Below are 56,331 nucleotides of genomic sequence, written 5' to 3'. Positions count from 1 at the left end.
GGCTGAAACTGCACACCAGCCCCGCGATCACCAGATACGGGCGGGCCACGGAACTCACGCGGCGGGCACCTGCTCGTCTGCTGGCTCCGCTACTGCCCGCACTCGACAGCAGAATCACCGGGAGCACCGGCAGGATGCACGGCGAGATGCCGGTGATCAGCCCGCCGAGAAACCCGATCAGGGCGATGGTCTGCACGCGCTACTTCCAAGGACGCGAAGGGCGCCGGACGGTGAGCATGGTTCCACCTTTACCCGTTTGCGCCGCCGGCGAGAGTGACGCCGCACAAATCACGCAACGTGCGTTATACAAATCACACAACGTGCGTTACGCTCGGCCGGTGGCGCAACTAACATTCCAGCGCGCCCGCACCGAGGAAAAGAAGCGCCAACGTGCGGAGGCCCTCGTGGAAGCCGCACGCTCGCTGGCGATGGAGACGGGCGTCGCGTCGGTCACCCTGACCGCGGTCGCCAGCCGCGCCGGGATTCACTATTCGGCGGTGCGCCGCTACTTCAGCTCGCACAAGGAAGTTCTGCTGCACCTGTCCGCCGAGGGCTGGGTGCGATGGTCGAATACCGTGTCGGACAAGCTGGCTCGGCCCGGCGCCTCCTCGCCGTCGCACATCGCCGGGACGCTGGCCGAGGCCCTGGCCGACGATCCGCTGTTCTGCGACCTGCTGGCCAACCTGCACCTGCACCTGGAACACGAGGTGGACGCGGAGCGGGTCATCGAGGTCAAGCGCATCAGCACCGCCGCCACGCGCTCGCTCGCCGATTCCATCGAGAGGGCGCTGCCCGAACTCGGGCGGTCGGGGTCGCTCGACATCCTGCTGGCCGCGTACTCGCTGGCGGCCACCCTGTGGCAGGTGGCGAACCCACCGGCCGATCTCACCGACGTCTACGCCGAGGAGCCGGAAGTGGCTCCGCCGGAGTGGAATCTGGACTTTGCGACCGCGCTGACGCGCCTGCTGACCGCCACGTGCATCGGGCTCATCGCGGAAGCCTCATGAACTCAGGAAGGGGGCCGGTAGCGCTGTGGCTTGGCGAACTGCAACCGGTGAACACGGGAAGGACTTGGAGCGCCCAGTGACGACGACTGAGTCAAGGACGGAGCCGCTCCAGCAGCAGGGCTCCGCCGGCGGGGAGGGCAAAGAGGTCGCTCCGCAGCGCGGCAGGAAACAGGGGCTCTTGGCGCGTTTCTGGCTGGTCCTCACGATCGCGGCTGTCGTCGCGCTGTCGGGATTCGTCGTATACCGATTGCACGGCATCTTCGGCGTTCACCGCGGTTCGTTCGGTGGTGGCACCTCGGGCGAGGTCCTCGACGAGTTCAACGCCAAGACGATCACGCTGCAGGTCTGGGGCCCACCGGGCAGCACGGCAACCATCAACTACCTCGACGAAAACTCCCATCCGCAGCAGGCCCTCAACGTGCCCTTGCCGTGGAGCAAAGTATTGAGTTCAACGAAACCCGGCATCCCGGCAAACCTGGTGGCGCAAGGAGACGGCAGTTGGATCGCCTGCCAGTTCGTGGTGAACAAGCACGACGGGAGCGGTGACGTCATCAAGACTCCGAACCGCTCAGATCCCAACCAAACCGTGAACGCCTTCGTCTATTGCCTGGACAAGTCCGCATGAGCGAGCCGGGCGAGGTTCCGCCGCGCGTCGATCAGCCGCTGATCCCGCCGTTCCTGCCGCGAATGATCCATCGGCTGGCCCTGCCGATCGTCCTGGTGTGGTTGGGCATCGTGTTCGTCACCAACACCGTGGCCCCGCAGCTGGAGGTGGTCGCCAAAACCCACTCGGTGTCGATGAGTCCGACTGACGCGGCATCCTTTCAGTCGATGATGCGCGTGGGATCGACGTTCAAAGAGTTCAACTCCGACAACTCCGCCATGATCTTGCTGGAGGGCGACAAGCCACTCGGGGCCGACGCGCACCGCTACTACGACGAGATCGTCAGGCGCATCGAGCAGGACAAGAAACACGTTCAGCACGTCCAGGATTTCTGGAGTGATCCGCTGACGGCGGCGGGTTCCCAGAGCCACGATCAAAAGGCCGCGTACGTCCAGGTTTACCTCGCCGGCAACATGGGCGGCGGGCTGGCGAACGAGTCCGCCGCGGCCCTCCGCAAGATCGTGGACTCGGTGCCCGCGCCGCCGGGAATCAAGGCATATGTCACCGGCGCGGGTCCGCTGTTCGCCGATCAGTCCCACGCGGGTGAGAAGGGCGTCGCGAAGGTCACGCTCGTCACCTTCCTGGTGATCATCCTGATGCTGCTGTTCGTGTACCGGTCGGTGAGCACCGTGCTGATCATGCTGGCCATGGTGTTCATCGAGCTGGCAGCGGCCCGCGGTGTCGTCGCGACGCTCGGTAACTACGGCGTCATGGGGCTGTCGACGTTCGCCAACAACATGCTGGTGCTGATGGCGATCGCCGCCGGGACGGATTACGCGATCTTCGTGGTCGGCCGCTATCACGAGGCCCGCGGTCTGGGCGAGACCCGCGAACAAGCGTTCTACACCATGTTCCACAGCACCGCGCATGTCGTGCTGGGATCGGGGCTGACCATCGCCGGCGCGATGTACTGCCTGAGCTTCACCCGGCTGCCGTACTTCCAGTCGCTGGGGGTGCCGTGCGCGGTCGGCATGCTGGTCGCGGTGCTCGCGGCGTTGACGCTGGCTCCGGCGATACTGACGGTGGCGTCGTTCTTCAAGCTCATGGACCCGAAGCGCAGCCTGCAGACCCGGGGCTGGCGTCGGATGGGCACCGCGGTCGTCCGCTGGCCCGCACCGGTACTCGCGGTGACCATCGCGGTCGCGTTGGTGGGTCTGCTCGCCCTGCCCGGTTACAAGACGGACTACGACAACCGCCACTTTTTGCCGGCGGACACCCCGGCCAATGTCGGTTATGCCGCCGCGGACCGGCACTTCGACCAGGCTCGGCTCAATCCGGAGCTGTTGATGATCGAGACCGATCACGACCTGCGTAACCCGGCCGACTTCATCGTCCTGGACAAGGTCGCCAAGGCGGTCTTCCACATCCCCGGTATCGGCAGGGTGCAGACCATCACCCGGCCGTTGGGCACGCCGCTCGACCACAGCACCCTCGGTTTCCAGATGGGCGCGCAGGCCGCGGGGCGGATCCAGACCCAGCACTACCAAGAGGAGCAGGCGAACAATCTGCTCAAGCAGGCGGACGAGCTGCACAAGACGATGGCGACGCTGCATGAGCAGATGCAGGTGACCCAGGATCTCAGCAACACGACACACGAGACCACCAAGCTCACCAAAGAAACCGTGGAGATCACCGAGAGGTTGCGCGACGACATCGCCAACTTCGACGACTTCCTCCGGCCGATCCGCAGCTACTTCTACTGGGAGAAGCACTGTTACGACATCCCGGCGTGCTGGGCACTCCGGTCGGTTTTCAACGCGCTCGACGGCATCGACCAGGTGGCCCAGAACATCGTGAACCTGAGCGCGAACCTCGACAAGCTGGACAAGATTCAGCCCAAGCTGGTGGCGCTGATACCGCCGCAGATCGAGAGCCAGCAGCGCAACCTCGACACCATCATGTCGAACTATGCGATCACCCAGGGTCTAAACGAACAGGCGAAAGCGCAGTCCGACAACGCCACCGCGCAGGGCGACGCCTTCGACAAAGCGAAGAACGACGACACGTTCTACCTTCCGCCGGAGGCGTTCAAGAGCCCGGATTTCGCGCGGGGTCTCAAACAGTTCATCTCGCCGAACGGGCACGCCGTCCGGCTGATCATCTCCCATGAAGGCGACCCGGCGACTCCGGAAGGCATCAACCACATCGAGCCGATCAAGCAGGCCGTGCACGAGGCGATCAAGGGCACGCCCTGGGAGGGCGCCAAGGTTTACCTCGGCGGCACCGCCGCGACGTACAAGGACATGCACGACGGCTCCGACATCGACCTGCTGATCGCCGGAATCGCCGCGGCCACTTTGATTTTCGTCATCATGCTGGTGATCACCCGAAGCGTCGTGGCGGCCGTCGTGATCGTCGGGACGGTGTTGCTGTCGCTGGGCGCCTCATTCGGACTCTCCGTGCTCTTATGGCAGTACATCCTGGGTATGAAATTGCACTGGATGGTGCTGGCGATGGCGGTCATCCTGCTGCTGGCGGTCGGCTCGGACTACAACCTGCTGCTGATATCGCGGTTCAAAGAGGAAATCCACGCCGGGCTCAAAACCGGGACGATCCGCGCGATGGCCGGTTCGGGCTCGGTGGTGACCTCCGCCGGCCTGGTGTTCGCCGCCACCATGGCCACGTTCATGTTCAGCCCGCTGCTGGTGATGGCCCAGGTGGGTACGACGATCGCGCTGGGTCTCCTGTTCGACACCTTGATCGTGCGGTCGTTCATGACACCGTCGCTGGCCACCCTGCTCGGGCGTTGGTTCTGGTGGCCGCAGCACGTGCGGCCACGGCCGGCCAGCACCATGCTGCGCCCGTACGGGCCGCGTCGTGCCGTGCGCGAGCTGATCCTCAACGACGTCGAGGAGCACCCGGCGGGCGGACTGGTACAGCCGCGCTGACGGGGCCGCCGGTTCACATTTCGCGAAAATGTAACTGCCGACGCCTTCCTCGTGGGAAACGCGTCGGCAGTTGCAGTCTCGCGGGCCGTCAGGCGGCCATGTGGATTACGACCAGTTCCACACCGACATGTCGCCGGGCGGGTATGTGTTGCAGATGTCGGTGGCCTTGGCGACCACGCCCTTGTTGTTCCAGAAGATCTTCATGTGGTTGGGCCAGGCCAGCCACAGCGGATCGGACTGTGGCGCATAGAAGTTCTCGGAGTAGTTCCGGCGGTCCGCCGGTGACAACGCGTAGAACCAGTGGGCCTTGTCGATGGCGGCCTGGTTCACGTTGGGGTGGTTGTTGAAGTCGATCATGTAGCGCTGGTAGTACACCGGGCTGGTGTCCCGGGTTGCCGCCAGGATCTGCTCGGCGTCGCACGTGGTGTTGATCATTCGGCGGGGGATCGGGAAATCCTCCGTGGAGTCGGCTACCGCGGTCGACGGGAAGATCGCAGCGGTAACACCCAGAGCAAGGAACGCGGCGCCTGCACGCAGGCCAGTACTCAGCCGAGACATAGCCGTTACGGTAGCACTTTTTGGCCCGACGCGGATATTTCCCAGCTCACTGCCAGCGGATCCCTAGCCTGGCTCAGTATCAGTCCCGATCAGGGACGATGACGTGCGAGGGGTCTGGCCGCAGCTCCGGCGGGGCCTGGCTGTAGTCCCCGAACGGGCCGTCGCGGCGCGCGACGGCGGCCCGCACGCCCTCAGTCTCGGCGGCCTTGATGAAGCCCAGGGCCTCGGGCGTATTGCGCATCAGGCCGTCGAGGATGCCGCCGAGCGTCTGGGTAGAGGCCAGGCCCATGTTCTCGTAGGCCTGGTTGACGATCAGCTTCTGCGCCTGCAGCTGCGACAAGGGGATCTGCGCCAGCTCGGCGGCGATCTCGGCCACCCGCGCTTCGAGGCGCTCGAAGGGCACCGCCTCGTTGATCAACTCGATCTCGGCGGCCTGCACGCCGGTCAGGGGCCGGCCGGTCAGCGAGTGCCACTTCACCTTGGCCAGGCTCAGCCGGTAGAGCCACATCCCGGTCAGGTACGCGCCCCACATCCTGCTGTAGGGGGTGCCGATCACGGCGTCCTCGCTGGCGATGACGAGATCGGCGCACAGCGCGTAGTCGCTGGCCCCGCCCACGCACCAGCCGTGCACCTGGGCGATCACCGGTTTGGACGCCCGCCAGATGGCCATGAACTTTTGCGTCGGTCCGGTCTCGCGGGAGCTGACCATCGCGAAGTCCTTGCCGGGGTCCCATTTCCCGTCGCTCATCATGGACTCGCCCCAGTGCTGGAATCCGCCGCCGAAGTCGTAGCCGCCGGAAAACGCCCGGCCCGCCCCGCGCAGCACGATGACCTTGACGGACGGGTCCCGCTCGGCCAGGCCGACGGCGGCCTCGATCTCGTCGGGCATGGGCGGCACGATCGTGTTCAGCTGCTCGGGCCGGTTCAGCGTGATGGTGGCGACCGGGCCGTCCGCCTTGTACAGGACTGTCTCGAAGTCGGGCATCGCTAGCCCTCCTCGGTGGGCGGGTCGGCCTCGCGGTTTTCCGGCGAGGAGGCGTAGATCCGCCCGCCGATCTTCAGGTACGGGGTGGTGAGGTAGGCCGAGAACGCGACGATGGCCGAGAAGATCGCCGCCACGACGACGCCGTTGGGCCACAGCTGACCGGTCCCGATCGCGAAGCAGACGATGCCGATGATCGCGGTCGCCCAGTAAAACCTCCGGCCGGCGCGGCGATGCTTTACGAAGCGGTACCGCGCCTGCGCCGCCGAGGCCAGGATGAAGATCAGTCCCGTCGCCAGCAGGGTGAGTTCGATGCGTTGGATCGCTGACACGTCGACGATCCTATGGCCGCGCGAGCATTTGCCACAGGAACGAGTAGGTCAGCGCCGACTTGAACGCGACCTGCTCGTTGTCGGCGGCGCCGGCGTGGCCGCCCTCGATGTTCTCGTAGTAGAACACCGGCTGGCCCGCCGCCTCGAGCGCCGCCGTCATCTTGCGGGCGTGGCCCGGGTGCACCCGGTCATCGCGGGTCGACGTGGTGATCAGCACCGGCGGGTACCGGCGCGTCGCCGAAATGTTTTGGTACGGCGAGTATTCGGCGATGAACTCCCAGTCGTCGGGATTGTCCGGGTCCCCGTATTCGGCCACCCACGAGGCGCCGGCGAGCAACAGGTGATAGCGCTTCATGTCCAGCAGCGGCACGCTGCACACCAGCGCGCCGAATTTCTCCGGGTACCGGGTCAGCATGATGCCCATCAGCAGGCCGCCGTTGCTGCCGCCCTGCGCCCCGAGCTGCTCGACCGTGGTGATGCCGCGGTCCACCAAATCGGTTGCCACGGCGGCGAAGTCCTCGGCAACCTTGTGCCGCCCCTCGCGTATCGCCTGGGTGTGCCAGCCGGGACCGTATTCGCCGCCGCCGCGGATGTTGGCCAGCACGTACGTGCCGCCGCGGGCCAGCCACAGCCTGCCGAGCACGCCGCTGTAACCGGGAGTGTTCGACGATTCGAATCCGCCGTAGCCGTAGAGCAGGGTGGGCGCCGGCGCATCGGACGCCGGGCCGCCGGGCCGCACCACGAAGTAGGGGATCGGCGTGCCGTCCTGCGACTTCACGAAATGCTGTGCCACGGAGATGTTTTCGGCGTCGAAGAACGCCGGGGCGGACTTGAGCGGCTCGAGGACCCCGTCGTCGGTGCCCCGCATCAGCCGGGACGGAGAGTCGAATCCGCTGGAATCCAGGAAGAACTCGTCGCCGGTGTCGTCGGCGGAGACGACGACGGTGTTGGTGGCGGCGGGAATCCCGGCCACCGGTTCGCGGCGCCAGCCCCCCCGTGACGATCGCAAGCGCGGCGGAGCCGGGCGCAGCGGGTCGTCACGCGATGGCGGCGTGGCGATCTCGACGCGGCTGGCTACGTCGAGGAGCGAGACGATCAACAGCCGGTCGCGGGTCCACGCGTAGTGGTTGAGCGCGGTGTGCTCGTCGGGTTCGAAGACGACTTGCAATTGCGCTGTGCCGGCGAGGAATTCCTCGTAGTCGGCGGCCAGCAGCGATCCGGCGCGATAGGTCGTGTCGCCGAAGAACCAGTCACTGCGCAACTCGACCAGCAGCCATTCGCGGTGCAGGCTGACGCTGGCGTCGGTGGGGGTGTCGATGCGGATGAGTTCCGGGCCGCGCAGCTCGTAGAGCTCTTCGTTCCAGAAGTCCAGGGCCCGGCCGATCAGGGTGCGTTCGAAACCGGGAATCCGGCTGGCGCTGGCCGCCACGTTCACGTCGGAACGGGCGCCCTCGAAGACGGTTTCGGCCTCGGCCAGGGGCGTGCCTCGGCGCCACCGCTTGACCACCCGCGGATAGCCGGACTCGGTGAGGCTGTCTGCGCCGAAGTCGGTGCCGACCAGGACGGTGTCGGGATCCTCCCAGCTGACCTGCGACTTGGCTTCCGGCAGGTCGAAGCCGTCTTTCACGAATTCCCTTGTCAGCATATCGAATTCGCGCACGATGGAGGCGTCCGAACCGCCGCGGGAGAGGCTGATCAGCGCCCGGGTGTACTCGGGGTAGATGACGGCGGCGCCGGCCCACACCCATTTCTCGCCGTCGGCCCGGCCCAGTTCGTCGACGTCGATCAGCACGTCCCACTCGGGGGCGTCGGTGCGGTAACTGTCCAGCGTGGTGCGCCGCCACAGCCCGCGGGGGTTGGCGGCGTCGCGCCAGAAGTTGTAGAGGTACTCGCCGCGGCGCACCACGTAGGGGATGCGGGCGTCGGTGTCGAGCACCTCGAGCGCCTCGGTGCGCATCCGCTCGAAATCGGTGTCGCGGAAGCGCGCGAGCGTCGGCTCGTTGCGCGCGCACACCCAATCCAGCGCGTCGTCACCGGTGACGTCCTCGAGCCAGAGGTAGGGGTCTTGGCCGTCTTGCGGGTCGGTGCGCGCTTGCGGCGTGATGGAAGCCATGGAAGCCATTGTGGCCGCGGCGGTACTGTGAGGTGTATTACACAGCCGAATGAGGAGTGAGAGCAGATGACTGTTTTCGCACGTCCAGGTTCTGCCGGGGCGTTGATGTCGTATGAGTCTCGCTACGAGAACTTCATCGGGGGGCAGTGGGTTCCGCCGGCGCGGGGGCGCTACTTCGAGAACCCGACACCGGTCACCGGCCAGACGTTCTGCGAGGTCGCCCGCTCGGATGAGGCCGACGTCGACAAGGCGCTCGACGCCGCCCACGCGGCCGCGCCGGCGTGGGGCAAGACGGCGCCGGCCGAGCGGGCCGCGATCCTGAACAAGATCGCCGACCGCATCGACGAACACACCGCCGCGCTGGCGATGGCCGAGGTCTGGGACAACGGCAAGCCGATCCGCGAGGCGCTGGCCGCCGACATTCCCTTGGCGGCCGACCACTTCCGGTATTTCGCCGCGGCGCTGCGCGCGCAGGAGGGCTCGCTGAGCCAGATCGACGACGACACCGTCGCCTACCACTTCCACGAGCCGCTCGGCGTGGTCGGGCAGATCATCCCGTGGAACTTCCCCATCCTGATGGGTGCCTGGAAACTGGCGCCCGCGCTGGCGGCGGGCAACGCGGTGGTGCTCAAACCCGCTGAGCAGACACCGGTTTCGGTGCTCTACCTGATGTCGCTGATCGGCGACCTGCTGCCGCCCGGGGTGATCAACGTCGTCAGCGGGTTCGGCGCCGAGGCCGGCAAGCCGCTGGCGTCGAGCAACCGGATCGCCAAGATCGCGTTCACCGGCGAGACCACCACCGGGCGACTGATCATGCAGTACGCGTCGCAGAACCTGATCCCGGTCACCCTGGAACTCGGGGGCAAGAGCCCCAACATCTTCTTCGCCGACGTGATGGTCAAGGCCGACGACTATCAGGACAAGGCGCTGGAGGGCTTCACGATGTTCGCCCTCAACCAGGGCGAGGTGTGCACCTGCCCGTCGCGCAGCCTGGTCCAGGCCGACATCTACGACGAATTCCTGGAGCTGGCCGCGATCCGCACCAAGGCGGTCCGGCAGGGCGACCCGCTGGACTCCGAGACCATGCTGGGATCGCAGGCGTCCAACGACCAGCTCGAAAAGGTGTTGTCCTACATCGAAATCGGCAAGGACGAGGGCGCCAAGGTGATCACCGGCGGCGAGCGCGCCGAGCTCGGCGGTGACCTGTCCGGCGGCTTCTACATGCAACCCACGATCCTGGGCGGCGATAACACGATGCGGGTCTTCCAGGAGGAGATCTTCGGGCCGGTGGTGGCGGTGACGTCGTTCTCCGATTACGACGACGCCATCTCGATCGCCAACGGCACCCTCTACGGCCTGGGCGCGGGGGTGTGGAGCCGCGACGGCAACACCGCCTACCGGGCCGGCCGCGACATCCAGGCCGGCCGGGTGTGGGTGAACTGCTACCACGTCTATCCCGCCCACGCGGCGTTCGGCGGCTACAAGCAGTCCGGCATCGGCCGGGAGAACCACAAGATGATGCTCGACCACTACCAGCAGACCAAGAACATGCTGGTGTCCTACTCCGAAAAGGCGCAAGGGTTCTTCTGACGCGCCGGCGACGATGCAGAGCGAAGCGATGAGGAGGAGCGGCGCCAAGGGTCTCGCGCCCGCCGGAGTGGCCATCACCGCCCCGGCCGCCGAGGTGCTCACGCGGCTGCAGGCGGCGCACGGGCCGGTGATGTTCCACCAGTCCGGCGGCTGCTGCGACGGGTCGTCGCCGATGTGTTATCCGCTCGGCGACTTCCTCGTCGGCGATCGCGACGTCCTGCTGGGCGTGCTCGACGTCGGGTCCGACGGGGTGCCGGTGTGGATTTCGGGCCCGCAATACGCCGCCCACTATCGCGACAAGCACACCCAGTTGGTGATCGACGTGGTGCCCGGTCGCGGTGGCGGGTTCAGTCTCGAGGCGCCCGACGGCGTCCGGTTCCTTTCCCGCGGTCGCGTTTTCACCGCAGCAGAACAGGCGTCCTTGGCCGGCGCGCCGGTCATCACGGGCGCGGGTTACGAGCGTGGTGAACGCCCCGCGACACGGGGTCCGGTGGTGGCCGACGCGGGCGCGCAGACATGCCCTGCGCCTCGGTAACCGCAGTACAGTCGAGAAAGTGATTCCCCTGCCCCGTCCCTGGTTACTGGCCGGCGCCATGCTGATCGGAAGCGCGGTCGGGGCACTGGCGTGCGTGGCGTACACCGTGGTAGTCCACGCCAGCGTCCGCCCGGACATCGCGATCGCGTCGGTGGTCGGCGTCCCCGGCGTCGTCGGGCTGACGATGATCCTGTTTTCCGGGCGCCGCTGGGTCACCGCACTGGGGGCGTTCATCCTGGCGGTGGCGCCGGGCTGGTTCGGTGTGCTCGTCGCGTTGCGGGTGACCGCCGGTGCCTGACGACAAGGACCCGGCGAGCCCCGGGACCGAGGCCTTCGTGCCGGACTTCTCCGACGATGACGACGAGGCCGAGGACACCGGCACGCAATCGTGGGTCCCCGACTTCGATTCCGACTCCGGCGAGGAGACCGAGGAGGCCGAGGACACCGGCGGGCGGCCCGCCGGAACCGAACCCGAGTCGGAGGAGCCCGAACCCGAGGTTCCCGCCGGGCCCGTCGGCCCGGTGCAGTCGGTGACCGTCCCGGGACGCTACCTCTACGTCAAGTGGTGGAAGTTGGCCCTGCTTCTCCTCGGTGTCTGGGCCCCCGCGGCCGTGGTCGGGCTGGGTCTGTTCTCGTGGTGGTACAACTCGGTCGACAAGACCCCGGCGCTGTTCGCGGTGCTGGTCTACGTGTCGCTGTGCGTGGTCGGCGCCGTGATGCTCGCGATGGTGCACGGTAGGCCACTGGTTTCGGCGCTGTCGGTGGCGGTGCTGTCCGGGCCGTTCGCCGCCGTGGCCGGCGCGGCGCCGTTGCACGGCTATTACTACTGCGAGCGAGTGGGCCACTGTCTCGTCGGCGTCATTCCCTATTGAGGCCTCGCCCGGGCGGCCACCAGGGGCCCTGGCCCACTAGGGTGGGCTCGTGACTTCTCACTATGACGTCGTCGTCCTCGGGGCCGGTCCAGGCGGATATGTCGCGGCCATTCGCGCCGCACAACTGGGGCTTTCCACCGCGGTTGTCGAGCCGAAGTACTGGGGTGGGGTCTGCCTCAACGTCGGCTGCATTCCGTCCAAGGCGCTGCTGCGCAATGCCGAGCTGGCGCACATCTTCACCAAAGAGGCCAAGACCTTTGGCATCAGCGGCGAGGCGACCTTCGACTACGGGGTCGCCTTCGACCGCAGCCGCAAAGTGGCCGAGGGCCGCGTCGCCGGCGTGCACTTCCTGATGAAAAAGAACAAGATCACCGAGATTCACGGCTACGGCCGGTTCACCGACGCCAACACCATGTCGGTCGAGCTCAACGACGGCGGCACCGAGACCGTCACGTTCGACAACGCCATCATCGCGACCGGCAGCAGCACCCGGCTGGTTCCGGGCACCTCGCTGTCGGCCAACGTGGTCACCTACGAAGAGCAGATCCTGTCCCGCGAGCTGCCGGAGTCGATTGTCATCGCCGGCGCCGGCGCCATCGGCATGGAGTTCGGCTACGTGCTGCGCAACTACGGCGTCGAGGTGACCATCGTGGAGTTCCTGCCGCGCGCGCTGCCCAACGAGGACGCCGAGGTGTCCAAGGAAATCGAGAAGCAGTTCAAGAAGCTGGGCGTCAAGATCCTCACCGGAACCAAGGTCGAGTCGATCTCCGACAACGGTGCCGAGGTGACGGTGGTCGTCAGCAAGGACGGCAACACCCAAGAGCTCAAGGCCGCAAAGGTGTTGCAGGCCATCGGGTTTGCGCCCAACGTCGAGGGCTTCGGCCTGGAGGCGGCCGGGGTCGCGCTGACCGACCGCAAGGCCATCGGCATCACCGACTACATGCGCACCAACATCGAGCACATCTACGCCATCGGCGACGTCACCGGCAAGCTGCAGCTGGCCCACGTGGCCGAGGCCCAGGGCGTGGTGGCGGCCGAAACCATCGCCGGCGCAGAGACTTTGGCGCTCGGCGACTACCGGATGATGCCGCGCGCGACGTTCTGCCAGCCCAACGTCGCCAGCTTCGGCCTCACCGAGGAGCAGGCCCGCGACGAAGGCTACGACGTGGTGGTGGCGAAGTTCCCGTTCACCGCGAACGCCAAGGCCCACGGTGTGGGCGACCCCAGCGGGTTCGTCAAGCTGATCGCCGACTCCAAATACGGTGAGCTGCTGGGCGGACACCTGGTGGGCCACGACGTCTCCGAGCTGCTGCCGGAGCTGACGCTGGCGCAGAAGTGGGATCTGACCGCCACCGAGCTGGCCCGCAACGTGCACACCCACCCGACCATGTCCGAGGCGCTGCAGGAATGCTTCCACGGCCTGACCGGACACATGATCAATTTCTGAGTCGCGCATGATTCGCACCGTCACGCCTCAGACGATCGCGGGCGCCCTCGGTGGCCTGGCGACCGGTTATGTCGTGTGGTTGCTGGGCATTTCGACCGGGGACAACGCGACGGCGGGCCAGTGGGGCCCGCTGGTGCTGCTCGCATCGGTGGTGCTGGGAATCGGCGCCGGCATCTGGGGCGTCTGGCAGCGCCGGCGCGGGAGGCGGGCCCGGGCCGCGTTCGCCTTCGCGCTGCCGGTGCTTCCCGTGGTCCTGACGCTGGCTATCCTCGCCGACGTCTACCTATAGCTCGCGCGGATTGTCCAACGGAATCTCGAGCGTGGCCATTGTCGCGGCGAGCCCGTCGTATTGGCTTGCCAGCAAGCAGAATTCGATGAGCTGCCGCCGATCCAGGTGGGTCGCCAGCTGGCGCCAGGTGGCGTCGGTGACGGCCCGGTCCTTGACGAACTCGTCCGTCGCCGCCAGCAGCGCCTGCTGACGCACGGTCAGGCGCCCCTCGACCGGGTCCAGCCGCTCGGGCCACGCGAAGATCGCGGCCTGCACGTCCGCGTCCAGCCCGGCCGCCCGCGCCATCCGGCGATGGTGCTGCAGTTCGTATTCGCACCCCCGCAGGTGCCCGACCCGCAGGATCACCAACTCGGTGTCGACGGTCGGGAGCTTGCCGCGCAGCAGCCGGCCCCCGTAGGCCAGCCACGTCCAGAACAGCAACTGGCGCTGGCCCAGGGTGGTGAACAGGTGCATCTCCGGGGCGCGCACGGTGCGCGCGCCCAGCTTCGCGATCACCCAGTTGATCGGTCCCAGTTGGCGGAATCGTCCCGGCGGGATGCGGCCCTCGGCGGGTGGGTGGCTCACGGTTGCGTCACCAGGTAAGGGGACACGGTGCTGCGATGCTCGTCGAGGTCGAGCGCGCGTCCGAGCGCCGGGAAGGCGCGCTGCGGGCAGTTGTCGCGTTCGCAGACCCGGCAGCCCGCGCCGATCGGTGTGGAGATTTCCCCCGACAAGTCGAGTCCTTCCGAGTAGACGAGCCGGTGCGCGTGGCGAAGCTCGCAGCCCAAGCCGATCGCGAAGGTCTTACCGGGCTGACCATACCGGGCCGCGCGGCGTTCCACGGTGCGGGCCACCCACATATAGTTGCGGCCGTCGGGCATCTGGGCGATCTGGACCAGGATCTTGCCCGGGTTGGCGAACGTCTCGTAGACGTTCCACAGCGGGCAGGTGCCGCCGCTGGAGGAGAAGTGAAAACCGGTGGCGGACTGGCGTTTTGACATGTTTCCGGCGCGGTCGACCCGGACGAACGAGAACGGCACCCCGCGCATTGACGGGCGCTGCATCGTCGAGAGCCGGTGCGCGATGGTCTCGTAGCTGATCGAGTAGAACGAGGACAACCGCTCGACGTCATAGCGGAAATTCTCTGCGACGTCGTGGAATTGGCGGTAGGGGAGCACGGCGGCCGCGGCGAAGTAGTTGGCCAGACCGAGCCGGGCCAGCGTGTGCGACTCGTCGCTGGTGAACTTGCCCTGCGCGACCAGGTCATCGATCAGATCACCGAACTCGAGATAGGCCAGTTCGGCGGCCATCTTGAACACCTGCTGCCCCAGCGAGAGGTGGTTGCTGATTTCCAGGGTCTTGGTGGCGGGGTCGTAGCGGTGCAGCACGGTGTCGCCGAGATCGATGCGCCGGTTGATGTGCACCCCGTGTACCTCGGTGAGCCGGCGGGTCAACTCCCGGGCCAGATCGCCGTGGTGCAACCGCATTTTGATGGTGAGGTCCTCGGCGGCGGTGTCCAGCTCGTGCAGGTAGTTCTGCCGTTGGTAGAAGTAGTCGCGCACTTCCTCGTGCGGCATGGTGATCGACCCGCTGCCGCTGCCGTCGGAGTACCGCTCCTCGGTGGCGGCCGCCAGCTGCGCCGTGGTGATCCGGTAGCGGCGGTGCAGGTTGACCACCGCCCGCGCCAACCCGGGATGAGCGCTGACCATCTCGGCGACCTCGGTCGGGTCGACGTCGATGTCCAGGTCCCGGTCCATGGTGACCTCGCGCAGCTCGGCGACCAGCCGGGTGTCGTCCTGCGACGAGAAGAACGTGGCGTCCACCCCGAACACCTCGCTGATGCGCAGCAGCACGGCCACCGTCAGCGGGCGAACGTCATGCTCGATCTGATTGAGGTAGCTGGGGGAAATCTCCAGCATCTGAGCCAGCGCGGCCTGGGAAAACCCGCGCTCGTTGCGCAGCTGGCGGACCCGCGAGCCGACGAACGTCTTGGACACTTCACCGAGGTTACCGGGCCTTGTGAAGACATGGTTCGCAGAGTTGGCAGCCGGCCTGGCGCGTCGCGATTGGTGTTCGCCGCGCCTCGTTGGCATTATTCGACCGGGACCCTGGGCCTTAACCTGGGGTAACCCCGAGGAATAAACGGGGAACAGCGGGGAGTGTGGCCGTGAGCCTGGATAAACAACTGATGCCGGTGCCCGACGGTCACCCTGACGTTTTCGACCGCCAGTGGCCGTTGCGGGTCGGCGATATCGACCGCACGGGCCGGTTGCGGCTGGACGCCGCGTGCCGCCACATCCAGGACATCGGCCAGGACCAGCTGCGCGAGATGGGTTTCGAGGAGACCCATCCGCTGTGGATCGTCCGGCGCACCATGATCGACCTGATCCGGCCGGTCGAGTTCAGCGACATGCTGCGGATGCGCAGGTGGTGCTCGGGCACCTCCAATCGGTGGTGCGAGATGCGGGTCCGCATCGACGGCAAGCGCAGCGGCGGGCTCATCGAGTCCGAGGCCTTCTGGATCAACATCAACCGGGAAACCCAGATGCCCTCGCGCATCGCCGACGACTTCCTGGCGGGCCTGCACAAGACGACGTCGGTGGATCGGTTGCGGTGGAGGTCCTATCTGAAGCCGGGCGGCCGGGACGACGCGACCGAGATCCACGAGTTTCCCGTCCGCGTCACCGACATCGACTTGTTCGACCACATGAACAACTCGGTGTACTGGAGCGTCGTCGAGGACTACCTGGCCTCGCACACCGAGCTGATGCGGGCGCCGTTGCGCATCACAATCGAGCACGAGGCGCCGGTGGCGCTCGGCGACAAGCTGGAGATCATTTCGCACGTTCACCCCGCCGGATCCACCGAGCAATTCGGTCCCGGCCTGGCCGATCGCGCTGTTACAACGCTCACATACGCCGTCGGCGACGAGACGAAAGCCGTCGCCGCGATCTTTGCTCGCTAACGGGACAAGCGTCCCGGTTAAATTGCGCGGTGACCTGCGGCTTTGGGGTTACTGACGGGTAGCTTCTGAAACGGTTAAGTTAGTTAGCAACTTAGCAAGCTTCGCAAATTCACGCGTTCCCGTTACTGAAATTGGCAACTTAAACGGGTGGACCGCCCCCCTTGAGCTGTGCCATCTTCGAGTTAGCACACCAGTGAAGTTGAGCCACTAGCTACCGCCGGTGAGGCGTTCAGCAACTCAGTAGTGAAGATCGTGAAGGAGCATGCCCAATGTCTGTCGTTGGCACCCCCAAGAGCGCCGAACAGATCCAGAAGGACTGGGACACCAACCCGCGGTGGAAGGATGTCACCCGCACCTACAGCGCCAAGGACGTCGTCGCCCTGCAGGGCACCGTCGTCGAGGAGGCCACCCTGGCCCGCCGCGGCGCCGAGGTGCTGTGGGAGCAGCTCCACGATCTCGAATACATCAACGCCCTCGGCGCGCTGACCGGCAACATGGCCGTCCAGCAGGTGCGTGCCGGCCTCAAGGCCATCTACCTGTCCGGTTGGCAGGTCGCCGGTGACGCGAACCTGTCCGGGCACACCTACCCCGACCAGAGCCTCTACCCGGCCAACTCGGTGCCGCAGGTGGTCCGCCGGATCAACAACGCGCTGCTGCGCGCCGACGAGATCGCCAAGGTCGAGGGCGACACCTCGGTGAAGAACTGGCTGGCGCCCATCGTCGCCGACGGTGAGGCCGGTTTCGGTGGCGCGCTCAACGTCTACGAGCTGCAGAAGGCCATGATCGCGGCCGGTGTCGCGGGCTCGCACTGGGAGGACCAGCTGGCTTCGGAGAAGAAGTGTGGTCACCTGGGCGGCAAGGTGCTGATCCCGACCCAGCAGCACATCCGCACCCTGACCTCGGCCCGACTGGCCGCCGACGTGTGCGACGTTCCGACCGTCGTCATCGCCCGGACCGACGCCGAGGCGGCCACGCTGATCACCTCCGACGTCGACGAGCGCGACCAGCCGTTCATCACCGGTGAGCGCACCAAGGAGGGCTTCTACCGGGTCCGCAACGGCCTGGAGCCCTGCATCGCGCGGGCCAAGGCGTATGCGCCGTACTCCGACCTGATCTGGATGGAGACCGGTACTCCGGATCTCGAGCTGGCCGCCAAGTTCGCCGAGGGCGTCAAGTCCGAGTTCCCCGACCAGATGCTGGCCTACAACTGCTCGCCGTCGTTCAACTGGAAGAAGCACCTTGACGACTCCACCATCGCGAAGTTCCAAAAGGAGCTCGGCGCAATGGGATTCAAGTTCCAGTTCATCACGCTGGCCGGCTTCCACGCCCTGAACTACTCGATGTTCGATCTGGCCTACGGCTACGCCCGCAACCAGATGAGCGCCTACGTCGAGCTGCAGGAGCGCGAGTTCGCCGCCGAGGAGCGTGGCTACACCGCGACCAAGCACCAGCGCGAGGTGGGTGCCGGTTACTTCGACCGCATCGCCACCACGGTCGACCCGACCTCGTCGACCACCGCGCTGACCGGCTCCACCGAAGAGGGCCAGTTTCACTGAGGACGAGCGGCGCATGCCGCGAGGACGAAGTGAAACCGACGGCTCGAGTCACTGAGGACGAGCGGCGCATGCCGCGAGGACGAAGTGAAACCGACGGCTCGAGTCACTGAGGACGAGCGGCCGCAAGCGCGCCGAGCGTGCACCTGTGGCGAGAATTCGGCCGAATTTTCGCGCTGAGTACACGCTCGTCGCAGCGAGAATGAGATGAAGTAGCGTAGGCCCCGCCCAGCCAATCCTGGGCGGGGCCTATTGCGGTGCAATGCGATACGTTCACCGCAGAGAACCGGAGAGAATTCAGTGAGTGACGCAGCGATTCAGCGAGTAGGGGTAGTCGGGGCCGGCCAGATGGGGTCCGGCATCGCCGAGGTCTCGGTCCGCGCCGACGTCGACGTGACGGTGTTCGAGACCACCGAGGCCCTCATCACGGCGGGACGCAACCGCATCGTCAAGTCGCTCGAGCGCGGCGTCAGCGCCGGCAAGGTCACCGAGCGCGAACGCGACCGCGCGCTGAGCAAGCTCACCTTCACCACAGACCTGAAGGACCTCGCCGACCGTCAACTGGTCATCGAAGCGATCATCGAAGACGACGCCGTCAAGGCGCAGGTGTTCGCCGAACTCGACCGGGTGATCACCGATCCCGACGCGGTGCTGGCATCCAACACCTCGAGTATCCCGATCATGAAGATCGCCGCGGCCACCAAGAACCCGCAACGCGTGCTGGGTCTGCACTTCTTCAACCCGGTCCCGGTGCTGCCGCTGGTCGAGCTGGTCAGCACGCTGGTCACCGACGAAGCCGCCGCCGCCCGCACCGAGGAATTCGCGAGCGCGGTCCTGGGCAAGCAGGTGGTGCGCTGCTCGGATCGGTCGGGATTCGTGGTGAACGCCTTGCTGGTGCCGTACCTGCTATCGGCGATCCGTATGGTGGAGGCTGGCTTCGCCACCGTCGAAGACGTGGACAAAGCCGTGGTGGCCGGACTGTCACACCCGATGGGCCCGTTGCGCCTGTCCGACCTGGTCGGCCTGGACACCTTGAAACTGATCGCCGACAAGATGTTCGAGGAGTTCAAGGAGCCGCACTATGGGCCGCCGCCGCTGTTGCTGCGGATGGTGGAGGCCGGCCGGCTGGGCAAGAAAACGGGTCAGGGCTTTTACCGGTACTGACCGATCCGATGGCATACCGCGAGGTGGCTGACACTGCCTGCTGCTAACCGTCGGCTAATATGCTCGCGTTGAATAGGACGAAAGGTATGTACCGAGGATGACGAGGCTCGAGCCGTATTACGAGGAGTCGCAGTCAATCTACGACGTCTCGGACGAATTTTTCGCATTGTTTCTCGACCCCACCATGGGCTACACGTGCGCCTACTTCGAGCGCGACGACATGACCCTCGAAGAGGCCCAGATTGCAAAATTCGACTTGGCGCTGGGAAAGCTGAACCTCGAGCCCGGGATGACGCTGCTGGACATCGGCTGCGGTTGGGGCGGCGCGCTCAAACGGGCCGTCGAGAAATACGACGTCAACGTCATCGGAATCACGCTGAGCCGCAACCAATTCGAGTACAGCAAAAAATTGCTGTCCGGATTGCCGACGGACCGCAACATCGAGGTGCGCCTGCAGGGCTGGGAAGAGTTCGAGGACAAGGTCGACCGGATCGTGACGATCGGCGCCTTCGAAGCGTTCAAAATGGAACGCTATCCCGCATTTTTCGACATCGCCTACGACGTCCTTCCCGACGACGGCCGGATGCTTTTGCACACGATTCTGATGTATCAGTGGCAGCAATATCCCGAGCTCGGCGTCACGTTGACGATGAGTGATATTCGATTCGCGCGATTCATCGGCCAGGAGATCTTCCCCGGCGGGCAGCTGCCGGCGCAGGAAGACATTTTCAAGTTCGGCGAGGCGGCGGGCTTTTCGGTCGAGCGGGTGCAGTTGCTGCAGCAGCATTACGCGCGGACCCTCAACATCTGGGCGGCCAATCTGGAAGCCAACAAGGACAAGGCGATCGCCATCCAGTCCCAAGAGGTCTACGACAAATACATGCACTATCTGACCGGGTGCGAGAATTTCTTCCGCAAAGGCATCAGCAACGTGGGGCAATTCACGTTGGTCAAATAGGACAGTCGAGTCAGCCCCGAACGGCGATCCGTTCGGGGCTGATTGTTTCCGTCGATCGGGTTACTTCTCCATCGTGAACTGATTGACGTCGGTGTACCCGTCGCGGAACAGCTCGGCGCAGCCGGTCAGGTACTTCATATACCGGTCGTAAACCTCTTGGGACTGGATGGCGAGCGCCTGCTCCCGATTCGCCTCGAGCGCCGCGGCCCACAGGTCCAGCGTCCTCGCGTAGTGCAGCCGCAGCGACTGGACGCGGGTGAGCTCGAAGCCCACGGTGACCCCGTACTCGCCGACGGTCTGCGGCGTCGGGAGCCAGCCCCCCGGGAAAATCTCGGCCAGGATGAATTTCGAGAACTCGACGATCTCGCGGGTCAGGTTCAGACCCTTCGCCCGCGCATCCTTGAAGGACGGCCGAACGATGGTGTGCAGCAACATGATTCCGCCGGGCGGCAGCGCGTTGTAGGCCATCTTGAAGAAGCGCCCGTAGCGCTGGCGGCCGAAGTGCTCGAACGCGCCGATCGAGACGATGCGGTCCACCGGCTCGTGGAACTTCTCCCAGCCCTCCAGCAGCACCCGACGGGTGCGGGTGGTGTCCATCTGGTCGAAGGACTTCTGCACGTGCTCGGCCTGGTTCTCCGACAGCGTCAGGCCCACGACGTTGACGTCGTAGCGCTCGATGGCCCGCCGCATGGTGGCACCCCAGCCACAACCGATGTCCAGCAGCGTCATCCCGGGCTCGAGCTTCAGCTTGCCCAGCGCCAGATCGATCTTGGCGAGCTGCGCCTCTTCCAGGGTCATGTCGTCGCGTTCGAAGTAGGCGCAGCTGTAGGTCTGGGTGGGGTCCAGGAACAGGCGGAAGAAATCGTCAGACAAGTCATAATGGGCTTGCACGTTTCCGAAATGCGGCGTGAGCTGCACAGACATGTCGTCATGGGCCTTTCTTGTTGCGGGGGGCAGGGCCGAACGGCCGAACAGATACCCCGCTTCGTCCCCCGACGCTCTCCTGCATGCTAGCGCCTGAATCTGATGAAGTCGTAGACCCCGGGGCGCGTGCCAGCCTCACATAAGCGGGCGCGATTCCGAAAACCGCCGGCGGCGCCGCCAGGCCTTAAAGGCCTGGGAGCCCGAGCCCGTCGTCGGGGTCCCGGGGCGGGACGATGGGCGACGGGTGCGGCTCTTCGCGGAACTTTTCCAGCGATCCGCCGACCTCGACGATCCCTTTCAGCGCATTCCAGCTCAGCATCGTCAGGTAGTCGATCAGCTCGTCGCGACTCATCCGCGGATAGGACATCCAGGAGTGGGTGGCCAGCTGCACGCCGCCGACGATCAGGAAGGCCCAGGGCTCCGCGCCGCCGGTGTCCATGCCCGCCTGCTGCATGCGACGGCGCATCAACACCGCGAGCATGCGGGCGATGATCCGCTCGGAGTCGGCGATGACCTTGCTCTTGCTGGCGGAACTGTTGGCCATCACGAAGCGGTACGGCTCCGGTTCGTTCGCGACGGTTTCGACGTACACCCGGATGACCTCGCGGGTCAGGTCGAAGCCGTCCAGGTTGGACGTCAGCGCCGCAGCCATATTGGGAATCAGGGTCGTCTGGGTGAACCGCATCATCACCGCGGTGGTGAGGTCGTTCTTGTCGACGAAGTAGCGGTAGAGCACCGTCTTGGAGACGCCGATCTCTGCCGCGATCTCATCCATGCTCAGCGTTCCGCCCAGCCGGCGGATCGCGTCGATCGTGCCGTCAACGAGTTCGTTACGACGCTCCACCTTGTGCTGATGCCAGCGCCGCTTGCGCCCATCCATTTTGGCGTGCGCAACCGTGATTTGCTCTGTCACTATCGCCGATTTCCCATTCCCTAGACGCCCTTGATACTACGGCGTGGGCGGGCGGGTTTGTGGTCCTGGCCGGGCGTGAAGTGGCCTTGAAGTCGTGGCTGCGACCAGTGTCGTCACACCAATCGCCGGGAACATAGATGATGAAGTGGTGGCACATAGAGCCTCGGTGCGAGGCGACGCGTCCGGCCCGCCGACGGCGAGGCCCCCTTCGGCGACGCCGTTGACGGCCGGGGGCCGGGGTCGCACCTCTTTTGCCGAATCCTTCGCGGGCGCCGATCGAGAGGCCGACGCGCAGCGACGGGTGGCGCTGCGCCGGATGAAGATGGTGGCGCTGAGCTTCCTCATCGGTGCCACCGGCGTGTTCCTCGCCTGCCGGTGGGCCCAGGCGCACGCCGGCGTGGGTGTCTGGGTCGGTTACGTCGGTGCCGCCGCGGAGGCCGGGATGGTGGGCGCGCTGGCGGACTGGTTCGCCGTGACCGCGCTCTTCAGGCACCCGCTGGGCATACCCATCCCGCACACCGCGATCATCAAACGCAAGAAAGACCAGCTGGGCGAGGGTCTGGGCGCGTTCGTGCGGGAGAACTTCCTGTCGGCCGAGGTCGTGGAAACCAAGCTGCGCGACGCCGAGGTGTCCGGGCGGCTCGGGAAATGGCTGTCGGAAGCCGCGCATGCCGAGCGGGTGGCGAGCGAGACGGCCACGGTGCTGCGCGTGCTGGTCGAGCTGCTGCGCGACGAAGACGTCCAGCAGGTGATCGACCGGATGATCGTGCGCCGCATCGCCGAACCCCAATGGGGCCCGCCCGTCGGCCGGGTGCTGGCGACCCTGCTGGCCGAGAACCGGCAGGAGGCGCTGATCCAGTTGCTGGCCGACCGGGCCTTTCAGTGGTCGCTGAACGCGGGCGAGGTCATCCAGCGGGTGGTCGAGCGTGACTCGCCGACCTGGTCGCCGCGCTTCGTCGACCACCTCGTGGGCGATCGCATCCACCGCGAGCTGATGGACTTCACCGACAAGGTGCGCCGCAACCCCGAGCACGAACTGCGCCGGTCGGCGACCCGTTTCCTGTTCGAATTCGCCGACGACCTGCAGCACGACCCGGACACCATCGCGCGTGCCGACGCCATCAAGGAGCAGCTCATGGCGCGCGACGAGATCGCCAACGCCGCCGCGACCGCGTGGACGACGCTGAAACGACTGGTGCTCGAGGGTGTGGACGACCCGTCCAGCACGCTGCGCACGCGGATCGCCGACACGGTCGTCCGCATCGGGGAGTCGCTGCGCGACGACGTCGACCTGCGCGACAAGGTCGACAACTGGCTCGTTCGGGCGGCCCAGCACCTGGTCTCGCAATATGGGGTGGAGATCACAGCGATCATCACCGACACCATCGAGCGCTGGGACGCCGAGGAGGCCAGCCGGCGCATCGAACTGCACGTGGGCCGTGACCTGCAATTCATCCGGATCAACGGAACGGTGGTCGGCTCGCTGGCGGGTCTGGTCATCTACGCCGTCGCGCAGCTGCTTTTCTAGCAGTGCTAACAAGTGCTTGCAATAGCAAGCACTTGTTGTACCCTGGTGGCGTCAAGATCGACCGCCCGACCAGGAGCACGCCATGTCACCCGAGGAGAAGCTCTCCGCCAAGGTGTCCAACGCTGCCTCCGACATGGCCTCTGACATCGGCAGCTTCATCCGCAGCCAGCGTGAACTCGCGCAGGTTTCGGTGCGCCAGCTCGCCGAGAAGTCCGGGGTCAGCAATCCATATTTGAGCCAGGTGGAGCGTGGATTGCGTAAACCCTCCGCCGACGTCCTGAACCAGATCGCGAAGGCCCTACGGGTTTCTGCCGAGGTTCTCTATGTGCGCGCCGGGATCCTCGAACCCACCGACAAGAGTCAGGTGCGGGACGCGATCGTCACCGACACTGCGATCACCGAGCGCCAAAAGCAGATCCTGCTCGACATCTACGCATCGTTCACCCAGCAAAACGAATCCACCGATGAGGAGTGTCCGACCGAACCCGACACCGAGTGAACAGGCGCTTCGGGTTGGTGATGTATAGACGACCGGCCGCCGGGGTTACCCCACACGGAGGGATCTACCGATTCCAGCTCAGCGCTGGACGACTACCCCGGGTTCTGGCGGCCCCAGTTGCGAAGGAGACGTTTGCACCTAGCTTTCCGACCAGACACCTGACAACAAAACGCCAAAGCCAACCACTCCATGAAAGGAAAAACCATGGCGGAAAACACCAACATCGAAGACTTGCGGGCCCCTTTGCTCGCCGCCCTGGGCGCGGCCGACCTGGCCCTGGCCACGGTTAACGACCTGATCGCCAGCCTGCGGGAGCGCGCCGAAGAGACCCGCGTCGAGACCCGCACCCGGGTCGAAGAGCGTCGCGCTCGCCTGACCAAGCTTCAGGAGGACCTGCCCGAGCAGTTCACCGAGCTGCGCGACAAATTCACCACCGAAGAGCTGCGCAAAGCCGCCGAGGGCTACCTCGAGGCGGCGACCAGCCGGTACAACGAACTCGTCGAGCGCGGCGAGGCGGCCCTGCAGCGGCTGCGCAGCCAGACGGCGTTCGAGGACGCCTCGGCGCGTGCCGAGGGCTACGTCGACCAGGCCGTCGAGCTGACCCAGGAGGCGCTGGGCACCGTCGCGTCGCAGACCCGCGCCGTCGGCGAGCGCGCCGCCAAGCTGGTCGGCATCGAGCTGCCCGGCAAGGCCGAAGCGACCGCCAAGAAGGCCCAGAAGGCCGTCGGCAAGGCGCCCGCGAAGAAGGCCCCCGCCAAGAAGGCTCCGGCCAAGAAGGCCCCCGCCAAGAAGGCGGCGGCCAAGAAGGTCACCCAGAAGTAGTACGACACTCGCACGACGTTCGGCTCCGAGTCGCCTCCGGGTGACTCGGAGTCGACGTTTTCGACGGTGCCCGCCTACGCTTGAAGGCGTGAACCACCTCGTGGGTACCGTCATGCTGGTTTTGCAGATCGCCGTCTTGGTCACGGCGATCTACGCGTTCGTGCATGCCGCGCTGCAGCGACCCGACGCCTATACCGCCGCCGACAAGCTGACCAAGCCCGTGTGGTTGCTGATCCTCGCCGGCGCCGTCGCCCTGACATCGATCCTGGGCTTCGTCTTCGGCGTGCTCGGCATGGCGATCGCGGCCTGCGCGGCCGGTGTCTACCTGGTCGACGTGCGGCCCAAACTCCTGGAAATACAGGGCAAGTCGCGCTAGCGCGATGAGGGTGCTGCTGACGGCGGCGACCGCCGCGCTCGTCGCCGTGTGCTGCCCGACACCGCACGCGATCGCCGCGCCCGATCCCGACCCCGGCACCGGGGGGCCGAACCCGCCCGCGCTGTCGCCGCCCTTTGTCGAGCGCACCGAGTGGGCGCAGTGGCAGGGCCGCAGCAGCCTGCGGGTCTTCCCGTCGGCGGCCGGCCGGGCCGCCTCCCGCACCCCCGCGTCCCCGGCGTGGGCCGACGAGGCCTGGGCCGAGGTGCTCGCCCTGGCGCCCGGTGCCGACACTCCCGGGATGCAGGCCCAGTTCCTGTGCCACTGGCAGTTCGCCGAACTGGCTCGGCCCGGCAAGACCAGCTGGAACCTGGAGCCGTGGCGCCCGGTCGTCGACGACGCGGAAATGGTTGCCTCCGACTGCAATCCGGGCGGTCGGGAAGAATCGTTCGGATGATCAGCCACCCCACCCGGGCACAGTTGGCGGCCTACGTCGACCACACCCTGCTCAAACCCGAAGCCACCGCCGCCGACGTGACCGCCCTGGTCGCCGAGGCGGCCGAACTGGGCGTGTACGCGGTCTGCGTCTCGCCGCCCATGGTTCCCGTCGCGGTGCACGCCGTCCCCGGCGTGCGGGTGGCCAGCGTGGCGGGATTTCCGTCGGGCAAGCATGTTTCGGCGGTCAAGGCCCACGAGGCCGCCCTGGCCGTGGCGTCCGGCGCCTGCGAAGTCGACCTGGTCATCGACGTCGGCGCGGCGCTGGCGGGCGACGTCGACGCGGTGCGCTCCGACATCGCGGCCGTGCGGAACGCCGTCGGCGGCGCCGTGCTCAAGGTGATCGTGGAATCGTCAGCGTTGCTGGCGATGGCCGACGAGCGCACGCTGACGCAGGTGTGCCGCGCCGCCGAAGACGCCGGCGCCGACTTCGTCAAGACCTCGACCGGGTTTCACCCGACCGGGGGCGCCTCTGTGCGGGCGGTCGCCCTGATGGCCGACACGGTCGGTGGCCGGCTGGGCGTGAAGGCCAGCGGCGGCATCCGCACCGCCGCGGACGCGCTCGCGATGCTGGATGCCGGCGCGACCCGGCTGGGCCTCTCGGGCACCCGGACAGTGCTCGACGGGCTCGGCCGAAGGGACTGAACCGTCAGAGGTTGGCGAAGCAGGGATCGTTGTTGTTGCCGGTGGGGATGCTGGCGTTCCGCGTCGAGAAGTGGCTGGTCACACCCTTGTCGGTGACCTGCACGCTGTCGGCGCGGATGCCCAGCGGGTAGTTCTTGGTCAGGTTCGAGGTGAAGTCGTCGAGCGTCGACTGCACGGATTCCTTGGGCATCGTGAAGCCGAGCGCGTTGAAACTGACGATCTGCAGCTTCAGCCCGGTGCCCTCCACCACCGGCTTGGCGGTGATGTTGTCCAACATGCCCTTCAGCTCGATGGTGCCGTCGGCGGGACGGGTGGTCACGGTGTTGGTGACGAACGGGCCCAGCACCGGGATCGCGCTCTGCACCGACTCCTTGATGCCGTCACTGGTCCAGCTGATGGTGGCGTCCAGTGAGCCGATGGTGCCCTTCGAGTTGGCCGTGTCCTTGAGCCGCACGTCGTTGATGTTGATCGAGAGCTTCATCCCCTTGGCGTCGCGGATGTTGTTGCCGGCGGTCTGCACAGAGATGTTGGTGTAGTGCTTGGTCGCCTGCTGCCACAGCATCAGCGGCGTCACCCCGAAGGACGCGGTCGCCTGGTCCTTGACCTCGCAAGCCACCGCTTGGGCGACCTTGGTGTCCGCGACGTGGCGCACGTACAGCTCGGCCCCGATGAGCCCGGCGATGATCAGCGCGAACACGATGATGAAGATCAGCAGCACGGAGACAGGGTCACGGCCGAAGCGGCGCTTCTTCTTCTCCGGGGTGGCGTCATCGCCGGGCTGAGTGGCCAGCCGCTCCGTCGGTCCGGTGGGCGGCGTGGGCGGCGGCGGGTAGCCGCGTTGCTGCATGTTCGGCTGGGGCGTCCCGAATCGCTCGGTCTGACCCGGCGGGGGAGCCTGAGTGGGCGGCGGTGGTGGCGGTGGCGGCCGCATCTGACCTGGGCCGCCGGTGCTGATCCGCTCGGTCGGCCGTTCCGTGGGGGGCTGGCCGAACGGTCCCTGGTTGGAGGGACGGGCCCACTTCGACGGGTCCGGGTTCGGGGGTCCTTGTGGGTTCGTCACCGTACTGATTCTGCCCTATCAATCTGAGCAAAGGCCGAGCGGTTGCTGAGGACCGCGACGGCTTTGCGCGCCTCGGCGACCCTGTCGACGTCGACGTCGGCCACCACGAGCTGCGGGTCCGCGCCGGCCGACGCGATGACCTCGCCCAGCGGCGAAACGACCAGGCTGCCGCCGACCCCGGTCGGTGCGCCCGATCCGGATTCCGCCTGCGCGGCACCGGGGTCCGCCTGACCGGCGGCGGCGACGTAGCTCATCGAGTCGAGCGCGCGGGCGCGGGCCAGCAGCGTCCACTGGTCGAGTTTGCCCGGGCCCGCGCCCCAGGACGCGCAGACGGCGATCACCTGGGCGCCGCGGCGGGCCAACTCGGTGTAGAGCTCCGGGAAACGGATGTCGTAGCAAACGGTCAACCCGACCCCGACGCCGTCGACCGTGATCACCACCGGCTCGTGTCCCGGCGCGACCGTCCGCGATTCGGTGAAGCCGAACGCGTCGTAGAGGTGGATCTTGTCGTAGTGGGCGCCCGGCAGGCCGGGGGCCGCCGCGAGCAGCGTGTTTTTCACCCGCCCGTCGCCGGCCGGGGTGAACATGCCGGCGACGACGGTGATCTGAGATTCGTCCGCGATGCGCCGCACACCGTCGGCCCAGGGGCCGTCGACAGGCTCGGCGACCGGGCCCAGCGGGACGCCGAACCGGCACATGGTGGCCTCCGGGAACACCACCAGCTTCGCGCCCGCGTCGGCGGCCCGAAGGCTGTATTCGCGCACCAGCTGCAGGTTTGCTGCGGGGTCGGTGCCGCTGAGGATCTGCGCCAGGGCGATTCTCATGAGGGCCAGCTTAAAGCGTGACGACCCCGGGGGCTCAGGCCGTTTTGGCGATCCACTCCGTGGTGAAGCGCTGTTCGGCGGCGATCAGTTCGGCCAGGCGGGCGCCGATGATGTTCTCCAACTTGCCGCCGATGATCGGGACACGCACCTGCACGGTGGCCCGAAACGTCAGCCGGGTGCCGCCGGTCCTTCCGATCGGCTCCAGGACGGCGGTGCCCTCCAGATTCACCGGCGCACCCACGATCGAGCCCACGACCGACCCCGCCGCGGCGCCGTCGGTCACCGGCCCCCACGTCTCCTCGCGCCGGATGCGCAGGTCGCCGCTGTGCAACTGCGTGACCATCCCCGGCAGCTTGTCGCTGCGGATCACCTGCAGCGTGACGACCTCGACGGTGTCGTCGTCACCGGACTCCCCGCCGACCCGCATCGACTCCAGCGTGGCGACATCGACCCCGGATTCGGCCAGCCTGGCCCGCCAGTAGTTCGCATCGGTGAAGGCCCGGTGCACCTCGTCAACGCTGCCGTCGTAGTCGGCCGACAAGTCGAATGAACGCGGCATAGCAGGTCAGGCTACCGTTACGGGCCATGAAATCCAGCGGTGCCGGTTCGGTGTTCGCCGGCGCGTCGGTGGCCGAATCGGTGCCGCTGGCGCCGCTGACGACCCTGCGGGTCGGACCGGTCGCGCGGCGCCTCGTCACGTGCACGAACAGCGACCAGGTCGTCGCCGCGCTGGGGCACCTGGACGCCGAGACGCGCGCCGGACGAGGCGGCCCGGTGCTGGTGTTCGCCGGCGGCTCCAACCTGGTGATCTCCGACACGTGCGCGGACCTGCCCGCCGTGCGGCTGGCCAACGACGGCATCACCGTCGACGGCAACCTGGTCCGCGCCCAGGCGGGCGCGGTGTGGGACGACGTCGTGGTCACCGCCATCGAGCACGGCCTCGGCGGGCTGGAATGCCTGTCCGGCATCCCGGGCTCGGCCGGGGCCACCCCGGTGCAGAACGTCGGGGCCTACGGTGCGGAAGTGTCCGACACCATCACGCGGGTCCGGGTGCTCGATCGTGGCAGCGGCGAGGTGCGCTGGGTGCCGGGCGGCGAGCTGGGCTTCGGCTACCGCACCAGCGTGTTCAAACGCGGGGGTGCCAGCGGGTTCGAAATCCCTTCTGTCGTACTGGAAGTGGAGTTCGCGCTGGACGCGTCGGGGCGCAGCGCGCCGCTGCGCTACGGGGAGCTGGCGGCCGCGCTGAACGCGGGCAGCGGCGAGCGTGCCGACCCGCGGGCGGTGCGCGAGGCGGTGCTGGCCCTGCGGGCGCGCAAGGGCATGGTGCTCGATGCGGCCGATCACGACACCTGGAGCGTGGGTTCGTTCTTCACCAATCCGGTCGTCGCCCCCGACGTCTACGAGCGGCTGGCCGCCACCGTCGACGGGCCCGTCCCGAACTACCCGGCTCCCGGCGGCGTCAAGCTGGCCGCCGGCTGGCTGGTCGAGCGCGCCGGCTTCGCCAAGGGCTATCCGGAGCCGGGCCCGGGCGGCCGCGAAGCGCCCTGCCGGCTGTCCACCAAGCACGCGTTGGCGCTGACCAACCGGGGCGGCGCCAGCGCCGACGACGTGATCGCGCTGGCCCGCGTCATCCGCGACGGCGTTCGCGCTGTGTTTGGTGTCACACTGATCCCGGAGCCCGTCCTGCTGGGGTGCAGGCTGTAGCCGTAAAATTTTGCCGACGCGTGCCGGACCCCGATTTGTCGCGGGCGGGTTGGCGGATTTCCCCGGTATCTTTGATTTTCGTGACCCCGTCCCGTGCCCCGCGGCCGTTCAACCGGCGCGTGGCTTTGGCGACCCTCGGGCTCGGCGTGCTCGCCCCCAATGCGCTGGCCGCATGCAGTGGCACGACCGCGAAGCGAGCCGAGAAGAAAGAGCAGCCTTCGCTGCAGCTGAAGTACCAGCCCGCAGACGCCACCCAGAACGTGGTGCCGATCGCCCCGGTCAGCGTCCAGGTGAGCGACGGGTGGTTCCAGCACGTCACGCTGTCGAATTCGTCGGGCAAGGCCGTCGCCGGCGCGTTCAACCACGACCGGACCGTCTACACGACCTCCGAACCCCTGGGCTATGACATGACCTACACGTGGAGCGGCTCGGCCGTCGGGCACGACGGCAAGGCCGTTCCGGTCGCGGGCAAGTTCACCACGGTGTCGCCCAGCAAGAAGATCGGTGGGGCGTTCCAGCTGGCCGACGGCCAGACCGTGGGCGTCGCGGCGCCGATCATCCTGCAGTTCGACGCCCCGATCACCGACAGGGCCGCCGTCGAAAAGGCGCTCACCGTCACCACCAATCCGCCCGTCGAGGGCAGCTGGGCGTGGCTGCCCGACGAGGCGCAGGGCGCCCGCGCGCACTGGCGCACCCGCGAGTACTACCCCGCGGGCACCACGGTCAACGTCGAGGCCAAGCTGTACGGCCTGCCGTTCGGCGACAGCGCGTACGGCGCCGAGGACATCTCGCTGAACATCCAGATCGGCCGCCGGCAGGTGGTCAAGGCCGAGGTCTCGTCGCACCGCATCCAGGTGGTCCGCGACGAGGGCGTCATCATGGATTTCCCGTGCAGCTACGGCGAGGCCGACAAGGCGCGCAACGTCACCCGCAACGGCATCCACGTGGTCAGCGAGAAGTACGCCGACTTCTACATGTCCAACCCGGCGGCGGGCTACAACCACATCCACGAACGCTGGGCGGTGCGGATCTCCAACAACGGCGAGTTCATCCACGCAAACCCGGCAAGCTCTGGCGCACAAGGCAATTCGAACGTCACCAACGGCTGCATCAACCTGTCCACGAGCGACGCCGAGCAGTACTACCAGTCGGCGATCTACGGCGACCCTGTCGAAGTGACCGGTAGCACGATCCAGCTGTCCTACTCCGACGGCGACATCTGGGACTGGGCCGTGGACTGGGACACCTGGGTGTCCATGTCGGCGTTGCCCCCGCCCAGCGCCCGTCCGCCGTCAACGCAGATCCCGGTCACCGCCCCGGTGACGCCGTCCAACGCGCCGACCCTGTCGGGCACCCCGACCACGACGACACCCGCCACCACCGGCCCGGCTACCTCCGGCGGTTAAAGCGGCTGGCCGACGCCTGGTCGCGCGGCTTCATCACGATCAGGTCCAAGTCGACGTGGGCGGGCCGCGAGGCGACGAATCCGATCACTTCGGCCACATCGGCCGCCACCAACGGGGTGATGCCGGTGTAGACGGCGTCCGCGCGCTGTTGGTCGCCGTCGAAGCGCACCAGCGAGAATTCCGTTTCGACGGCCCCCGGGGCGATCTCGGTCAGCCGCACCGGTTTGCCCAGTAGTTCGCCCCGCAGGGTGCGGTGCAGCGCGCCCTGGCCGTGTTTGGCCGCCGTGTAGCCGGCACCGCCGTCGTAAACCTCAAGCGCCGCAACGGAAGTGACGGTGACGATCAGCCCGTCTCCGGATTCGATCAGCTTCGGCAGCAACGCGCGGGTGACGCGCAGCGTGCCGATCACGTTGGTCTCCCACATCCACCGCCAGTGTTCGAGGTCGGAATCGCTGACGGGTTCCAGTCCGCGGGCGCCGCCGGCGTTGTTGACCAGCACGTCGACGCGGCTCAATTTGCCCGCCAGCGCGTCGACGGCGGCGTCGTCTGTGACATCGGCCACAATCGCGGTGCCGCCGATCTCCTCGGCCAGGTCGCGGATCCGGTCCGCCCGGCGCGCCACCACGACGACGTGAAAGCCCTGTGCAGCCAGGGTGCGGGCGGTCGCCGCCCCGATCCCGGAGCTGGCTCCCGTGATCACCGCGACGCGTTCATTCCTGCCAGTTTTAACCATCGAAACAACCTTAGTGAACGTGCTAAATTTTCCGTGTGCTTCACAGCGCCCTGTCCAACATCACAACCGCCGCGTGTCTGTGCGCGGCGGGTGCGTGTTGTTGCTGCGCACTTTGCCGCCCCTGACCCCATGCCAGGTGTGGCCAAGACGGCCAGCAAAATTCGGACAAAGGACGCTCGTGCCCACCAATATCCTTACCCATACCCATCTTTCGCCCAGTCGCATCGCCGGCCACTCCGGCCAAAAGGGCCACCGCGTGGTGCGCCGGCAAATTGTGCCGCCGGCGTTGCACATCCCCGACTCGGCGGCGGCCTCCGTCTTCCGGGCCGTGCGGCTGCGCGGCCCAGTCGGCCGTGACGTCATCGCCGGCGTCACCTCGCTGAGCATCGCGACGGTCAACCGTCAGGTCATCGCCCTGCTGGAGGCCGGCCTGCTGCGGGAGCGCGCCGACCTGGCCGTCTCCGGCGCGATCGGCCGCCCGCGCGTGCCGGTGGAGGTCAACCACGAGCCGTTCGTGACGCTGGGCATCCACATCGGTGCGCGCACCACCAGCATCGTCGCCACCGACCTGTTCGGCCGCACCCTCGACACCGTCGAGACCCCGACGCCGCGCAACCCGGCCGGGCCCGCGCTGGCGTCGCTGGCCGACAGCGCCCGGCGGTACCTGCGGCGCTGGCATCGGCGGCGGCCGCTGTGGGTCGGGGTCGCCATCGGCGGCACCGTCGACGGCGCCACCGGCCAGGTCGACCACCCGCGGCTGGGCTGGCGGCAGGCGCCGGTCGGACAGGTGCTGGCCGACGCGCTGGGCCTGCCGGTCTCGGTGGCTTCGCACGTGGACGCCATGGCCGGGGCCGAGCTGCTGCTGGGCATGCGGCGATTCCTGCCCAGCTCGCCGACGAGCTTGTACGTCTACGCCCGCGAGACCGTGGGCTACGCGCTGGTGATCGGCGGGCGGGTGCACTGCCCGTCCAGCGGGCCGGGCACCATCGCGAGCCTGCCCGCCCACTCCGAGCTGCTCGGCGGCACCGGACAGCTGGAATCCACCGTCAGCGACGAAGCCGTGGTGGCCGCCGCCCGCCAGCAGCGCGTCCTGCCGTTCGCCCCCGCGAACCGCGGCAACGGGCCCGCCACCGGCATCGCCGACCTGTTGCGGGTGGCGCGCGCCGGCAACCAGCAGGCCAAGGATCTGCTCGCCGAGCGGGGCCGGGTGCTCGGCGAGGCGGTGGCGTTGCTGCGCGACATGCTCAACCCCGACGAACTGGTGGTCGGTGGCCAGGCGTTCACGGAGTACCCCGAAGCGATGGAGCAGGTGGAGGCGGCGTTCGCCGCACGCTCGGTGTTGGGGCCGCGCGACATCCGCGTCACCGCCTTCGGTAACCGGGTGCAGGAGGCCGGTGCGGGGACCGTGTCGCTGTCCGGGCTGTACGCCGACCCGCTGGGTGCGATGCGGCGGGCCGGGGCGCTGGACGCCCGGTTGCACGACGTCACCCGGGACGAGTCGCCCGCCTGACGCGTGTCCTGCGCGGGTGCGGCCGCCGGCGAGCCGTCCTGTAAAGATGACAGGGTGCGGCACGATGACGTTTTCCGGCTGAACGAACCGCGCCGCGTTGCAGTGTTGGCGGTCCACACCTCCCCACTGGCCCAGCCCGGCACCGGCGACGCGGGCGGCATGAACGTCTACGTGCTGCAGACCGCGTTGCACCTGGCGCGGCGGGGCATCGAGGTGGAGATCTTCACCCGGGCGACCGCGTCCGCCGACCCGCCGGTGGCGCGGGTGGCGCCCGGGGTGCTGGTCCGCAACGTGGTGGCGGGGCCGTTCGAGGGGCTGGACAAATACGACCTGCCCACCCAGCTGTGCGCGTTCGCGGCGGGGGTGTTGCGCGCCGAGGCATCCCATGAGCCGGGCTACTACGACATCGTGCACTCGCACTATTGGCTGTCCGGGCAGGTGGGCTGGCTGGCCCGCGACCGCTGGGCGGTGCCGCTGGTGCACACCGCGCACACCCTGGCCGCGGTCAAGAACGCGGCGTTGGCCGAGGGGGACTCGCCCGAGCCGCCGCTGCGCACGGTGGGGGAGCAGCAGGTGGTCGACGAGGCGGACCGCCTGATCGTCAACACCGACGACGAGGCCAGGCAACTGATCTCGATTCACCACGCCGACCCGGCGCGGATCGACGTCGTCCATCCCGGGGTGGACCTCGACGTGTTCCGGCCCGGCGATCGCCGGGCCGCCCGGGCCGCGCTGGGCCTGCCGCCCGACGAACGCATCGTGGCGTTCGTCGGCCGGATCCAGCCGCTGAAGGCGCCCGACATCGTGTTGCGTGCCGCCGCGAAACTGCCGGGGGCGCGGATCGTGGTCGCGGGCGGGCCGTCGGGCAGCGGCCTGGCTTCCCCGGACGGATTGGCCCGGCTGGCCGACGAGCTGGGCATCACCGCGCGGGTGACCTTCCTGCCCCCGCAGTCCCGGCCGAACCTGGCCACGTTGTTCCAGGCCGCCGATGTCGTTGCGGTGCCGAGCTATTCGGAGTCGTTCGGCCTGGTCGCCCTCGAGGCGCAGGCCTGCGGCACCCCGGTGGCGGCGGCCGCGGTCGGCGGGCTGCCGGTGGCCGTGCGCGACGGGATCACCGGCACGCTGGTCGCCGGGCACGACGTCGACCGCTGGGCGGCCGCGCTGGACGGCCTGCTGCGCAGGCCGGCGGAGCAGGCCGCGGAGATGGGCCGCGCGGCCGCCGCCCACGCGGCCACCTTCTCCTGGGACCACACCACCGATGCGCTGCTGGCCAGCTATCGCCGCGCGATCGGCGAGTACACCGCCGAGCGCCGCGGGGTGGGCGCATGAGTTCCTCCACCGTAACCCGGGTGATCGAGGATGCCCTGCGGGCCAGCGGGCTGAACTACTCGAAACACGCTGGCGCACATGGCGGTCCGCCCGGCTTGGTGGTGGAACTGCCCGGCGAGCGCAAGCTCAAGACCAACACCATCTTGAGCGTCGGCGAGCATTCGGTGCGGGTCGAGGCCTTCGTGTGCCGCAAGCCCGACGAGAACCACGAGGGCGTCTACCGATTCCTGCTCAAGCGCAATCGCCGGCTCTACGGCGTCGCCTACACGCTGGACAACGTCGGCGACATCTACCTGGTGGGCCGCATGTCGCTGCCGTCGGTGGACGCCGACGAGATCGACCGGGTGCTCGGCCAGGTGCTCGAAGCGGTGGACTCGGACTTTAATACGTTGCTGGAGTTGGGTTTTCGCTCGTCGATCCAGAAAGAGTGGGAGTGGCGGGTGTCGCGCGGCGAGTCGCTGAAGAACCTGCAGGCCTTCGCCCACCTGATCGACGAAGACGACGAAGACGACCCGGATTAGTACGCTCGGCGCGGCTCGATGAGTGCGTGAGAGACTAACCGGCATGGGTGACTCTGCCACGCTGGTGCTGCTCCGCCACGGCGAGAGCGAATGGAATTCGCTGAACCTGTTTACCGGCTGGGTGGACGTCGGGCTGACCGACAAGGGCCGCACCGAGGCGGTGCGCAGCGGCGAGCTGCTCGCCGAGCACAACCTGTTGCCCGACATCCTGTACACGTCGCTGCTGCGCCGGGCCATCTCCACCGCGCACCTGGCGCTGGACGCCGCCGACCGGCTGTGGATTCCGGTGCGGCGCACCTGGCGGCTCAACGAACGCCATTACGGGGCGCTGCAGGGCCTGGACAAGGCCGAGACCAAGGCGCGCTACGGCGACGACCAGTTCATGGCCTGGCGACGCAGCTACGACACGCCGCCCCCGCCGATCGAGCAGGGCAGCACCTACAGCCAGGACGCCGATCCCCGGTACGCCGACATCGGCGGCGGGCCGCTGACCGAGTGCCTCGCCGACGTGGTTGTCCGCTTCCTGCCGTATTTCACCGACGTCATCGTCCCGGACCTGCGCAGCGGCAAGACGGTGCTGATCGTCGCGCACGGCAACTCGCTGCGGGCCCTGGTCAAGCACCTCGATCAGATGTCCGACGACGACATCGTGGGCCTGAACATCCCGACCGGCATCCCGCTGCGCTACGACCTGGACGCCGACCTGCGGCCGGTGGTGCCCGGCGGCACCTATCTGGACCCCGAAGCGGCCGCCGCCGGTGCCGCCGCGGTCGCCGGCCAGGGCCGCGGCTGAGGTTTGCGCCCCGGCGCGATATGGCGCGCGAACGCCCCGTTAGCCAAACACCACGTGAACGGGAGCGGAACACCTGTGACGCAAGGTGTGACTTGTCCGATTTTGGCCTCGTTCTGCTAGGGCAGCGTTCAGGAAGATTTGTAGGATTTGCTATGTGACTGTGTTCTCGGCGCTGTTGCTCGCCGGGGTGTTGTCCGTGCTGGCACTGGCCGCAGGTGTGGCGGTCGGGGCCCGGCTGTCTCCGCGCGCGGTGCAGCGCCGCCAGCGGGCGAGCACCGAGTGGACCGGGATCACCGTCGGGCAGATGCTGGAATGCATCGTGTCGCTGATGCCGGTGGGCGCGGCGGTGGTGGACGTCCATCGCGACGTCGTCTACCTCAACAATCGGGCCAAGGAGCTGGGCCTGGTGCGCGACCGCCAGCTCGATGACCAGGCCTGGGAGGCGGCGCAGCAGGCGCTGACCGGTGTCGACGTCGAGTTCGACCTGCAGCCGGCGAAACGGGCGGGCGGCCGGTCCGGGCTCTCGGTGCACGGGCAGGCCCGGTTGCTCAGCGAAGAGGACCGACGGTTCGCCGTGGTCTTCGCCCACGACCAGTCCGACTATGCGCGGATGGAAGCCACCCGGCGCGACTTCGTGGCCAATGTCAGCCACGAGCTCAAGACCCCGGTGGGTGCGATGGCCCTGCTCGCCGAGGCCCTGCTCGCCTCAGCCGACGACTCCGAAACCGTGCGAAGGTTCGCCGAGAAGGTGCTCGTCGAAGCCAACCGCCTGGGGGACATGGTCGCCGAGCTGATCGAGCTGTCCCGGCTCCAAGGCGCCGAGCCGCTGCCCGACGTCGTCGAGGTCAACGTGGACAGGGTTGTGAGCGAAGCGATTTCGCGCCACAAGGTGGCGGCTGACAACACCAACATCGCGGTCCGCACCGACTCTCCCAGCGGTTTGCGGGTGCTCGGCGACGAAACGCTGTTGATCACCGCGCTGGCCAACCTGGTCTCCAACGCGATCGCCTATTCGCCGCCGGGTTCGCCGGTGTCGATCAGCCGTCGCCGCCGCGGCGAGAACGTCGAGATCGCCGTCACGGATCGCGGGATCGGGATCGCCCTGGAAGACCAGGAGCGGGTCTTCGAGCGGTTCTTCCGGGGCGACAAGGCCCGCTCACGGGCCACCGGCGGCAGCGGCCTGGGCCTGGCGATCGTCAAACACGTCGCGGCCAACCACAACGGCACCATCGGCGTGTGGAGCAAGCCGGGAACCGGATCGACATTCACCCTGTCCATTCCGGCGGCCAAGCCGTCAACTCGAGACGAGGGCGAATCCGAGCAACCGCAGGGCCGCGACGTGCGGCCCGACCGGTCCCAAAGAGAGGAAGAACTAAGTCGATGACCCGCGCGTACGACGATGCCGAGGAGTTGCGCTCATGACCCGCGCGTATGACGATGCCGAGCGTAGCGATGAGGAGGAATCGCGCTCATGACCAGTGTGCTGATCGTGGAGGACGAGGAGTCGCTGGCCGATCCGCTGGCGTTCCTGCTCCGCAAGGAGGGCTTCGAGGCCACCGTGGTGACCGACGGGTCGGCGGCGCTCGCCGAGTTCGACCGAGCCGGCGCCGACATCGTGCTGCTCGACCTCATGCTGCCCGGAATGTCGGGCACCGACGTCTGCAAGCAGCTGCGCGCGCGTTCCAGCGTGCCGGTGATCATGGTGACCGCCCGCGACAGTGAGATCGACAAGGTCGTCGGTCTCGAGTTGGGCGCGGATGACTATGTGACCAAGCCCTATTCGGCGCGTGAGCTGATCGCGCGGATCCGGGCGGTGCTACGCCGCGGCGGCGACGACGAGTCCGAGATCAGCGACGGCGTGCTCGAGTCCGGCCCGGTGCGGATGGATGTCGAACGCCACGTCGTGTCGGTCAACGGTGACGCGATCACCTTGCCGCTCAAGGAATTCGACTTGCTCGAGTACCTGATGCGCAACAGCGGCCGGGTGCTGACCCGCGGGCAGCTGATCGATCGGGTGTGGGGTGCGGACTACGTCGGCGACACCAAGACGCTCGACGTCCACGTCAAGCGCCTGCGGTCCAAGATCGAAGCCGACCCGGCCAACCCGGTGCACCTGGTGACGGTGCGGGGCCTGGGCTACAAGCTGGAAGGCTAGCGGCTACTCGGCGATGCGAGTCGCCGGGTGCACCGCGATAAGCCCTAACTTGCTGCGGCGCTTGCACATTGCGGCCAGCTCCGCGTAGGCCTTGCTGCCCAGCAGCTCGGTGAGTTCGTCGGCCAGGCTTTCCCACACCTGCTTGGCGCCGACGTGAGCGGCCGGGTCGCCGGTGCAGTACCAGTGTAGGTCGGCGCCCCCGGAACCCCAGCCGCGGCGGTCGTATTCGGTGACCCAGGTCTTGAGGATCTCGGTGCCGTCGGGCCGGGTCACCCACTCCTGGCTGCGGCGGATCGGCAACTGCCAGCAGACATCCGGCTTCATGGTCAGCGGCGGCACACCGAGCTTGAGCGCCTTGCTGTGCAGCGCGCAGCCGACCCCGCCCGCGAAACCGGGGCGGTTCAGGAAGATGCACGCATCCTTGTGCTTGCGGGTGCGGTACTGCGGTTGGCCCTCGTGCTCGTCGAGCTCCAGATATCCCTTGCGGCCCAAGCCTTTTTCGCGGTACTGCCAGTCGGCGGCGGTCAGCTTTTTCACCGCGTCGTCCAGGCGGGCGCGGTCGTCGTCGTCGGACAGGAACGCGCCGTGCGAGCAGCACCCGTCGTCCGGGCGGCCCTCCACCGTGCCCCGGCAGGCCGGAGTGCCGAACACGCACGTCCACCGCGAGAGCAGCCAGGTCAGGTCGGCGGCGATCAGATGCTCGGGGTTGTCGGGGTCGTAGAACTCCACCCATTCGCGGGCGAAATCCAGTTCGACCTCTTGGCCCGGCGCTACCGGTTCCGGGTGCGAATTCGCCACGGAGTCCACGTTAGACCACATTTCGGCGCAGCCGAGCCGCTGACACTCGCGGCCCGTATGGCCGTGATCACGGTGGGTTAACCGGGTCGCGCAAGAGCCCGGCGGCCAGGCCCGGTTAGGTTGTCTACGTGCGATTGGGCGTTCTCGACGTGGGCAGCAACACGGTGCATCTCCTGGTGGTCGATGCCCACCGGGGCGGTCATCCGACGCCGATGAGTTCGACGAAGGCCACCCTGCGGCTGGCCGAGGCCACCGACAGCGCCGGCAAGATCACCAAACGTGGCGCCGAAAAGCTGATCTCCACCATCGACGAATTCGCCAAGATCGCCGACAGTTCGGGCTGCGAGGAGCTGATGGCCTTCGCCACCTCGGCGGTCCGGGACGCCGGCAACTCCGAGGACGTGCTGAGCCGGGTGCGCAAGGAGACCGGCGTCGAGTTGCGGGTGCTGACCGGTGTCGACGAGTCGCGGCTGACCTTCTTGGCGGTGCGGCGCTGGTACGGCTGGAGCGCGGGACGGATCATCAACCTCGACATCGGTGGCGGTTCGCTGGAGATGTCCAGCGGCCTGGACGAGGAGCCCGAGGTCGCGATGTCGCTGCCGCTGGGCGCCGGCCGGCTGACCCGCGAATGGCTGCCCGACGACCCACCCGGGCGGCGCCGGGTGGCGATGCTGCGGGATTGGCTGGACGCCGAGCTCGCGGAAGCCAGCGCGAAGATCCTCGATGCCGGCAGTCCCGACCTGGCGGTGGCGACGTCGAAGACGTTCCGCTCGCTCGCGCGGCTCACCGGCGCGGCCCCGTCGGGGGCCGGGCCGCGGGTCAAGAGGACGCTGACAGCAAACGGCCTCAGGCAACTCATATCTTTCATCTCTAGGATGACGACCGCTGACCGGGCGGAACTGGAAGGAGTGAGCGCCGAGCGCGCCCCGCAGATTGTGGCGGGTGCGCTGGTGGCGGAGGCGAGCATGCGAGCGCTGTCGATTGAAGTGGTGGATATTTGCCCGTGGGCATTACGGGAAGGTCTCATTCTGCGCAAACTCGACAGTGAAGCCGACGGAACTGCCCTCATGGGCCCGTCGGTGCGTAATGCTGGAGGTCAGGTAGTTGATCGGAATCAGCACCGATCGAGAGGCGACAAACCATGACCGGACCGCACTCCGAGACCGAAAGCCCGGGCACTCGGCCGATCTCGGTGGCCGAATTGCTGGCCAGAAACGGAACCATCGGCGCCCCGGCGGTCACCCGTCGGCGTCGCCGTCGCCGCGGTGACAGCGACGCGGTGACCGTCGCCGAGCTCACCGGCGAAATCCCCGTGGTGAGTGACGACGACGACGTCGAACACGGCGCCACCGACACGATCGAGGCCGCCCAACCCGCCGAACCCGCCGACGACACCGAGAACGGCGTCGTCGAGCCGGTGACCGAAGACAAGCCCAAGACCGCCTACTGGTCCGAGCCCGAGCCGCGCTGGCCCAAGTCGCCGCCGCAGCCCAAGCGGACGCCGGGCCCCGAGCGCAGCGAATACCCCCGGCCGTTGGCCAACGGGACCGTCAAGCCCGGCGAACCCTCTGGCGCCGAGGACATGAGCTTTGACCCGATGGACCACTACGCCGACATCCCCGTCGACGTGATGGACTCCGACGTCCGCGAAGCCGAACCCGCGCTGGAGGACTCCGCCTACGTGCGCTCCTACCTGCAATCCTCGGGCTCGTTGGAGGAGGACGAGGACGCCGCCGGCGCGGGGTCGCTGACCGCCGGACTGCTCGGCGACGAGGAGCACCTCGAGGGCGAAGACGGGCACGTCGAGGGCGCGGACGCTCACCCGGCGCCGGGCAGGCTCGACTCGCTGTGGCGGGGCGCCGTGGTGGTGCTCCAGTCGATCCTGGCGGTCGCATTCGGCGGCGGGTTGTTCGTGGCCTTCGACCAGCTGTGGCGCTGGAACAGCATCGTGGCGTTGGTGCTCTCGGTGCTGGTCATCCTCGGCCTGGTGGTGGGGGTGCGGGTGGTCCGCAAGACCGAGGACATCGCCAGCACGTTGATCGCGGTCGCGGTGGGTGCGCTGATCACCCTGGGGCCGCTGGCGCTGTCGTTGCAGTCGGGCTAGCGGCGCCCACAGCCAGTGCGCCCAGCCATCAAAGTCGGCCTCTCCACGGCTTCGGTGTACCCGTTGCGGGCCGAGGCCGCGTTCGAGTACGCGGCCCGGCTGGGGTATGACGGCGTCGAGCTGATGGTCTGGGCCGAGTCGGCGAGCCAGGAAGTCGCGGCCGTCAAGAAGCTGTCCCGGCGCTATCGCGTCCCCGTGTTGTCGGTGCACGCGCCGTGCCTGCTGATCTCGCAACGGGTGTGGGGTCCCAATCCGATCCCCAAGCTGGACCGCAGCGTGCGCGTCGCCGAACAGCTGGGCGCGCAGACCGTCGTCGTGCATCCGCCGTTTCGCTGGCAGCGGCGCTACGCCGAGGGGTTCAGCGACCAGGTGGCCAAACTGGAAGCGTCGAGCGACGTGATGGTCGCGGTCGAGAACATGTTCCCGTTCCGGGCGGACCGGCTTTTTGGGGCCGGTCAGTCGCTGGAACGGATGCGCCGGCGCGGCGGCGGCCCCGGTGCGGCGATTTCCGCGTTCGCGCCCTCCTACGACCCGCTCGACGGCAACCACGCCCACTACACGCTGGACCTGTCCCACACCGCGACCGCAGGCACCGATTCCCTGGACATGGCGCAGCGGATGGGGGCGGGGCTGGTGCATCTGCACCTGTGCGACGGCAACGGGCTGCCCGCCGACGAGCATCTGGTGCCGGGACGCGGCACACAACCCACCGTCGAGCTGTGCCAGATGCTGGCCGCCAGCCATTTCGCCGGGCACGTCATCCTGGAGGTGTCGACGTCCGGCGCGCGTTCGGCCAATGAGCGCGAAGCCATGCTCGCCGAGTCGCTGCAGTTCGCCCGCACGCATCTGCTGCGCTGATCATTCAGGAGACCCGCGAAAGTCCATGAGCGCGTTATTCACCACCGCAATGTCGTTGCGGGAGGCCGGTTCCGGCGTCTACGAAGGAGAGCTCGACAAGCGCTGGACCATCGGTCCCAAGGTGCACGGCGGCGCGATGCTGGCCCTGTGCGCCAACGCCGCGCGCACCGCCTGCGGCGGGCCGTCGGCCGGGCCGGTCCTGCAGCCGGTCGCAGTGTCGGCGAGCTTCCTGTGGGCGCCCGATCCGGGGCCGGTGCAGTTGGTCACGTCGATCCGCAAGCGCGGCCGCCGGATCAGCGTCGTGGACGTCGAGCTCACCCAGGGTGACCGCACCGCGGTGCACGCCGTGGTCAACCTCGGCGAGCCCGAGCATTACCCTCCCGACGGCGCCGTGAAGCCGCTGCTGTCGGCCAACCCGGTGCTGGACCTGATGGCGCCCGAACCGCCCGACGACATCGAGCCGATCGGCCCCGGGCATCCGCTGGCCGGCCTGGTGCACCTGGGCGAGGGCTGCGATGTGCGGCCGGTGTTGTCGACCATGCAGGTCCGCGACGACGGGCGCCCGCCGGTGATCCAGATGTGGGCGCGCCCCCGCGGCGTGGCCCCGGACGCGCTGTTTGCGCTCATGTGCGGCGATTTGTCGGCGCCGGTGACCTTCGCGGTGGACCGCACCGGCTGGGCGCCCACCATCCAGCTCACGGCCTTTCTGCGGGGGTTGCCGGCCGACGGGTGGCTGCGCATCATCGCGACCTGCACCGAGATCGGGCACGACTGGTTCGACGAGGACCACACGGTCGTCGACAGCCTGGGGCGCCTGGTGGTGCAGGCCCGCCAGCTGGCGTTGGTCCCTGCCGCTCGCTAGCGGCCGGTGTCTGCGATGCTGTCGGGCATGGCAAGAATCGCGATCATCGGTGGCGGCAGCATCGGGGAGGCACTGCTGTCGGGTCTGCTGCGCGCCGGCCGGCAGGTCAAGGACCTGGTGGTGGTCGAGCGGGTGCCCGAGCGTGCCAAGTATCTGGCCGATACCTATTCGGTGCTGATCACCTCGGTGGCCGAGGCGGTGGAAAACGCGTCGTTCGTCGTGGTCGCGGTGAAGCCCGCCGACATCGAGTCGGTGATGTCGGAGGTCGCGCGGGCGGCCGGCGCGGCGGAGAGCGATACCGCCGAGCAGGTGTTCGTCACGGTCGCGGCCGGCGTCACCATCGCCTACTTCGAATCCAAACTCCCGGCCGGGACCCCGGTGGTGCGGGCCATGCCGAATACGGCGGCGCTGGTGGGCGCGGGGGTCACGGCCCTGGCCAAGGGCAGGTTCGTCACCCCGCCGCAGCTGGAGGGCGTCTCGGCCCTGTTCGACTCCGTGGGCGGGGTGCTGAACGTTCCCGAGGGCCAAATGGACGCCGTCACGGCGCTGTCGGGCTCCGGTCCGGCGTATTTCTTCCTGATGGTCGAGGCCCTCATCGACGCCGGCGTCGCGGCGGGCCTGAGCCGCGAGGTGGCCGGCGACTTGACCGCGCAGACCATGGCCGGCGCGGCGGCGATGCTGCTGGAACGGATGGACGCCGACCGTCGGCTCGGCGAGCTCGAGGCGCCCGGCATGCGGGTGGACGCCACCGCGACGCAGCTGCGGGCGACGGTGACCTCGCCCGGCGGGACCACGGCGGCGGCGCTGCGCGAGCTGGAACGGGGAGGCCTGCGAGCGGCCGTCGACGCGGCGGTTCAGGCCGCGAAAATGCGCTCTGAGCAGCTAAGAATTACATCAGAGTAATCCAAGTTTTTTGAACTGATTGTCCCCCACCAGTACCAGTAACCCCATCAGTCCCGCTATTCTCCTCTTTGTAAGCACGTGTGGGTGCCAGCGGAGGGGAAGCCGCTGGCATGCGCGTGCCTGACACGATTGGGTTGCGATGACGTCTACGAATGGGCCATCAACGCGAGATTCTGCAGGTAAGCCACGGGATACCAGTTCCGTCGATGGCCAGCAGGGCAGGACGCAATTCCTCACCGTCGCCGAGGTGGCGGCGTTGATGCGGGTGTCCAAGATGACGGTCTACCGGTTGGTGCACAACGGTGAACTGCCCGCGGTTCGGGTGGGCCGGTCCTTCCGGGTGCACGCCAAGGCCGTCCACGACATGCTCGAGACGTCCTACTTCGACGCCGGCTGACCCGAACCGGTGGCCGCTTTCGGGCGGCTGCTGGCTTCGCGGTTGCGCGGCGATCAGGCGACGCCGGTTTGGCGTTGGGTGCGTCCGGCTGGGTAAAGTGACCGGGTCCAATCTTTGAAGCAGGTCTCGGTCTAGATAGCGGAGTTCATGGGTTCAGTAATCAAGAAGCGGCGCAAGCGTATGTCGAAGAAGAAGCACCGCAAGCTGCTGCGTCGCACCCGGGTGCAGCGCAGAAAACTCGGCAAGTAACCCCCGCTGCGGCCTTCCTAAGGCCGTCATAAGGCCACCGTAAAAAGGCCCTAACTGGTCGCAACGCGCCATAGTGCGGCCGTCTCGCCGACGGCTAGGCTGTTCGGGTGGATGCGTCGAATGGGGAGAACACCGGGCCGGACGACACCTCCGGCAATGCGGCGCATTACCCCAAAATCGTGCTGGTCACCGGTGCCTGCCGGTTTCTGGGCGGCTACCTGACGGCTCGGCTCGCGCAGAACCCGATGATCAAAGGCGTCATCGCGGTGGACGCGATCGCCCCCAGCAAAGACATGCTGCGCCGCATGGGACGCGCCGAGTTCGTCCGCGCTGACATCCGTAATCCCTTTATTGCCAAGGTGATTCGCAACGGCGACGTCGACACGGTGGTGCACGCGGCGGCCGCGTCGTACGCGCCGCGCTCCGGCGGCACCGCGGCGCTCAAAGAGATCAACGTGATGGGCGCGATGCAGCTGTTCGCGGCCTGTCAAAAGGCCCCCTCGGTGCGCCGCGTGGTGCTCAAGTCGACGTCGGAGGTGTACGGCTCGAGCGCCCACGATCCTGTGATGTTCACCGAGGACAGCACCAGCCGTCGGCCCTTCCGCGACGGTTTCGCCAAGGACAGCCTCGACATCGAAGCCTATGCGCGCGGATTGGGGCGGCGCCGGCCCGACATCGCCGTGACGATCTTGCGGCTGGCCAACATGATCGGTCCGGCGATGGACACGACGTTGTCGCGTTATCTCGCCGGGCCTTTGGTGCCGACGATGTTCGGCCGCGGCGCCCGGCTGCAGTTGCTGCACGAGCAGGACGCCCTCGGTGCGCTCGAGCGCGCGGCCATGGCCGGCAAGGCGGGCACGTTCAACATCGGCGCCGACGGCATCATCATGCTGTCGCAGGCGATCCGTCGGGCGGGCCGGATCCCTTTGCCCGTACCGGGTTTCGGCGTTTGGGCGCTGGATTCGCTGCGCCGCGCCAACCGCTACAACGAGATCAGCCGCGATCAGTTTGATTATTTGAGTTACGGCCGCGTCATGGACACCAGCCGGATGCGCTCAGAACTCAACTACCAGCCGAAATGGACGACGGCGGAGGCCTTCGACGACTACGTTCGCGGCCGAGGCCTGACTCCCATAATCGACCCAGATCGGGTACGCTCCTTGGAAGGTCGCGCCATATCTCTAGCCCAGCGCTGGGGTAGCCGAAATCCAATTCCGTGGGGTGGGGTCAGGTAGGTATCGTGGCGGGTGAAACCAGAGCGAATGTCATTCCACTGCATACGAATCGGGGCCGGGTAGCAGCGCGCCGGAGAGCCGATCAACGAGCAGAGTCAGCCCGCCAGCACCCGTCGTTGTTGACCGATCCGAGCGGCCGCGCGTCGGCGGAGCAGATCGCCGCGGTGGTTCGCGAAATCGACGAGCACCGCCGTGCCACGGGGGCATCGTCCGGCGAGGCGCCGCTGAATGAGCTGGCGCAGCGCGTCGCGTCGGTCGCCGGATTCCTGCGCCAGCGGCTGACGGGTGACTACAGTGTCGACGAGTTCGGCTTCGATCCGCACTTCAACAGCGCGATCGTCCGGCCGCTGCTGCGGCTGTTCTTCCGGTCCTGGTTCCGGGTCGAGGTGAGCGGGATCGAGAACCTGCCCGCCGACGGCGCCGCGTTGGTGGTCGCCAATCACGCCGGGGTGTTGCCGTTCGACGGGTTGATGTTGTCGGTGGCGGTGCACGACGAGCATCGCGCGCATCGTGAGCTGCGGCTGCTCGCCGCCGACATGGTGTTCGACCTGCCCGTGGTGGGCGAGGCGGCCCGCAAGGCCGGCCACACCATGGCCTGCACGACGGACGCGCACCGACTGCTCGCCGCCGGCGAGCTCACCGCCGTGTTCCCGGAGGGCTACAAGGGGCTGGGGAAGCGGTTCGAGGACCGCTACCGGCTGCAGCGGTTCGGCCGCGGCGGGTTCGTCACCGCCGCGCTGCGGACCAAGGCGCCGATCATCCCCTGCTCGATCATCGGGTCCGAAGAGATCTACCCGATGCTGACGGACGTCAAGCTGCTGGCGCGGCTGTTCGGGCTGCCGTACTTCCCGATCACGCCGCTGTTCCCGTTGGCCGGGCCCGTGGGCCTGGTGCCGCTGCCGTCGAAATGGCACATCGCGTTCGGTGAGCCGATTTACACCGACGACTATGCGGCCTCCGACGCCGACGACCCGATGGTCACCTTCGAGCTGACCGATCAGGTGCGCGAGACCATCCAGCAGACGCTGTACCGGTTGCTGGCCGGCCGTCGCAACATCTTCTTCGGCTGAGCCTTTTCCCGCTGAGCCGCGGGGGCCAAAAGGAAACGCCACCACGGAAATCCGTGGTGGCGTTGACCTTTGAAGACGTCGGCTACTTCACCATGGTGAACTGGCAGACGTTCGTGTAGCCGTCGCGGAACAGGTCCGAGCAGCCCCGCAAGTACTTCAAGTAGATGTCGTAGGTCTCCTGCCCCTTCAGGGCAATCGCCTCTTCCTTGTGCGCCTCGAGCGCATCGCCCCAGGCGGTCAGCGTCGGCACGTAGTTCTTGCCGATGAAGTGGTGCCGCTCGATCTTGAAACCCGCGTCCGTCGCGTACCTGTCGACCAGGTCGACCTGGGGCAACTTTCCGCCCGGGTAGATCTCCTTCAAGATGAAGCTGATGAACCGGAGCAGGGTCATGTTGACCTTCAACCCCATCGCGTTGCCCTCTTCGCGGCTGGGGACCACGATCGAGTGCAGCAGCATGCGGCCGTCGTCGGGCAGCAGGTCGTAGTACTTCTTGAAGAAGGTGGCGTAGCGCTCGTACCCGGCGTCACCGGCGCCGTCGGCGAAGTGCTCGAACGCGCCCAGCGACACGATCCGGTCGATCGGCACGTCGCCGGGGAATTCCTCCCAGCCCTGGATCCGCACCTCTTTACGGCGGGGGCTGTCCATCTTTTCGAACTCGGCGACGCAGTGGGCGTACTGGTTCTCGCTCAGCGTCAACCCGATCACGTTGACGTCGTATTCGGCCACCGCGTGCCGCATCGTCGAGCCCCAGCCGCTGCCGATGTCGAGCAGCGTCATGCCGGGCTCGAGGTTCAGCTTGTCCAGAGCGAGCTTGCGCTTGGCGTACTGCGCCTCTTCCAGCGTCTTGGTCAGATTCTGCGGATCGGGATTCTCGTCAAAGTAGCCACAGCTGTACGTCATCGAGGGGTCAAGCCACAGCTTGAAGAATTCGTTCGACTTGTCGTAGTGGGATCGCACGGCCTCGACCGGCGGATGCAGCTGCGTTCCCGTTTCCCCCTGTGGTGACATTTACGACGCCCCTATCTTTCCTGCGGATATTGATGCAACTGCCGCGGCGGTTGCTTCGGTGTCGGCCTGGTTTGCGGCTTCCCCCAGCATTGTGACAACGCTGGTGACGATCGGCTTTCCATCGGCATCGGTCACTTCGCTGCGGATCTCCGCCAGCACGGTGCCGTGGGACTCAATGACCGAGTCTAGGTAGGTGTCGAAGTAAAGCCTATCGTGAGCCAGGATCGGGCGGTAGAACTTGAACTTCTGGTCGCGGTGGATGACCCTGGCGATGTTGATGGGGATGCTGAACTTGGTGAAGATCTCCAACTGCACGCGGCGCCCGGCAATCGCGAGGAACGTCAGCGGCGCCACCATCTCGGTGTACCCCGCCTTCCGGGATTCATTCTCGTCGAAATGCGCCGGGTGGTCGTCTTTGATCGCCTGGGCGAACTCACGGATCTTTTCGCGACCGACCTCGAAGTAGTCCGGTGCGCGGTAATGGCTGCCGATAAGTCCTTCGGCTTCTTTGGGGACTGTCATGCCGCTGTGCTCTCCGCTCGAAGATGTCTCAGCGGCGCAGCCTATCAGCGTGATTGCCGCCGAGAGGCCACCGCGGCCAGCGCACCCCCGGCCGCGCCCAGCGCCAACGCCGACGGCACCCCGATCCGCGCCGCCTTGCGGGCGGTGCGGAAGTCGCGAATCTCCCATCCGCGCTCCCGGGCCAGGGCGCGCAGGCGGGCGTCGGGATTGATGGCGACCGCGGTCCCCACCAGCGACAGCATGGGCACATCGTTGTAGCTGTCGGAGTAGGCGGTGCAGCGTTTCAGGTTGAGCCCCTCGCGAATTGCCAGCGAGCGCACCGCGTGCGCCTTGCCGGCGCCGTGCAGGATGTCACCGACCAGCCTGCCGGTGAAGACCCCGTCGACCGATTCCGCGACGGTGCCCAGCGCGCCGGTCAGGCCGAGGCGTCGCGCGATGGTCGCGGCGAGCTCGTAGGGGGTGGCGGTGATCAGCCACACCTGCTGGCCGGCGTCCAGATGCATTTGCGTCAGCTCGCGGGTGCCGGGCCAGATCTTGTCGGCGATGATCTCGTCGTAGATCTCCTCGCCCAAGGCCACCAGCTGCTCGACCGACCTGCCCTCGATGAAGGCGAGCGCCTTGCGCCGGCCCGCGGCGACGTCGTTGCTGTTCTCCTTGCCGAGGACCTGAAACTTGGCCTGGGCGTAGATGAATCCGAGGACATCGCGATAGGTGAAGTAGTTGCGCGTGGCTAACCCACGGCCGAAGTGCACCGCCGAGGAGCCCTGCACCAGGGTGTTGTCGACATCGAAGAAGGCGGCGGCGGTGAGGTCGATCGGGGGTTGCGGACGGTCCTGGCTGGCGGCGGCTTCCTGCATGCCCTCGATCGCGCGGGCCGCGCTGGCGTCCGCGCCCAGCGACTCCAGGTCGACGTAGCCGGTGTGGTCTGCGTTGACCGGGTCAAAGGAAGTCATCGCCCAACCTCCTAGATCGCTGTGTTGCCTGGTGACCCAGCGGGTGCCCGATACACAACCCTATCGGGCAGATGACGAGGGGGCGGGTATGGCTGGGTCGTCGGCTACCCGGCTGTCCGGCTGCCGGGCTGATGCCTCGGGCTGCCGGCTGCCGAACGTGACGCTGCAGTCACGTTCGACGCCGAGTGTGACTGCAGCGTCACACTCGTGGCTCGGCGGGCCCATTTGGTCGGGGCGCGATAAGACTTGTCCGTGGGCGTCGGTTCAGGAAACGAGCCTAAGCTTTCTTGTCGGGATCGAACTCGGTACCGGATGTGTCATCCCAAAATTTCGGCGAGACGTCTGTTTTGCGGTCTTCGGACGCAACCGCGTCGACTCTGGCCTGAAATTCATCGAAGCCCTTCCTTGCGCGCGCTAATTCTTCTGCCGTTGGCGCGGTAACGCCAGCTTCTTCTGGCGTCGAAAAAGTCTTACCGGCAATCTTTTTGCTCATTGGGAACTCCCGTCATGACGAGAAGGTGCGCGCGGAACAGATAGTCGGCGTTGAATCATTCCGATAAACGTCCTAACTGCCCGAGCGCCGAAACTCGGCTTGGCGATAGAAGAATCCGAGGATGTCGGTAGGTGAAGTAGTTACGCGAGGCCAGCACGTGGCTGAAATGCACGCCGAGGAGCTCTGCGCCACGTGTCGTGCACGTCGAAACAGGCGGCGGCTATCGGGTCAGATGGCGTGGGGGAGTTGACGTGTCCGCACTGCCGGCTGCACCCGAACGCGACGCTGGCGTCACGTTCGACGCCGAGCATGACCACACCGATCACACCCAGGGCCAAACCCGGTTTGCTGATCGTTATTTGGACGCGTCTGCTGCAACGACGATTATGATTCGTCAGTTCCACTGGCGGTCAATGATTCACGATCGAAAATCACCCAGTCATCGGCGTTGTTGACAATCTGGACGCCGTCGAGCTCGGTGGTGGTCGTCAGCATATCTTTGAGTGCCTCCCACTTCATGCCCCCATATCTGATCCCTGGACGTGTTCGCGTCGTGTAAGCGCGTATCACGCGCGGCATGTGCTGGACAGCGAACGTTTTCATAATCGGTTGGCCCTCTTCGCTTTGCACTTTCGCAAGCTCAATGAATATCTCGCGTCCTCGGAGCACAGATCCGATCGACGGCGAAAGTTTCTCCGGCGGCGTGTGAAGAGCGCGTGTTATTAGATCTTCAACCGCGTTATCACTATTCGGCGGAGGTTCAGAGAGTTCATTTGAGCGATTTTCTCTAGACTGCAGAACATCGAGAACTTCGGTTATTTGTTGTTTATTAATTGCTACCCACTGCGACGTGCGATTGCAGACGATCACCCAGTCGAGGTCCGGCATGGAGAGCGCTGCGGCAAGCGCATCTTCGAAGGCGCCACCGGCGAAGGTGTTGGGTAGATCTGGGTGGTCTTCCGATGTGTACAGCATCATGGCATTTGTTCCGTCGGGCAATCGCAGCAAGGGGGTAGCATTGAGCTGCTTTCCCTCATGTTCAACGGTCGTTCGAGGAAAAAATAATTCGACACCACGAAGTGCCGAAAAAAGACGTCGATCTGTCTCCGGCGACTTTTGTTGGGCAGCGAAATCAATCAATTCGTCGATTCCGGCGTTGTGGGGTGCCGTCAACGTTTATACCTTTCGTAAGGCGTGAACTTTTCATTGAATTTATCATATATTCCGTTTACGTGGTATATCTTGCCCGTCGGCGAAGTTGGATCGAAAGTACATACAGCTAAATCGACAAGGCCCATGTTTTCGTGGATAAGCTTACTAATGAGCGTCGGACTCGTTACAGTTAGCGGTGAGCCTAGAATGTTTAACCCATCCGGTGGATGGATTGTATAGTTGGGTATAAGCTCGCCTGGTTTAAAAGTCTTGGAATAAACGCCGGAGGTGTCTCCGCCGGTCTCGATAAGATTGCCCAGTGAGTCAGTAATAGTCGAGCCGTGCTCGGCAAAAGTCGTAATACTCGAGCCTTTCGGCACAGTAAAGAAGCCGTCGCCGGGATCGTAACTTCCATGTCCGCTTATTGTGTGCTTCTCGCCTTGCGGCATCTCGTCATGTGGAATCCCGTGACCGGGGAGTTCCCCTGGTTGGTGCTCACCTTGATCAGGTGGCTGGCCATCGCTTGGTGGTATCTCCTTTGGGGTTTCCTTGGGAAAGGAGTCCGACGGCGGCGCCCCATCACCGGGAAGGTGAGGTGCGTTGCCGTCGCCGGGTGGATGTGGACCGGCGCTACGCGGTTCGGGCGGATGTGCAGCGGGTTCCCCGCCGTGAGGCACCTCCCCGAGGCCGGGAGGCGTTTCGGCGGGGAGGCCGCCCGCGGGGACAGAGGGAACCGACGGCGGCTCCGGCAAAGACGGCATCGATGGCATCGAAGGAGCCGAGGCCGCCGGCATCGAGGCTGCCGGGGTTGAAGCGGCGGGCGCGGCCGCTGGCGGCACCGTGGGTGGTACCCGCGTGGCAGGCTCGTGCGGCTGCGGATAGGGCGATGGTGTGGCTTCTGCGGGGGCCGATACCGGTGGCTTGCCCCCCGATTCTGGTGGGACCGCAATTGGTTTCGGTTCGCCGCTGTGAGGTGTCCCGCCGACCGGCGGCTTGGATTCGGTGGGGCTGTGCGGCAGGGGGCCGTCGGCGGGGCCCGGTGCCGGCTTGCCCGAAGGAGCTGGCGCGGGATGGCCTGGTTCCGGCGGCTTGACCTCCGGCGGTTTGACCTCCGGCGGTTTGACCTCCGGCGGTTTCACCTCCGGCGGCTTGATCGACGGAGGCTTGGGAATCTCGGGCGGCTTCTTCAAACCCTTCAGCACATCGGCCGCCCGGCTGCCCGCTTTGCCCACCTTGGAAAGTGGTCCGCCCGGCAAGGCCAGCGTTGCCACATCGAAGAGCGATTTTCCGAGAGCCTCGGCGGGGTTTTTGCCCCACTCGTCCCAGTGGGTGACGTCCTTTCCCAGCGCTTTCCACGAGTCGGCGACTCCGGGTCCGCCGTCGGGGCCCAAGCCGACCAGTGGCGCGGCCCCGGAGGCCATGCCGTACACGTCTTTGGCGTAACCGATCGGATCGGTCTGAAGCCGGTTCGGGCTGAACTTCGCGAGCTGCTCGAGAAAGTCGTAGCCCTCGATGCCGACGCCTTTGAGGGTCTGGCCGACCTGATTGAGTGCCCTGCCGACCGGCGTCCCGTGCAAAAAGTGGTCCCACTCCTTACCCGCCCAGTGGGCCATATCTTCTGCCGCGGTGGCGGCCGCTGACATGGTGGCCTCGATCTGGCCGCCCAGCGTTTCGGCTTCACGGGAAAAGCTGTCGACCACAGTTTTGATGTCGTCGGCGATCCTCTTGATCTCGTCTTCGTCTTCATCGGTCAGCAGATCCCACACCTCTTTGATCCCGGTCAGCGGATCACAAATGCGGGACAGCAGATCCAGGATCGCCGCGTGGACCTGGTCGATCTTGGCCGCGTAGCTGTTGAGCTGCGCGGCGATCGTTTGGCATTGCCGCGCAACGCTGTTGGTGGCGCCAGACGCATCAGCCAACGCTTTGTTGATGGCGGCGGCCTCGGGAATCTGCTGCGCGGCAATGGCAGCCATCGTGCCGCCACCGGCCGCGATCTCGGTCGTCATAAAGTTGACGCCCGCAGTCGTCCACGCCGCCGCGGCCGCGCGCAACTTCGCCGAATCGCCAGTGGGCCAGATCATTCCGATATACGGCGCGACCCAGCTCCAGCCCGCCGGGGCGCCGCTGCCGGCACCCACGGCCGACGGCGGATGAGACGCCGCGGCCAGCGGCGCGGTCACCGGCGGCGTCGGCAAGCCGCCGGCGCGGCCCGTCACATCCGACATCGCCTCGGCCAGCGCATAGTTGTGGGCCGACATCCGCACGCCGTCGCCGATGCTGCACAGCCCATTGCGGGTACTGGTCATCGCCTCGATCACCTTGGCCGCCGCACCGTTGTAAGCGCGGCCCAGCGACGCACCGACCGGATCGTCACCGGCCATGCCCGCACTGCCGGCGAGCGCCGTGGTCAACGTCGAGATCACCGATCCCAACGAGACACCGGTGGAAAGTACCGTCGCGCCGGCGCGATCTAGGGCAGTCGGGTCACACGCCAGCGGCGCCATGCAGTCACGACCACATACCGAGATTCGTCGACATCGCGCCGGTGTAGTTGCCGTGCGCGGTCGTGGCGACCTTCTCGAGCTGCGCCAGCGCCTCGCGCATCATCGCCTCACCGCGCACCCAGTGCTGATGCGCCTCGGCGTGGGCCGCGGCGGCATCTCCCGACCATGTCGCGTGCAAACGCGTTACGCGAGAATCGATTTCGGCGATCATATCTTCGGCATACCGTTGAAACGCCGCCATCCGCTGCACCGCGTCGGCCAACGCCTGCGGATCCACCCGAAATGCCTCAGCCATCGCGCACCGCCCGCTCGGCCTGGGCGGACCCGGCCTCGTTGCTCTGATACGCCCCGCCGGCCTGGCCCACCAGATGCGCCAGCATCGACAACCCGAGCTCGACCTCGCGCGCGCCCTTGTGCCACAGCTCCCACGCCGAGGCGTAGGCACCCCCGGCCGCGCCCTGCCAACCGCCCAGCATCTGGCCGATCTGATCGTCGAGCTGCGACAGTTGAGCCGAAAGATGCTCGGCCGCACCGCTCAGGGAGACGGCGGCGCCCTGCATCACCACCGGATCGACCCGCACCGTGTTGTCGGCCATAGCCGGAACATAACTCCTGGTAGGCGGCCCCACAAGTCGCTAATGACACACTGATGCCCATGACCCAAGCGCCCGGCCGGCCGCAGGTGGAGTTGTTGACCCGCGACGGGTGCACCATCTGCGAGCGCCTCCACGCCCGGCTGGTCGTTTTGGCCGGTGAACTGGGCTTCGATCTGGCGACGACTGACGTCGACGCCGCGGCCGCGGAGGGCAACCCCGCGCTGCGGGCCGAGTTCGGTGACCGGCTGCCGGTGGTCCTGCTCGACGGCCGCGAACACAGCTACTGGGAGCTTGACGAGCCCCGGTTGCGCGCGGATCTCGCCCGCTGACAGGGCGGCCGGCTGGGCGCCGGGCAATTATTTGGTAGCCCAGCTGATAAACGTTTACCGTGGACAGCAGTTCAGTTACTGGAGGATGCAAGGGAGCTGGCCAGGTGATGCTGCCGTGAGCGTCTTGCTCTTCGGGGTTTCGCACCGCAGTGCGCCGGTCTCCGTCCTGGAACAACTCAGCATCGACGAGTCCGATCAAGGCAAGATCGTCGACCGGGTGTTGCAGTCGCCGCTGGTGACCGAGGCGATGGTGCTGTCGACATGCAACCGGGTCGAGGTCTATGCCGTGGTGGACGCGTTCCACGGCGGGCTCGCGGTGATCGGGCAGGTGCTGTCGGAACATTCCGGGATGTCGATGACCGACATCACCAAATACGCCTACGTCCGATACAGCGAGGCCGCCGTCGAGCACCTGTTCGCCGTGGCCAGCGGCCTGGATTCGGCGGTGATCGGCGAGCAGCAGGTGCTCGGTCAGGTGCGTCGCGCGTACGCCACCGCCGAGACGAACCGCACGGTCGGCCGGGTCCTGCACGAGCTGGCCCAGCGGGCGCTGTCGGTCGGCAAGCGGGTGCATTCCGAAACCGCCATCGACGCGGCCGGCGCCTCGGTGGTGTCGGTCGCCCTGAACATGGCCGAACGCCGGCTGGGCGGGCTGTTGGGGCGCACCGCCGTGCTGGTCGGCGCCGGGGCGATGGGCGCCCTGGCCGCGGCGCACCTGTCCCGCGCCGGCATCGCCCAGGTCCACGTGCTCAACCGGTCGCTGTCGCGGGCGCAGCGCCTGGTCCGCAAGATCCGCGAAACCGGTGTGCGGGCCGACGCGCTGCCGCTGGAACGGCTCACCGACGTCCTGGCGGGTGCCGACGTCGTCGTCAGTTGTACCGGGGCGGTGAGCCCGGTGGTCTCCCTGGCCGACGTGCACCACGCGCTCGCCGCCGCGAACCGAGACGAGACCACCGACCCGCTGGTGATCTGCGACCTGGGCATGCCGCGCGACGTCGACCCGGCGGTGGCCGGGCTGCCCGGCGTGTGGGTCGTCGATGTGGACCGCGTTCAGCATGAGCCCTCGGCCCACGCGGCCGCGGCCGACGTCAACGCCGCCCGCACCATCGTGGCCACCGAGGTTGCCGCCTACCTGGCCGGACAGCGGATGGCCGAAGTCACGCCGACGGTCACGGCGCTGCGCCAGCGCGCCGCCGATGTGGTCGAAGCGGAGCTCCTGCGCCTGGACAACCGGCTTCCCGGGCTCGCCAGCGCGCAGCGTGAAGAGGTCGCCCGCACCGTGCGGCGGGTGGTGGACAAGCTGCTGCACGCGCCGACGGTGCGCATCAAGCAGCTCGCCAGCGCCCCCGGCGGCGACAGCTACGCCGAGGCGTTGCGCGAGCTTTTCGAACTCGACCAGACCGCCGTCGACGCCGTCGCCGCGGGCGAATTGCCAGTCATCGCAAACGGTTTCGACGCGGGCACACCGCAGCAACCGGCCGAGTAGCCGATTGGCGAACGTGATCCGGATAGGCACCCGGGGCAGCCTGCTGGCCACCACCCAGGCCGGGATCGTCAGAGACGCCCTCATCGCTCTGGGGCACCCGGCGGAACTGGTGACCATCACCACCGCCGGGGACCGGTCGTCGGGGCCCATCGAATCCCTCGGGGTGGGTGTCTTCACCACCGCCCTGCGCGAGGCCATGGACGAGGGCCGCGTGGACGCCGCGGTGCACTCCCATAAGGACCTGCCGACGGCCGACGATCCGAGGTTTGCTGTGGCGGCCATACCCGTGCGCAACGACCCCCGTGACGCGGTGGTAGCCCGGGACGGGCTGGTGCTCGGGGAGTTGCCGCCGGGTTCGCTGGTGGGCACCTCCTCGCCGCGCCGGGCGGCACAGCTTAGAGCACTGGGTCTCGGTTTGGAAATCCGCCCCCTACGAGGCAACCTAGATACCAGGTTGAACAGGGTAAGCAGTGGTGATCTTGACGCGATCGTGGTGGCCCGGGCGGGCCTGGCCCGAATTGGGCGCCTTGATGACGTCACCGAGACGCTAGAGCCGGTGCAGATGTTGCCAGCACCGGCTCAGGGCGCGCTCGCCGTCGAATGCCGCGCCGGTGACAGCCGGTTGGCGGCAGTGCTGGCGGAGTTGGACGACGCCGACACGCGTGCGTCGGTCACCGC

Annotated in this window: 61 protein-coding genes (2 of these 61 running past the window's edge); 39 read left to right on the top strand and 22 right to left on the bottom strand. The window is 67.1% G+C overall.

Annotation, left to right across the window (positions count from 1 at the left end; translation table 11 throughout):
• Positions 1-196, bottom strand: partial view of a cytochrome c biogenesis protein DipZ gene (locus JF781_RS10370; RefSeq protein ID WP_225328390.1) — the 5' end (the start) only. Its footprint begins 1,559 nt before the window's first position; only the first 196 of its 1,755 coding nucleotides appear in the window; its start codon is at positions 194-196; the stop codon falls past the left edge of the window.
• 124 nt (positions 197-320) lie between these two features.
• Between JF781_RS10370 and JF781_RS10365 the strand changes: the two genes are divergently transcribed.
• From JF781_RS10365 to JF781_RS10355, 3 genes are all read left to right on the top strand, one after another.
• The gene (locus JF781_RS10365) at positions 321-1,007 is read left to right on the top strand and encodes a TetR/AcrR family transcriptional regulator (RefSeq protein ID WP_225328389.1); all 687 of its coding nucleotides are present in this window, start codon (positions 321-323) and stop codon (positions 1,005-1,007) included.
• A gap of 76 nt (positions 1,008-1,083) precedes the next feature.
• The gene (locus JF781_RS10360) at positions 1,084-1,632 is read left to right on the top strand and encodes an MmpS family transport accessory protein (RefSeq protein ID WP_225328388.1); all 549 of its coding nucleotides are present in this window, start codon (positions 1,084-1,086) and stop codon (positions 1,630-1,632) included.
• Positions 1,629-4,559, top strand: coding sequence for an RND family transporter (locus JF781_RS10355; RefSeq protein WP_225328387.1), 2,931 nt, complete (start codon positions 1,629-1,631; stop codon positions 4,557-4,559). Before JF781_RS10360 ends, JF781_RS10355 begins: the two co-directional genes overlap by 4 nt.
• A 105-nt stretch (positions 4,560-4,664) precedes the next feature.
• On the opposite strand, the gene JF781_RS10350 is transcribed toward JF781_RS10355, so the two are convergent.
• From JF781_RS10350 to JF781_RS10335, 4 genes are all read right to left on the bottom strand, one after another.
• The gene (locus JF781_RS10350) at positions 4,665-5,117 is read right to left on the bottom strand and encodes a DUF5078 domain-containing protein (protein ID WP_225328386.1); all 453 of its coding nucleotides are present in this window, start codon (positions 5,115-5,117) and stop codon (positions 4,665-4,667) included.
• A 79-nt stretch (positions 5,118-5,196) separates the two neighbouring features.
• Positions 5,197-6,102, bottom strand: coding sequence for a crotonase/enoyl-CoA hydratase family protein (locus JF781_RS10345; RefSeq protein WP_225328385.1), 906 nt, complete (start codon positions 6,100-6,102; stop codon positions 5,197-5,199).
• Between the two features lie 2 nt (positions 6,103-6,104).
• A complete protein-coding gene (locus JF781_RS10340; RefSeq protein WP_225328384.1) occupies positions 6,105-6,431 on the bottom strand; it encodes a hypothetical protein in 327 nt (108 codons plus the stop codon).
• 10 nt (positions 6,432-6,441) lie between these two features.
• Positions 6,442-8,544 carry a prolyl oligopeptidase family protein gene (locus JF781_RS10335; RefSeq protein ID WP_225328383.1) on the bottom strand — a complete coding sequence of 701 codons (2,103 nt, stop codon included), beginning with the start codon at positions 8,542-8,544 and terminating at the stop codon, positions 6,442-6,444.
• 66 nt (positions 8,545-8,610) lie between these two features.
• Here JF781_RS10335 and JF781_RS10330 point away from each other — a divergent pair, with 66 nt between their 5' ends.
• From JF781_RS10330 to JF781_RS10305, 6 genes are read left to right on the top strand one after another with little or no spacing between them, the layout of a single operon-like run.
• On the top strand, positions 8,611-10,134 hold the full coding sequence (locus tag JF781_RS10330; protein ID WP_225328382.1) for an aldehyde dehydrogenase family protein: 1,524 nt from the start codon (positions 8,611-8,613) through the stop codon (positions 10,132-10,134).
• A 28-nt stretch (positions 10,135-10,162) separates the two neighbouring features.
• Entirely contained in the window at positions 10,163-10,669 is a 507-nt protein-coding gene (locus JF781_RS10325) for a DUF779 domain-containing protein (RefSeq protein ID WP_225328381.1), read from the top strand.
• A gap of 19 nt (positions 10,670-10,688) precedes the next feature.
• Positions 10,689-10,967: a putative holin gene (locus JF781_RS10320; RefSeq protein WP_225328380.1), complete on the top strand. Its 279-nt coding sequence runs from the start codon at positions 10,689-10,691 to the stop codon at positions 10,965-10,967.
• Positions 10,960-11,541 (top strand): hypothetical protein, encoded by a 582-nt coding sequence (locus JF781_RS10315; protein ID WP_225328379.1) that lies wholly within the window; start codon positions 10,960-10,962, stop codon positions 11,539-11,541. Before JF781_RS10320 ends, JF781_RS10315 begins: the two co-directional genes overlap by 8 nt.
• A 49-nt stretch (positions 11,542-11,590) precedes the next feature.
• Positions 11,591-12,988, top strand: coding sequence for a dihydrolipoyl dehydrogenase (gene lpdA / locus JF781_RS10310; RefSeq protein ID WP_225328378.1), 1,398 nt, complete (start codon positions 11,591-11,593; stop codon positions 12,986-12,988).
• A gap of 7 nt (positions 12,989-12,995) precedes the next feature.
• Positions 12,996-13,277: a hypothetical protein gene (locus tag JF781_RS10305; protein WP_225328377.1), complete on the top strand. Its 282-nt coding sequence runs from the start codon at positions 12,996-12,998 to the stop codon at positions 13,275-13,277.
• Here the strand turns inward: JF781_RS10305 and JF781_RS10300 are convergent.
• Positions 13,272-13,841, bottom strand: a complete 570-nt coding sequence (locus JF781_RS10300) for a carboxymuconolactone decarboxylase family protein (protein ID WP_225328376.1) — start codon at positions 13,839-13,841, stop codon at positions 13,272-13,274. The genes JF781_RS10305 and JF781_RS10300 overlap by 6 nt on opposite strands.
• Entirely contained in the window at positions 13,838-15,253 is a 1,416-nt protein-coding gene (gene ramB / locus JF781_RS10295; protein WP_225328375.1) for an acetate metabolism transcriptional regulator RamB, read from the bottom strand. The genes JF781_RS10300 and ramB overlap by 4 nt, the downstream gene beginning before the upstream one ends.
• Positions 15,254-15,423: 170 nt before the next feature.
• Between ramB and JF781_RS10290 the strand changes: the two genes are divergently transcribed.
• The 4 genes from JF781_RS10290 to JF781_RS10275 all read left to right on the top strand — a co-directional run bounded on the left by JF781_RS10290 (position 15,424) and on the right by JF781_RS10275 (position 19,896).
• Positions 15,424-16,221 carry an acyl-[acyl-carrier-protein] thioesterase gene (locus tag JF781_RS10290; RefSeq protein ID WP_225328374.1) on the top strand — a complete coding sequence of 266 codons (798 nt, stop codon included), beginning with the start codon at positions 15,424-15,426 and terminating at the stop codon, positions 16,219-16,221.
• A gap of 269 nt (positions 16,222-16,490) precedes the next feature.
• Complete coding sequence (gene aceA, locus JF781_RS10285) at positions 16,491-17,777, top strand: isocitrate lyase (protein WP_202376737.1); 1,287 nt, start codon at positions 16,491-16,493, stop codon at positions 17,775-17,777.
• 297 nt (positions 17,778-18,074) lie between these two features.
• The gene (locus tag JF781_RS10280) at positions 18,075-18,938 is read left to right on the top strand and encodes a 3-hydroxybutyryl-CoA dehydrogenase (protein ID WP_225328373.1); all 864 of its coding nucleotides are present in this window, start codon (positions 18,075-18,077) and stop codon (positions 18,936-18,938) included.
• A 97-nt stretch (positions 18,939-19,035) separates the two neighbouring features.
• Positions 19,036-19,896: a cyclopropane mycolic acid synthase family methyltransferase gene (locus JF781_RS10275; RefSeq protein ID WP_225328372.1), complete on the top strand. Its 861-nt coding sequence runs from the start codon at positions 19,036-19,038 to the stop codon at positions 19,894-19,896.
• A 60-nt stretch (positions 19,897-19,956) separates the two neighbouring features.
• On the opposite strand, the gene pcaA is transcribed toward JF781_RS10275, so the two are convergent.
• Entirely contained in the window at positions 19,957-20,820 is an 864-nt protein-coding gene (pcaA, locus tag JF781_RS10270; protein WP_225328371.1) for a cyclopropane mycolic acid synthase PcaA, read from the bottom strand.
• A 184-nt stretch (positions 20,821-21,004) separates the two neighbouring features.
• Positions 21,005-21,700: a TetR/AcrR family transcriptional regulator gene (locus JF781_RS10265; protein ID WP_225328431.1), complete on the bottom strand. Its 696-nt coding sequence runs from the start codon at positions 21,698-21,700 to the stop codon at positions 21,005-21,007.
• Positions 21,701-21,878: 178 nt separating this feature from the next.
• Here JF781_RS10265 and JF781_RS10260 point away from each other — a divergent pair, with 178 nt between their 5' ends.
• The 6 genes from JF781_RS10260 to deoC all read left to right on the top strand — a co-directional run bounded on the left by JF781_RS10260 (position 21,879) and on the right by deoC (position 26,095).
• Positions 21,879-23,261 (top strand): DUF445 domain-containing protein, encoded by a 1,383-nt coding sequence (locus JF781_RS10260; protein ID WP_374109687.1) that lies wholly within the window; start codon positions 21,879-21,881, stop codon positions 23,259-23,261.
• Positions 23,262-23,343: 82 nt separating this feature from the next.
• On the top strand, positions 23,344-23,760 hold the full coding sequence (locus JF781_RS10255; protein WP_225328370.1) for a helix-turn-helix domain-containing protein: 417 nt from the start codon (positions 23,344-23,346) through the stop codon (positions 23,758-23,760).
• A gap of 204 nt (positions 23,761-23,964) precedes the next feature.
• The gene (gene hbhA, locus JF781_RS10250; RefSeq protein WP_225328369.1) at positions 23,965-24,582 is read left to right on the top strand and encodes a heparin-binding hemagglutinin HbhA; all 618 of its coding nucleotides are present in this window, start codon (positions 23,965-23,967) and stop codon (positions 24,580-24,582) included.
• An 88-nt stretch (positions 24,583-24,670) separates the two neighbouring features.
• Positions 24,671-24,958, top strand: a complete 288-nt coding sequence (locus tag JF781_RS10245) for a DUF2516 family protein (RefSeq protein WP_008261234.1) — start codon at positions 24,671-24,673, stop codon at positions 24,956-24,958.
• A 4-nt stretch (positions 24,959-24,962) separates the two neighbouring features.
• Complete coding sequence (locus JF781_RS10240) at positions 24,963-25,412, top strand: DUF2599 domain-containing protein (protein ID WP_225328368.1); 450 nt, start codon at positions 24,963-24,965, stop codon at positions 25,410-25,412.
• Entirely contained in the window at positions 25,409-26,095 is a 687-nt protein-coding gene (deoC, locus tag JF781_RS10235; RefSeq protein WP_225328367.1) for a deoxyribose-phosphate aldolase, read from the top strand. Before JF781_RS10240 ends, deoC begins: the two co-directional genes overlap by 4 nt.
• 4 nt (positions 26,096-26,099) lie before the next feature.
• On the opposite strand, the gene JF781_RS10230 is transcribed toward deoC, so the two are convergent.
• Genes JF781_RS10230 through JF781_RS10220 form a run of 3 tightly spaced genes read right to left on the bottom strand, consistent with a single transcriptional unit; the run spans position 26,100 to position 28,538 of the window.
• Positions 26,100-27,155, bottom strand: a complete 1,056-nt coding sequence (locus tag JF781_RS10230; protein ID WP_225328366.1) for a DUF2993 domain-containing protein — start codon at positions 27,153-27,155, stop codon at positions 26,100-26,102.
• A complete protein-coding gene (locus JF781_RS10225) occupies positions 27,152-27,979 on the bottom strand; it encodes a carbon-nitrogen hydrolase family protein (RefSeq protein WP_225328365.1) in 828 nt (275 codons plus the stop codon). Before JF781_RS10225 ends, JF781_RS10230 begins: the two co-directional genes overlap by 4 nt.
• A 34-nt stretch (positions 27,980-28,013) precedes the next feature.
• Entirely contained in the window at positions 28,014-28,538 is a 525-nt protein-coding gene (locus tag JF781_RS10220; RefSeq protein WP_225328364.1) for a DUF2505 domain-containing protein, read from the bottom strand.
• Between the two features lie 26 nt (positions 28,539-28,564).
• Here JF781_RS10220 and JF781_RS10215 point away from each other — a divergent pair, with 26 nt between their 5' ends.
• Positions 28,565-29,683, top strand: coding sequence for a UDP-N-acetylmuramate dehydrogenase (locus tag JF781_RS10215; RefSeq protein ID WP_225328363.1), 1,119 nt, complete (start codon positions 28,565-28,567; stop codon positions 29,681-29,683).
• A 56-nt stretch (positions 29,684-29,739) separates the two neighbouring features.
• Positions 29,740-31,089, top strand: a complete 1,350-nt coding sequence (locus JF781_RS10210; protein ID WP_374109689.1) for an Ig-like domain-containing protein — start codon at positions 29,740-29,742, stop codon at positions 31,087-31,089.
• Here JF781_RS10210 and JF781_RS10205 read toward each other — a convergent pair.
• The gene (locus JF781_RS10205) at positions 31,073-31,822 is read right to left on the bottom strand and encodes an SDR family oxidoreductase (RefSeq protein WP_225328362.1); all 750 of its coding nucleotides are present in this window, start codon (positions 31,820-31,822) and stop codon (positions 31,073-31,075) included. The genes JF781_RS10210 and JF781_RS10205 overlap by 17 nt on opposite strands.
• A gap of 223 nt (positions 31,823-32,045) precedes the next feature.
• Here JF781_RS10205 and JF781_RS10200 point away from each other — a divergent pair, with 223 nt between their 5' ends.
• The 6 genes from JF781_RS10200 to regX all read left to right on the top strand — a co-directional run bounded on the left by JF781_RS10200 (position 32,046) and on the right by regX (position 38,130).
• The gene (locus tag JF781_RS10200) at positions 32,046-33,332 is read left to right on the top strand and encodes an ROK family protein (protein ID WP_225328428.1); all 1,287 of its coding nucleotides are present in this window, start codon (positions 32,046-32,048) and stop codon (positions 33,330-33,332) included.
• A 54-nt stretch (positions 33,333-33,386) separates the two neighbouring features.
• Entirely contained in the window at positions 33,387-34,661 is a 1,275-nt protein-coding gene (gene mshA / locus JF781_RS10195; RefSeq protein WP_225341162.1) for a D-inositol-3-phosphate glycosyltransferase, read from the top strand.
• Complete coding sequence (locus JF781_RS10190) at positions 34,658-35,182, top strand: YbjN domain-containing protein (RefSeq protein WP_225328775.1); 525 nt, start codon at positions 34,658-34,660, stop codon at positions 35,180-35,182. Before mshA ends, JF781_RS10190 begins: the two co-directional genes overlap by 4 nt.
• 43 nt (positions 35,183-35,225) lie before the next feature.
• On the top strand, positions 35,226-35,975 hold the full coding sequence (locus tag JF781_RS10185) for a phosphoglyceromutase (RefSeq protein WP_225328776.1): 750 nt from the start codon (positions 35,226-35,228) through the stop codon (positions 35,973-35,975).
• Positions 35,976-36,129: 154 nt separating this feature from the next.
• A complete protein-coding gene (locus JF781_RS10180; RefSeq protein ID WP_225328777.1) occupies positions 36,130-37,359 on the top strand; it encodes a cell wall metabolism sensor histidine kinase WalK in 1,230 nt (409 codons plus the stop codon).
• Positions 37,360-37,446: 87 nt separating this feature from the next.
• On the top strand, positions 37,447-38,130 hold the full coding sequence (gene regX / locus JF781_RS10175) for a two-component sensory transduction protein RegX (RefSeq protein WP_225328778.1): 684 nt from the start codon (positions 37,447-37,449) through the stop codon (positions 38,128-38,130).
• A 3-nt stretch (positions 38,131-38,133) separates the two neighbouring features.
• Here the strand turns inward: regX and JF781_RS10170 are convergent, their stop codons facing one another.
• Positions 38,134-38,937 carry a hypothetical protein gene (locus JF781_RS10170; RefSeq protein ID WP_225328779.1) on the bottom strand — a complete coding sequence of 268 codons (804 nt, stop codon included), beginning with the start codon at positions 38,935-38,937 and terminating at the stop codon, positions 38,134-38,136.
• 119 nt (positions 38,938-39,056) lie between these two features.
• On the opposite strand from JF781_RS10170, the gene JF781_RS10165 reads away from it, so the two are divergent.
• The 9 genes from JF781_RS10165 to JF781_RS10125 all read left to right on the top strand — a co-directional run bounded on the left by JF781_RS10165 (position 39,057) and on the right by JF781_RS10125 (position 46,606).
• Positions 39,057-40,073, top strand: coding sequence for a Ppx/GppA phosphatase family protein (locus JF781_RS10165; RefSeq protein ID WP_225328780.1), 1,017 nt, complete (start codon positions 39,057-39,059; stop codon positions 40,071-40,073).
• Complete coding sequence (locus JF781_RS10160; RefSeq protein ID WP_225328781.1) at positions 40,070-41,032, top strand: hypothetical protein; 963 nt, start codon at positions 40,070-40,072, stop codon at positions 41,030-41,032. Before JF781_RS10165 ends, JF781_RS10160 begins: the two co-directional genes overlap by 4 nt.
• A 15-nt stretch (positions 41,033-41,047) precedes the next feature.
• Complete coding sequence (locus tag JF781_RS10155; RefSeq protein ID WP_225328782.1) at positions 41,048-41,890, top strand: sugar phosphate isomerase/epimerase; 843 nt, start codon at positions 41,048-41,050, stop codon at positions 41,888-41,890.
• A 25-nt stretch (positions 41,891-41,915) separates the two neighbouring features.
• Entirely contained in the window at positions 41,916-42,752 is an 837-nt protein-coding gene (locus JF781_RS10150) for a thioesterase family protein (RefSeq protein ID WP_225328783.1), read from the top strand.
• A 27-nt stretch (positions 42,753-42,779) separates the two neighbouring features.
• The gene (gene proC, locus JF781_RS10145; RefSeq protein WP_225328784.1) at positions 42,780-43,655 is read left to right on the top strand and encodes a pyrroline-5-carboxylate reductase; all 876 of its coding nucleotides are present in this window, start codon (positions 42,780-42,782) and stop codon (positions 43,653-43,655) included.
• Between the two features lie 139 nt (positions 43,656-43,794).
• Positions 43,795-44,052 (top strand): cell division/environmental response transcriptional regulator, encoded by a 258-nt coding sequence (locus tag JF781_RS10140; protein ID WP_067164836.1) that lies wholly within the window; start codon positions 43,795-43,797, stop codon positions 44,050-44,052.
• A 147-nt stretch (positions 44,053-44,199) separates the two neighbouring features.
• The gene (locus JF781_RS10135; protein WP_003402602.1) at positions 44,200-44,301 is read left to right on the top strand and encodes a 30S ribosomal protein bS22; all 102 of its coding nucleotides are present in this window, start codon (positions 44,200-44,202) and stop codon (positions 44,299-44,301) included.
• 107 nt (positions 44,302-44,408) lie between these two features.
• Positions 44,409-45,536 (top strand): SDR family oxidoreductase, encoded by a 1,128-nt coding sequence (locus JF781_RS10130; protein WP_225328785.1) that lies wholly within the window; start codon positions 44,409-44,411, stop codon positions 45,534-45,536.
• Positions 45,518-46,606, top strand: coding sequence for a lysophospholipid acyltransferase family protein (locus tag JF781_RS10125; protein WP_225328786.1), 1,089 nt, complete (start codon positions 45,518-45,520; stop codon positions 46,604-46,606). Before JF781_RS10130 ends, JF781_RS10125 begins: the two co-directional genes overlap by 19 nt.
• Before the next feature lie 82 nt (positions 46,607-46,688).
• On the opposite strand, the gene JF781_RS10120 is transcribed toward JF781_RS10125, so the two are convergent.
• From JF781_RS10120 to JF781_RS10085, 8 genes are all read right to left on the bottom strand, one after another.
• On the bottom strand, positions 46,689-47,615 hold the full coding sequence (locus JF781_RS10120) for a cyclopropane mycolic acid synthase family methyltransferase (RefSeq protein WP_225328787.1): 927 nt from the start codon (positions 47,613-47,615) through the stop codon (positions 46,689-46,691).
• Positions 47,616-48,137 (bottom strand): MaoC family dehydratase N-terminal domain-containing protein, encoded by a 522-nt coding sequence (locus JF781_RS10115; protein ID WP_225328788.1) that lies wholly within the window; start codon positions 48,135-48,137, stop codon positions 47,616-47,618.
• Between the two features lie 44 nt (positions 48,138-48,181).
• The gene (locus JF781_RS10110) at positions 48,182-49,090 is read right to left on the bottom strand and encodes an HAD family phosphatase (protein WP_225328789.1); all 909 of its coding nucleotides are present in this window, start codon (positions 49,088-49,090) and stop codon (positions 48,182-48,184) included.
• A 277-nt stretch (positions 49,091-49,367) separates the two neighbouring features.
• On the bottom strand, positions 49,368-49,583 hold the full coding sequence (locus JF781_RS10105; RefSeq protein WP_225328790.1) for a hypothetical protein: 216 nt from the start codon (positions 49,581-49,583) through the stop codon (positions 49,368-49,370).
• Between the two features lie 384 nt (positions 49,584-49,967).
• On the bottom strand, positions 49,968-50,756 hold the full coding sequence (locus JF781_RS10100) for a hypothetical protein (protein ID WP_225328791.1): 789 nt from the start codon (positions 50,754-50,756) through the stop codon (positions 49,968-49,970).
• Positions 50,753-53,242, bottom strand: a complete 2,490-nt coding sequence (locus JF781_RS10095; RefSeq protein WP_225328792.1) for a putative adhesin — start codon at positions 53,240-53,242, stop codon at positions 50,753-50,755. The genes JF781_RS10100 and JF781_RS10095 overlap by 4 nt, the downstream gene beginning before the upstream one ends.
• Positions 53,243-53,246: 4 nt before the next feature.
• Complete coding sequence (locus JF781_RS10090) at positions 53,247-53,537, bottom strand: WXG100 family type VII secretion target (RefSeq protein WP_225328793.1); 291 nt, start codon at positions 53,535-53,537, stop codon at positions 53,247-53,249.
• Positions 53,530-53,838 (bottom strand): WXG100 family type VII secretion target, encoded by a 309-nt coding sequence (locus tag JF781_RS10085; protein ID WP_225328794.1) that lies wholly within the window; start codon positions 53,836-53,838, stop codon positions 53,530-53,532. Before JF781_RS10085 ends, JF781_RS10090 begins: the two co-directional genes overlap by 8 nt.
• A 59-nt stretch (positions 53,839-53,897) precedes the next feature.
• Between JF781_RS10085 and JF781_RS10080 the strand changes: the two genes are divergently transcribed.
• From JF781_RS10080 to hemC, 3 genes are all read left to right on the top strand, one after another.
• A complete protein-coding gene (locus tag JF781_RS10080; RefSeq protein WP_225328795.1) occupies positions 53,898-54,167 on the top strand; it encodes a glutaredoxin family protein in 270 nt (89 codons plus the stop codon).
• Between the two features lie 115 nt (positions 54,168-54,282).
• Positions 54,283-55,653 (top strand): glutamyl-tRNA reductase, encoded by a 1,371-nt coding sequence (locus JF781_RS10075; RefSeq protein ID WP_225328796.1) that lies wholly within the window; start codon positions 54,283-54,285, stop codon positions 55,651-55,653.
• Between the two features lie 13 nt (positions 55,654-55,666).
• Positions 55,667-56,331: the 5' portion of a hydroxymethylbilane synthase gene (hemC, locus tag JF781_RS10070; protein WP_225328821.1), read on the top strand. The gene runs 283 nt beyond the window's last position; the window shows 665 of its 948 coding nt (coding positions 1-665); its start codon is at positions 55,667-55,669; its stop codon lies beyond the right edge, outside the window.

The organism is Mycobacterium sp. WUMAC-067 (assembly GCF_020217485.1).
Classification (GTDB): Bacteria; Actinomycetota; Actinomycetes; order Mycobacteriales; family Mycobacteriaceae; genus Mycobacterium.
The sequence above is the reverse complement of the archived record's forward strand: the minus strand, read 5'-3'. Positions and strand labels throughout refer to the sequence as shown.

Bases quoted from the DNA above. Each gene is read 5' to 3' on its own strand.
- JF781_RS10140 (WP_067164836.1), top strand. From the start codon at position 43,795: ATGACGTCTACGAATGGGCCATCAACGCGAGATTCTGCAGGTAAGCCA.
- JF781_RS10135 (WP_003402602.1), top strand. From the start codon at position 44,200: ATGGGTTCAGTAATCAAGAAGCGGCGCAAGCGTATGTCGAAGAAGAAG.
- JF781_RS10080 (WP_225328795.1), top strand. From the start codon at position 53,898: ATGACCCAAGCGCCCGGCCGGCCGCAGGTGGAGTTGTTGACCCGCGAC.
- JF781_RS10085 (WP_225328794.1), bottom strand. From the start codon at position 53,838: ATGGCCGACAACACGGTGCGGGTCGATCCGGTGGTGATGCAGGGCGCC.
- JF781_RS10220 (WP_225328364.1), bottom strand. From the start codon at position 28,538: ATGCCGCGTTCATTCGACTTGTCGGCCGACTACGACGGCAGCGTTGAC.
- JF781_RS10115 (WP_225328788.1), bottom strand. From the start codon at position 48,137: ATGACAGTCCCCAAAGAAGCCGAAGGACTTATCGGCAGCCATTACCGC.
- JF781_RS10355 (WP_225328387.1), top strand. From the start codon at position 1,629: ATGAGCGAGCCGGGCGAGGTTCCGCCGCGCGTCGATCAGCCGCTGATC.
- JF781_RS10225 (WP_225328365.1), bottom strand. From the start codon at position 27,979: ATGAGAATCGCCCTGGCGCAGATCCTCAGCGGCACCGACCCCGCAGCA.
- JF781_RS10345 (WP_225328385.1), bottom strand. From the start codon at position 6,102: ATGCCCGACTTCGAGACAGTCCTGTACAAGGCGGACGGCCCGGTCGCC.
- proC (WP_225328784.1), top strand. From the start codon at position 42,780: ATGGCAAGAATCGCGATCATCGGTGGCGGCAGCATCGGGGAGGCACTG.
- JF781_RS10105 (WP_225328790.1), bottom strand. From the start codon at position 49,583: ATGAGCAAAAAGATTGCCGGTAAGACTTTTTCGACGCCAGAAGAAGCT.
- JF781_RS10255 (WP_225328370.1), top strand. From the start codon at position 23,344: ATGTCACCCGAGGAGAAGCTCTCCGCCAAGGTGTCCAACGCTGCCTCC.
- JF781_RS10120 (WP_225328787.1), bottom strand. From the start codon at position 47,615: ATGTCACCACAGGGGGAAACGGGAACGCAGCTGCATCCGCCGGTCGAG.
- regX (WP_225328778.1), top strand. From the start codon at position 37,447: ATGACCAGTGTGCTGATCGTGGAGGACGAGGAGTCGCTGGCCGATCCG.
- JF781_RS10160 (WP_225328781.1), top strand. From the start codon at position 40,070: ATGACCGGACCGCACTCCGAGACCGAAAGCCCGGGCACTCGGCCGATC.
- JF781_RS10350 (WP_225328386.1), bottom strand. From the start codon at position 5,117: ATGTCTCGGCTGAGTACTGGCCTGCGTGCAGGCGCCGCGTTCCTTGCT.
- JF781_RS10330 (WP_225328382.1), top strand. From the start codon at position 8,611: ATGACTGTTTTCGCACGTCCAGGTTCTGCCGGGGCGTTGATGTCGTAT.
- JF781_RS10190 (WP_225328775.1), top strand. From the start codon at position 34,658: ATGAGTTCCTCCACCGTAACCCGGGTGATCGAGGATGCCCTGCGGGCC.
- JF781_RS10265 (WP_225328431.1), bottom strand. From the start codon at position 21,700: ATGGATGGGCGCAAGCGGCGCTGGCATCAGCACAAGGTGGAGCGTCGT.
- aceA (WP_202376737.1), top strand. From the start codon at position 16,491: ATGTCTGTCGTTGGCACCCCCAAGAGCGCCGAACAGATCCAGAAGGAC.
- JF781_RS10185 (WP_225328776.1), top strand. From the start codon at position 35,226: ATGGGTGACTCTGCCACGCTGGTGCTGCTCCGCCACGGCGAGAGCGAA.
- JF781_RS10325 (WP_225328381.1), top strand. From the start codon at position 10,163: ATGAGGAGGAGCGGCGCCAAGGGTCTCGCGCCCGCCGGAGTGGCCATC.
- hbhA (WP_225328369.1), top strand. From the start codon at position 23,965: ATGGCGGAAAACACCAACATCGAAGACTTGCGGGCCCCTTTGCTCGCC.
- deoC (WP_225328367.1), top strand. From the start codon at position 25,409: ATGATCAGCCACCCCACCCGGGCACAGTTGGCGGCCTACGTCGACCAC.
- pcaA (WP_225328371.1), bottom strand. From the start codon at position 20,820: ATGTCTGTGCAGCTCACGCCGCATTTCGGAAACGTGCAAGCCCATTAT.
- JF781_RS10150 (WP_225328783.1), top strand. From the start codon at position 41,916: ATGAGCGCGTTATTCACCACCGCAATGTCGTTGCGGGAGGCCGGTTCC.
- JF781_RS10110 (WP_225328789.1), bottom strand. From the start codon at position 49,090: ATGACTTCCTTTGACCCGGTCAACGCAGACCACACCGGCTACGTCGAC.
- JF781_RS10275 (WP_225328372.1), top strand. From the start codon at position 19,036: ATGACGAGGCTCGAGCCGTATTACGAGGAGTCGCAGTCAATCTACGAC.
- JF781_RS10090 (WP_225328793.1), bottom strand. From the start codon at position 53,537: ATGGCTGAGGCATTTCGGGTGGATCCGCAGGCGTTGGCCGACGCGGTG.
- JF781_RS10305 (WP_225328377.1), top strand. From the start codon at position 12,996: ATGATTCGCACCGTCACGCCTCAGACGATCGCGGGCGCCCTCGGTGGC.
- JF781_RS10215 (WP_225328363.1), top strand. From the start codon at position 28,565: ATGAAATCCAGCGGTGCCGGTTCGGTGTTCGCCGGCGCGTCGGTGGCC.
- JF781_RS10335 (WP_225328383.1), bottom strand. From the start codon at position 8,544: ATGGCTTCCATCACGCCGCAAGCGCGCACCGACCCGCAAGACGGCCAA.
- JF781_RS10095 (WP_225328792.1), bottom strand. From the start codon at position 53,242: ATGGCGCCGCTGGCGTGTGACCCGACTGCCCTAGATCGCGCCGGCGCG.
- JF781_RS10240 (WP_225328368.1), top strand. From the start codon at position 24,963: ATGAGGGTGCTGCTGACGGCGGCGACCGCCGCGCTCGTCGCCGTGTGC.
- JF781_RS10205 (WP_225328362.1), bottom strand. From the start codon at position 31,822: ATGGTTAAAACTGGCAGGAATGAACGCGTCGCGGTGATCACGGGAGCC.